The 57,112-nt window shown below is 70.8% G+C and carries 52 protein-coding genes, 1 tRNA gene and 1 pseudogene (2 of these 54 running past the window's edge); 34 read left to right on the top strand and 20 right to left on the bottom strand.

Translation table 11 applies throughout. The features are described from left to right. From H293_RS0135745 to H293_RS60555, 9 genes are all read left to right on the top strand, one after another. Window positions 1-133: the 3' portion of a hypothetical protein gene (locus H293_RS0135745; protein WP_020122617.1), read on the top strand. It extends 65 nt beyond the left edge of the window; the window shows 133 of its 198 coding nt (coding positions 66-198); the start codon falls outside the window, past its left edge; it ends in the stop codon at window positions 131-133. Between the two features lie 259 nt (window positions 134-392). After that, window positions 393-3,227: a type I DNA topoisomerase gene (gene topA / locus H293_RS0135740; protein WP_020122616.1), complete on the top strand. Its 2,835-nt coding sequence runs from the start codon at window positions 393-395 to the stop codon at window positions 3,225-3,227. Window positions 3,228-3,362: 135 nt separating this feature from the next. Further along, window positions 3,363-6,512 (top strand): dTMP kinase, encoded by a 3,150-nt coding sequence (tmk, locus tag H293_RS0135735; protein WP_020122615.1) that lies wholly within the window; start codon window positions 3,363-3,365, stop codon window positions 6,510-6,512. A 143-nt stretch (window positions 6,513-6,655) separates the two neighbouring features. Next, window positions 6,656-7,861, top strand: coding sequence for a DNA polymerase III subunit delta' (locus H293_RS0135730; protein WP_020122614.1), 1,206 nt, complete (start codon window positions 6,656-6,658; stop codon window positions 7,859-7,861). 71 nt (window positions 7,862-7,932) lie between these two features. Next, a complete protein-coding gene (locus H293_RS0135725; protein ID WP_020122613.1) occupies window positions 7,933-9,516 on the top strand; it encodes an alpha/beta hydrolase in 1,584 nt (527 codons plus the stop codon). 118 nt (window positions 9,517-9,634) lie between these two features. Further along, a tRNA-Thr gene (locus H293_RS0135720) sits at window positions 9,635-9,711 on the top strand. A 711-nt stretch (window positions 9,712-10,422) separates the two neighbouring features. Then, window positions 10,423-14,892, top strand: a complete 4,470-nt coding sequence (locus tag H293_RS0135715) for an RICIN domain-containing protein (RefSeq protein ID WP_020122612.1) — start codon at window positions 10,423-10,425, stop codon at window positions 14,890-14,892. 109 nt (window positions 14,893-15,001) lie between these two features. Beyond that, window positions 15,002-15,454: a hypothetical protein gene (locus H293_RS50625; protein ID WP_020122611.1), complete on the top strand. Its 453-nt coding sequence runs from the start codon at window positions 15,002-15,004 to the stop codon at window positions 15,452-15,454. Between the two features lie 393 nt (window positions 15,455-15,847). Next, entirely contained in the window at window positions 15,848-16,036 is a 189-nt protein-coding gene (locus tag H293_RS60555) for a hypothetical protein (protein WP_020122610.1), read from the top strand. Window positions 16,037-16,745: 709 nt separating this feature from the next. On the opposite strand, the gene H293_RS58620 is transcribed toward H293_RS60555, so the two are convergent. Further along, entirely contained in the window at window positions 16,746-17,132 is a 387-nt protein-coding gene (locus H293_RS58620; protein ID WP_158694482.1) for a hypothetical protein, read from the bottom strand. Between the two features lie 209 nt (window positions 17,133-17,341). Here H293_RS58620 and H293_RS58615 point away from each other — a divergent pair, with 209 nt between their 5' ends. The 4 genes from H293_RS58615 to H293_RS0135680 all read left to right on the top strand — a co-directional run bounded on the left by H293_RS58615 (window position 17,342) and on the right by H293_RS0135680 (window position 22,909). After that, a complete protein-coding gene (locus H293_RS58615; protein WP_158694481.1) occupies window positions 17,342-17,536 on the top strand; it encodes a hypothetical protein in 195 nt (64 codons plus the stop codon). A gap of 134 nt (window positions 17,537-17,670) precedes the next feature. Then, on the top strand, window positions 17,671-18,093 hold the full coding sequence (locus H293_RS0135690; RefSeq protein ID WP_020122607.1) for a hypothetical protein: 423 nt from the start codon (window positions 17,671-17,673) through the stop codon (window positions 18,091-18,093). A 181-nt stretch (window positions 18,094-18,274) separates the two neighbouring features. Next, window positions 18,275-19,168 carry a glycosyltransferase family 2 protein gene (locus H293_RS0135685; protein WP_020122606.1) on the top strand — a complete coding sequence of 298 codons (894 nt, stop codon included), beginning with the start codon at window positions 18,275-18,277 and terminating at the stop codon, window positions 19,166-19,168. Window positions 19,169-19,531: 363 nt separating this feature from the next. After that, complete coding sequence (locus H293_RS0135680) at window positions 19,532-22,909, top strand: AfsR/SARP family transcriptional regulator (RefSeq protein WP_028808487.1); 3,378 nt, start codon at window positions 19,532-19,534, stop codon at window positions 22,907-22,909. Here H293_RS0135680 and H293_RS0135675 read toward each other — a convergent pair whose 3' ends face one another. The 3 genes from H293_RS0135675 to H293_RS0135665 all read right to left on the bottom strand — a co-directional run bounded on the left by H293_RS0135675 (window position 22,910) and on the right by H293_RS0135665 (window position 26,131). Then, window positions 22,910-24,601, bottom strand: coding sequence for a bifunctional 3'-5' exonuclease/DNA polymerase (locus H293_RS0135675; RefSeq protein ID WP_020122603.1), 1,692 nt, complete (start codon window positions 24,599-24,601; stop codon window positions 22,910-22,912). 81 nt (window positions 24,602-24,682) lie between these two features. Next, window positions 24,683-25,435 (bottom strand): Clp protease N-terminal domain-containing protein, encoded by a 753-nt coding sequence (locus H293_RS0135670; protein WP_020122602.1) that lies wholly within the window; start codon window positions 25,433-25,435, stop codon window positions 24,683-24,685. Between the two features lie 66 nt (window positions 25,436-25,501). After that, a complete protein-coding gene (locus H293_RS0135665; protein ID WP_020122601.1) occupies window positions 25,502-26,131 on the bottom strand; it encodes a LysE family translocator in 630 nt (209 codons plus the stop codon). Between the two features lie 66 nt (window positions 26,132-26,197). Here H293_RS0135665 and H293_RS0135660 point away from each other — a divergent pair, with 66 nt between their 5' ends. After that, window positions 26,198-27,379, top strand: coding sequence for a DUF2786 domain-containing protein (locus H293_RS0135660; RefSeq protein WP_020122600.1), 1,182 nt, complete (start codon window positions 26,198-26,200; stop codon window positions 27,377-27,379). Here the strand turns inward: H293_RS0135660 and H293_RS0135655 are convergent. The 4 genes from H293_RS0135655 to rpmB form a co-directional block, all read right to left on the bottom strand. Continuing rightward, window positions 27,360-27,899, bottom strand: a complete 540-nt coding sequence (locus H293_RS0135655) for a DUF4232 domain-containing protein (protein ID WP_020122599.1) — start codon at window positions 27,897-27,899, stop codon at window positions 27,360-27,362. The two genes, H293_RS0135660 and H293_RS0135655, sit on opposite strands and share 20 nt — an antisense overlap. Window positions 27,900-28,011: 112 nt before the next feature. Beyond that, window positions 28,012-28,506, bottom strand: coding sequence for a hypothetical protein (locus H293_RS0135650; RefSeq protein WP_020122598.1), 495 nt, complete (start codon window positions 28,504-28,506; stop codon window positions 28,012-28,014). A 66-nt stretch (window positions 28,507-28,572) separates the two neighbouring features. Next, on the bottom strand, window positions 28,573-28,878 hold the full coding sequence (rpsN, locus tag H293_RS0135645; protein ID WP_020122597.1) for a 30S ribosomal protein S14: 306 nt from the start codon (window positions 28,876-28,878) through the stop codon (window positions 28,573-28,575). A gap of 21 nt (window positions 28,879-28,899) precedes the next feature. Beyond that, window positions 28,900-29,136, bottom strand: coding sequence for a 50S ribosomal protein L28 (gene rpmB / locus H293_RS0135640; protein WP_020122596.1), 237 nt, complete (start codon window positions 29,134-29,136; stop codon window positions 28,900-28,902). Window positions 29,137-29,199: 63 nt separating this feature from the next. On the opposite strand from rpmB, the gene rpmG reads away from it, so the two are divergent. From rpmG to H293_RS0135600, 8 genes and pseudogenes are all read left to right on the top strand, one after another. Beyond that, window positions 29,200-29,364 carry a 50S ribosomal protein L33 gene (rpmG, locus tag H293_RS0135635; protein ID WP_007383717.1) on the top strand — a complete coding sequence of 55 codons (165 nt, stop codon included), beginning with the start codon at window positions 29,200-29,202 and terminating at the stop codon, window positions 29,362-29,364. Window positions 29,365-29,366: 2 nt separating this feature from the next. Continuing rightward, window positions 29,367-29,615 carry a type B 50S ribosomal protein L31 gene (locus H293_RS0135630; protein ID WP_020122595.1) on the top strand — a complete coding sequence of 83 codons (249 nt, stop codon included), beginning with the start codon at window positions 29,367-29,369 and terminating at the stop codon, window positions 29,613-29,615. Then, window positions 29,615-30,793 carry a CobW family GTP-binding protein gene (locus H293_RS0135625; RefSeq protein ID WP_020122594.1) on the top strand — a complete coding sequence of 393 codons (1,179 nt, stop codon included), beginning with the start codon at window positions 29,615-29,617 and terminating at the stop codon, window positions 30,791-30,793. Before H293_RS0135630 ends, H293_RS0135625 begins: the two co-directional genes overlap by 1 nt. Then, a complete protein-coding gene (gene rpsR / locus H293_RS0135620; protein WP_020122593.1) occupies window positions 30,793-31,026 on the top strand; it encodes a 30S ribosomal protein S18 in 234 nt (77 codons plus the stop codon). Before H293_RS0135625 ends, rpsR begins: the two co-directional genes overlap by 1 nt. Window positions 31,027-31,091: 65 nt before the next feature. After that, window positions 31,092-31,463: a VOC family protein gene (locus tag H293_RS0135615; protein ID WP_020122592.1), complete on the top strand. Its 372-nt coding sequence runs from the start codon at window positions 31,092-31,094 to the stop codon at window positions 31,461-31,463. A 217-nt stretch (window positions 31,464-31,680) separates the two neighbouring features. After that, window positions 31,681-32,022 (top strand): annotated as a pseudogene (locus H293_RS50615) (ArsR/SmtB family transcription factor); the annotation flags it as partial. Continuing rightward, complete coding sequence (locus H293_RS0135605; RefSeq protein WP_020122590.1) at window positions 32,019-32,480, top strand: SRPBCC family protein; 462 nt, start codon at window positions 32,019-32,021, stop codon at window positions 32,478-32,480. The pseudogene H293_RS50615 and the gene H293_RS0135605, both read left to right, overlap by 4 nt. A 172-nt stretch (window positions 32,481-32,652) precedes the next feature. After that, the gene (locus H293_RS0135600) at window positions 32,653-32,871 is read left to right on the top strand and encodes a DUF397 domain-containing protein (protein WP_063746956.1); all 219 of its coding nucleotides are present in this window, start codon (window positions 32,653-32,655) and stop codon (window positions 32,869-32,871) included. 90 nt (window positions 32,872-32,961) lie between these two features. On the opposite strand, the gene H293_RS0135595 is transcribed toward H293_RS0135600, so the two are convergent. Further along, a complete protein-coding gene (locus tag H293_RS0135595) occupies window positions 32,962-33,462 on the bottom strand; it encodes an ATP-binding protein (protein ID WP_033416024.1) in 501 nt (166 codons plus the stop codon). A gap of 365 nt (window positions 33,463-33,827) precedes the next feature. On the opposite strand from H293_RS0135595, the gene H293_RS0135590 reads away from it, so the two are divergent. From H293_RS0135590 to H293_RS0135575, 4 genes are all read left to right on the top strand, one after another. Then, window positions 33,828-34,652: a helix-turn-helix domain-containing protein gene (locus H293_RS0135590; RefSeq protein ID WP_051138205.1), complete on the top strand. Its 825-nt coding sequence runs from the start codon at window positions 33,828-33,830 to the stop codon at window positions 34,650-34,652. Between the two features lie 121 nt (window positions 34,653-34,773). Next, the gene (locus H293_RS0135585; RefSeq protein ID WP_020122586.1) at window positions 34,774-36,234 is read left to right on the top strand and encodes an aldehyde dehydrogenase family protein; all 1,461 of its coding nucleotides are present in this window, start codon (window positions 34,774-34,776) and stop codon (window positions 36,232-36,234) included. 114 nt (window positions 36,235-36,348) lie between these two features. Continuing rightward, window positions 36,349-36,885 carry a DinB family protein gene (locus tag H293_RS0135580; protein ID WP_020122585.1) on the top strand — a complete coding sequence of 179 codons (537 nt, stop codon included), beginning with the start codon at window positions 36,349-36,351 and terminating at the stop codon, window positions 36,883-36,885. A gap of 21 nt (window positions 36,886-36,906) precedes the next feature. Next, window positions 36,907-37,548: a PadR family transcriptional regulator gene (locus tag H293_RS0135575; protein ID WP_020122584.1), complete on the top strand. Its 642-nt coding sequence runs from the start codon at window positions 36,907-36,909 to the stop codon at window positions 37,546-37,548. 29 nt (window positions 37,549-37,577) lie between these two features. On the opposite strand, the gene H293_RS0135570 is transcribed toward H293_RS0135575, so the two are convergent. Then, entirely contained in the window at window positions 37,578-38,984 is a 1,407-nt protein-coding gene (locus H293_RS0135570) for a glutamate decarboxylase (protein WP_020122583.1), read from the bottom strand. A 30-nt stretch (window positions 38,985-39,014) separates the two neighbouring features. Next, on the bottom strand, window positions 39,015-40,298 hold the full coding sequence (locus H293_RS0135565) for an ion channel protein (protein WP_020122582.1): 1,284 nt from the start codon (window positions 40,296-40,298) through the stop codon (window positions 39,015-39,017). 111 nt (window positions 40,299-40,409) lie between these two features. Between H293_RS0135565 and H293_RS0135560 the strand changes: the two genes are divergently transcribed. Continuing rightward, window positions 40,410-41,171, top strand: a complete 762-nt coding sequence (locus H293_RS0135560; protein WP_028808485.1) for a MerR family transcriptional regulator — start codon at window positions 40,410-40,412, stop codon at window positions 41,169-41,171. A gap of 37 nt (window positions 41,172-41,208) precedes the next feature. Here the strand turns inward: H293_RS0135560 and H293_RS0135555 are convergent, their stop codons facing one another. Continuing rightward, window positions 41,209-41,574, bottom strand: a complete 366-nt coding sequence (locus H293_RS0135555; protein ID WP_020122580.1) for a YbjQ family protein — start codon at window positions 41,572-41,574, stop codon at window positions 41,209-41,211. A 134-nt stretch (window positions 41,575-41,708) separates the two neighbouring features. Here H293_RS0135555 and H293_RS0135550 point away from each other — a divergent pair, with 134 nt between their 5' ends. After that, the gene (locus H293_RS0135550; protein WP_020122579.1) at window positions 41,709-42,635 is read left to right on the top strand and encodes a DedA family protein; all 927 of its coding nucleotides are present in this window, start codon (window positions 41,709-41,711) and stop codon (window positions 42,633-42,635) included. Window positions 42,636-42,653: 18 nt separating this feature from the next. On the opposite strand, the gene H293_RS0135545 is transcribed toward H293_RS0135550, so the two are convergent. Both H293_RS0135545 and H293_RS0135540 read right to left on the bottom strand, forming a co-directional pair. Further along, window positions 42,654-44,321 (bottom strand): threonine/serine exporter family protein, encoded by a 1,668-nt coding sequence (locus tag H293_RS0135545; RefSeq protein ID WP_020122578.1) that lies wholly within the window; start codon window positions 44,319-44,321, stop codon window positions 42,654-42,656. 101 nt (window positions 44,322-44,422) lie between these two features. Then, window positions 44,423-44,914: an inorganic diphosphatase gene (locus H293_RS0135540; RefSeq protein ID WP_007383738.1), complete on the bottom strand. Its 492-nt coding sequence runs from the start codon at window positions 44,912-44,914 to the stop codon at window positions 44,423-44,425. Between the two features lie 79 nt (window positions 44,915-44,993). Between H293_RS0135540 and dacB the strand changes: the two genes are divergently transcribed. From dacB to folE, 6 genes are all read left to right on the top strand, one after another. Beyond that, on the top strand, window positions 44,994-46,631 hold the full coding sequence (gene dacB, locus H293_RS0135535; protein WP_199790236.1) for a D-alanyl-D-alanine carboxypeptidase/D-alanyl-D-alanine endopeptidase: 1,638 nt from the start codon (window positions 44,994-44,996) through the stop codon (window positions 46,629-46,631). A gap of 66 nt (window positions 46,632-46,697) precedes the next feature. Further along, entirely contained in the window at window positions 46,698-47,825 is a 1,128-nt protein-coding gene (locus tag H293_RS0135530; RefSeq protein WP_020122576.1) for a zinc-dependent metalloprotease, read from the top strand. A 192-nt stretch (window positions 47,826-48,017) separates the two neighbouring features. Beyond that, window positions 48,018-49,070 (top strand): tRNA lysidine(34) synthetase TilS, encoded by a 1,053-nt coding sequence (gene tilS, locus H293_RS0135525; protein ID WP_020122575.1) that lies wholly within the window; start codon window positions 48,018-48,020, stop codon window positions 49,068-49,070. A gap of 51 nt (window positions 49,071-49,121) precedes the next feature. Then, window positions 49,122-49,682 (top strand): hypoxanthine phosphoribosyltransferase, encoded by a 561-nt coding sequence (gene hpt / locus H293_RS0135520; protein WP_020122574.1) that lies wholly within the window; start codon window positions 49,122-49,124, stop codon window positions 49,680-49,682. A 185-nt stretch (window positions 49,683-49,867) separates the two neighbouring features. Beyond that, window positions 49,868-51,901: an ATP-dependent zinc metalloprotease FtsH gene (gene ftsH, locus H293_RS0135515; protein WP_020122573.1), complete on the top strand. Its 2,034-nt coding sequence runs from the start codon at window positions 49,868-49,870 to the stop codon at window positions 51,899-51,901. Window positions 51,902-52,023: 122 nt separating this feature from the next. Beyond that, window positions 52,024-52,629 carry a GTP cyclohydrolase I FolE gene (gene folE, locus H293_RS0135510; RefSeq protein WP_020122572.1) on the top strand — a complete coding sequence of 202 codons (606 nt, stop codon included), beginning with the start codon at window positions 52,024-52,026 and terminating at the stop codon, window positions 52,627-52,629. Between the two features lie 42 nt (window positions 52,630-52,671). On the opposite strand, the gene H293_RS0135505 is transcribed toward folE, so the two are convergent. The 6 genes from H293_RS0135505 to H293_RS0135480 form a co-directional block, all read right to left on the bottom strand. Further along, complete coding sequence (locus H293_RS0135505) at window positions 52,672-53,157, bottom strand: DUF3180 domain-containing protein (RefSeq protein WP_020122571.1); 486 nt, start codon at window positions 53,155-53,157, stop codon at window positions 52,672-52,674. 68 nt (window positions 53,158-53,225) lie between these two features. After that, entirely contained in the window at window positions 53,226-53,837 is a 612-nt protein-coding gene (folK, locus tag H293_RS0135500; RefSeq protein WP_020122570.1) for a 2-amino-4-hydroxy-6-hydroxymethyldihydropteridine diphosphokinase, read from the bottom strand. Continuing rightward, window positions 53,834-54,193: a dihydroneopterin aldolase gene (gene folB, locus H293_RS0135495; protein WP_020122569.1), complete on the bottom strand. Its 360-nt coding sequence runs from the start codon at window positions 54,191-54,193 to the stop codon at window positions 53,834-53,836. Before folB ends, folK begins: the two co-directional genes overlap by 4 nt. A 268-nt stretch (window positions 54,194-54,461) precedes the next feature. Then, the gene (locus H293_RS0135490) at window positions 54,462-54,983 is read right to left on the bottom strand and encodes a nuclear transport factor 2 family protein (protein WP_020122568.1); all 522 of its coding nucleotides are present in this window, start codon (window positions 54,981-54,983) and stop codon (window positions 54,462-54,464) included. Then, on the bottom strand, window positions 54,980-55,885 hold the full coding sequence (gene folP / locus H293_RS0135485; RefSeq protein WP_020122567.1) for a dihydropteroate synthase: 906 nt from the start codon (window positions 55,883-55,885) through the stop codon (window positions 54,980-54,982). The genes H293_RS0135490 and folP overlap by 4 nt, the downstream gene beginning before the upstream one ends. Before the next feature lie 107 nt (window positions 55,886-55,992). After that, window positions 55,993-57,112, bottom strand: the 3' portion of a protein-coding gene (locus H293_RS0135480) for a phosphatidylglycerol lysyltransferase domain-containing protein (protein ID WP_020122566.1). Its footprint extends 692 nt past the window's final position; 1,120 of the gene's 1,812 nt are visible here — the last part of the coding sequence; its start codon lies off the right edge, out of view — the gene reads right to left on this strand; the stop codon is at window positions 55,993-55,995.

The following is a 57,112-nucleotide window of genomic DNA, read 5'->3' as shown; positions in this document are numbered from 1 at the left end:
GTGGACCGCGGCCCGGGTACGGCATCGCGAGCCCGTCGCGCATGGTGTGAGTCCCGTCGCATCCGCGAGCCTCGCGACCCTCGTCGCGCTCATCACGCTGGCCCTCGGCGTCTGGTGCTTCACCCGTCTCTAGGACGGCTCCTGGGAGGTCCGCGCAAGCGGGTCGACCGGTAATGGGGAGATCGCCCTCCGCTTGAGCGCGAAAAGGCCGGTGGGTCCTCCGGGCGGCAGGAATGGCGGTAGTCGGGTTACCGTTCGAGTGGCCGTTGCGGGCTTTTCCCGTTTGACACGGGGGCGGGATGTACCGTCACACTCCGCAAGCGTCCGTATGACCCGACCCCGGGAAACAAGACCTGGGGAGACCCCAGTGTCGACCGGAGAGAAGAGCGAAGTTGTCCCCGACCAGCGAGACCGCACAGGGCGGCCGCCGACTCGTCATCGTCGAGTCGCCTGCCAAGGCGAAGACGATCAAGGGCTATCTCGGCCCCGGATACGTCGTCGAGGCGAGCGTCGGGCACATCCGCGACCTCCCCAACGGCGCCGCCGAGGTGCCCGAGAAGTACACCGGTGAGGTCCGCCGCCTCGGCGTGGACGTCGAGCACGACTTCGAGCCGATCTATGTCGTCAACGCCGACAAGCGGGCCCAGGTCAAGAAGCTCAAGGACCTGCTGAAGGACTCCGACGAGCTCTTCCTCGCCACCGATGAGGACCGCGAGGGCGAGGCCATCGCGTGGCACCTCCAGGAAGTCCTGAAGCCCAAGGTCCCGGTCAAGCGGATGGTCTTCCACGAGATCACCAAGGCCGCGATCCAGGCCGCCGTCGCCAACCCGCGCGAGCTGAACCAGAAGCTGGTCGACGCCCAGGAGACCCGCCGCATCCTCGACCGCCTCTACGGCTACGAGGTCTCGCCGGTCCTGTGGAAGAAGGTCATGCCGCGTCTGTCGGCGGGCCGTGTCCAGTCCGTCGCCACCCGGCTCGTGGTGGAGCGGGAGCGCGAGCGCATCGCGTTCCGTTCCGCCGAGTACTGGGACCTGACGGGCACCTTCGCGACCGGCCGCGCGGGAGACTCCTCGGACCCGTCGTCGCTGGTCGCCCGCCTCCAGACCGTCGAGGGCAGGCGGGTCGCGCAGGGCCGCGACTTCGACTCCCTGGGACAGCTGAAGAGCGCGAACACCCTCCACCTCGACGAGGCGAACGCCCGCGCGCTGGCCGCCGCCCTGGAGCAGACCCGGTTCGCGGTCCGCTCGGTCGAGTCCAAGCCGTACCGCCGCTCGCCGTACGCCCCGTTCCGTACGACGACCCTCCAGCAGGAGGCCTCGCGCAAGCTCGGCTTCGGCGCGAAGGCGACCATGCAGGTGGCCCAGAAGCTGTACGAGAACGGCTTCATCACCTACATGCGTACGGACTCCACGACCCTCAGCGACACGGCGATCTCCGCCGCCCGCGCCCAGGTCACGCAGTTGTACGGCGCCGACTACCTGCCCTCGTCCCCGCGCACCTACGCCGGGAAGGTCAAGAACGCGCAGGAGGCGCACGAGGCGATCCGCCCCTCGGGTGATCGTTTCCGCACGCCCGCCGAGACCGGCCTGACCGGCGACCAGTTCAAGCTCTACGAGCTGATCTGGAAGCGCACCGTCGCCTCCCAGATGAAGGACGCGACGGGCAACAGCGTGACCGTGAAGATCGGTGGCACCGCCGCCGACGGCCGGGACGTCGAGTTCAGCGCCTCCGGCAAGACGATCACCTTCCACGGCTTCCTCAAGGCCTACGTCGAGGGCGCCGACGACCCGAACGCCGAGCTGGACGACCGCGAGCGCCGGCTGCCCCAGGTCGGCGAGGGCGACGCGCTCTCCGCCGAGGAGATCACGGTCGACGGGCACGCCACCAAGCCCCCGGCCCGCTACACCGAGGCCAGCCTGGTCAAGGAGCTCGAAGAGCGCGAGATCGGCCGCCCGTCGACGTACGCGTCGATCATCGGCACGATCCTCGACCGCGGCTATGTCTTCAAGAAGGGCACGGCACTCGTGCCGTCCTTCCTGTCCTTCGCCGTGGTCAACCTCCTGGAGAAGCACTTCGGGCGGCTCGTCGACTACGACTTCACCGCCCGCATGGAGGACGACCTCGACCGCATCGCGGCCGGTCAGGCACAGTCCGTGCCGTGGCTGAGGCGCTTCTACTTCGGTGAGGCGCTGCCGAACAGCGGCTCCGCCGCGGGCGGCGCCGCCGACGCGGGCAACGGCGACGGGGACCACCTCGGCGGCCTCAAGGAACTGGTGACCGACCTGGGCGCGATCGACGCGCGCGAGGTCTCCTCGTTCCCGGTGGGCAACGACATCGTGCTCCGGGTCGGCCGCTACGGCCCGTACATCGAGCGCGGCGAGAAGGACTCCGAGAACCACCAGCGGGCGGACGTGCCCGAGGACCTCGCGCCCGACGAGCTGTCCGTCGAGCTCGCGGAGGAGCTGCTGGCCAAGCCGAGCGGTGACTTCGAGCTCGGCGCAGACCCGGTGACGGGCCATCAGATCATCGCCCGCGACGGCCGCTACGGCCCGTACGTCACCGAGGTGCTCCCCGAGGGCACCCCGAAGACCGGCAAGAACGCCGTGAAGCCGCGTACGGCCTCGCTGTTCAAGTCGATGCAGCTGGACACGGTGACGCTGGAGGACGCCCTCAAGCTGATGTCGCTGCCGCGCGTCGTCGGCGTCGACGCCGAGGGCCAGGAGATCACCGCGCAGAACGGCCGCTACGGCCCGTATCTGAAGAAGGGCACGGACTCGCGCTCGCTGCAGAGCGAGGACCAGCTCTTCACGATCACCCTCGAAGAGGCGCTCGCGATCTACGCGCAGCCCAAGCAGCGCGGCCGTGCGGCCGCCAAGCCGCCGCTGAAGGAACTGGGTACCGACCCGGTCAGCGAGAAGCCGGTCGTGGTCAAGGACGGCCGCTTCGGACCGTACGTGACCGACGGGGAGACCAACGCGACCCTGCGCTCCGGCGACAGCGTCGAGGAGATCACCCCCGAGCGCGGCTTCGAGCTGCTCGCCGAGAAGCGGGCGAAGACGCCGGCCAAGAAGACGGCGAAGAAGGCGCCCGCGAAGAAGGCCCCGGCCAAGAAGGCGACGGCCGCCAAGAAGACCGCGGCGAAGAAGACGACCACGGCGGCGAAGAAGACGACGGCGAAGAAGACCACCGCGAAGGCGACGGCTTCCAAGACGGCGTCCGAGGACTGAGTCCGGCCTTCTCACGGTCCCACTTCCTCCACGGAGGCTTCGCAAAGCGAACGCCCCGGCATCACTTTGGTGTCGGGGCTGCGCACCGGCGGACGCGCCCCCCGTGCTGTCGGTGGCTCCCGATAGGCTGAATGCATGACCCGTGCCGAGCAGCCAACGGCCTCTAACCCGGCCCCCGACGACGCCCTGGTCGCGGACTCCCGCGAGCGCGCCGTCCGCGCCCTGCTGCGCAGGCCCCAGCTCAAACGCCTGTGGAGCGCCCAGCTCGTGGGGGGTGTCGGCGACACCCTCGCCCTCCTGGTGCTGGTGCTGCTGGCCCTTCAGGCGGCCATCGCCGAAGGCTCGTTCGGCGGCGGCTACCGGGGCGTGGCCTTCGCAGTGGCGACCGTCTTCGGTACGCGCATCCTGGCGACGCTGCTCTTCGGCGCCGTCCTGCTCGGCCCGCTGACCTCGCTCACCTCGCAGGAGGGGCCGCTCGACCGCCGCTGGACCATGGTCGGCGCGGACGGAGTCAGGCTCGCCCTGCTCATCGTCGCCCCGCTGTGGATCGACTGGATGCCGGCCGACGCCCTCGCGATGCTCCTGGTGACCGTCTTCGTGACCGGGGTCGCCGAGCGCTTCTGGACCGTGTGCCGCGAGAGCGCGGCGCCCGCCCTGCTGCCCGCTCCTCCTCCGGAGGGGGCGACGGTACGACCGCTGCCGGACCACCTGGACGCGCTGCGCCGCCTGTCGCTGCGGACGACCTTCGTGGCGATCCCGCTGGCCGGTGCCACGCTCCTGGCCGCCGGTCTGCTGAACAACCTGCTGGGCTCCGGCATCGCCTGGTTCGGCCAGCACCAGGCGGCCCTCGCCTCGTACGTCGCGGCCGGACTGTTCGCCGCGTCCCTGTCCCTGCTGACCTTCCTGGAACTGCCCGACACCCGCACCCCGCGCGCGCGTTCACCGCTGGAGGGGCTGCGCCGTCCCAAGACGGGCACCGGCGTCGACAAGGGCCGTACCGGCGCGATCCCGCTGCTGGTGCCGGCCTGCGCGGCCGTCGCCGGGGCGATCGCGGCCGCCGTGGCCGTCGCCGTGCTGCACGCCAAGGACCTGGGCGGCGGCCCGGTGCTGTACGGGCTGATGGTGCTCGCGCTGACCGGTGGCGTCGTCGTCGGTATCCGCACGGCGCCCAGGGTGCTGGTCACGCTGTCGCGGCGCCGGCTGCTCGCGCTGGCGCTCGCCTTCACCGGCATCGCCCTGCTGGCCGCCGGGCTCGTCCCGGACGTCACCACCGTGCTGCTGATCGAAGCCCTGGCCGGAGTCGGCGCGGGTGTGGCCGCCAACACCGGGCACACCCTGCTCGACCAGGAGACCGAGGAGTACCGGCGGGCGCGGACCACCGAGCATCTGCACGCGGTCGTGCGGGTGGGCGTGGCGTTCGGCGCGCTGGTCGCCCCCGTGGTGGCCGCGGCGGTGGGACCGCACCGTCTGGACAACGGCAAGTTCGTCTTCGCGCACGGCGGTGCCGCGTTCACCCTGATGCTGGTCGGCGCGCTGCTGCTGCCGGTGGCCGCGCTGGTGCTCGCCAAGGCCGACGACCGGTCCGGCGTACCTCTGAGGCACGACCTGCGGGACGCGCTGCTCGGCGGCGACGACCCGGTGACGGTGCCCACTGACGCAGGTTTCTTCATCGCCCTGGAAGGCGGCGACGGCGCCGGGAAGTCCACCCAGGCCGAGGCGCTCGCCGAGTGGATAAGGGCCAAGGGGCACGAGGTCGTGGTGACGCGCGAGCCGGGGGCGACCCCGGTGGGCAAGCGGCTGCGGTCGATCCTGCTGGACGTGTCGAGCGCCGGGCTCTCGCACCGCGCGGAGGCCCTTCTGTACGCGGCGGACCGCGCGGAGCATGTGGACACCGTGGTCAGGCCCGCGCTGGAGCGGGGCGCGGTCGTGATCTCCGACCGGTACATCGACTCCTCGGTGGCCTACCAGGGCGCCGGGCGCGACCTGTCACCGACCGAGATCGCCCGCATCAACCGCTGGGCCACGAACGGTCTGGTGCCGCATCTGACGGTCCTGCTGGACGTGTCGCCGGAGATCGCCCGCGAGCGGTTCACCGAGGCGCCGGACCGGCTGGAGTCGGAGCCCGCGGAGTTCCACGCGCGCGTGCGGTCCGGCTTCCTCACGCTGGCCGCCGCCGACCCCGGCCGCTACCTGGTCGTGGACGCCGGGCAGGAGGCCGAGGCCGTCACCACCGTCGTCCGCCATCGCCTCGACCAGATGCTGCCGCTGTCCGAGCAGGAGATCCGGGAGCAGGAAGAGGCTCGCCGCAAGGCCGAGGAGGAGGCGCGGCGCAAGGCGGAGGAAGAGGCCGCGCGCAAGGCCGAGGAGGAGCGCCTGGAGCGTGAGCGCCAGGAGCAGCTCGCCCGGCTGAAGGCCGAGGAGGAGGAGCGCAAGCGGCGCGAGCTGGAGGAGGCCCAGCGTCGCGAGGCCGAACGCCAGGCGGAGGAGGCCCGGCTGCGGGCCGAGGAAGCGCGCCGGCGGGCCGAGGAGGAGCGGAAACGGCTCCTCGCCGAGGAGAAGGCCCGCGCGGAGGAGGAGGCGCGGCGCAAGGCCCAGGAGGAAGCCGCCCGCAAGCGGGCCGAGGAAGAGGCGCGACTGCGTGCCGAGGCCGAGAAGCAGCGGCTGGAGAAGCAGCGCAAGGCCGAGGAGGCGCTGCTGAGGGCGGAGGAGGCCCGGCGGCTCGCCGAGGCCGCGGCCGCGGCGGCGGAGGAGGGGCCCAAGCAGGCCGCAACTCCCGCGGCCGGGCTGGACGCGGCGACCGTGCCCACGCCCGTGGTGACGCCGACCAACGCGTCGGGCGGTCCCGTGGACGAGACGGCCGTGCTGCCTCGGGTGCCCATGGAGAAGGACGACGGGGATTCCTCCGCGGGCGGGGCTCGCGGCGCGGCCGCCTCCGACTCCGAGGTGACGGCCGAGCTGCCGCAGCCGCCGGTTCCGCCGGGGGCGGCCGACGAGACGGCGGTGCTGCCTCCCGTGCCGCCGGGTGCCGCCGACGAGACGGCCGTGCTGCCTCCCGTGCCTCCGGCGCAGGGGGAGGGGTCTTCGGACCGGGTGCCGCCGGGGTACTTCCGGGACGAGCAGCGGACACGGGAGCTGCCGCAGGTCGACGCGCAGGGGACACCTCGGCGCAGGGCCCGGTCGGACTGGGCCGAGGAGACCCCGTTGGACGATCTGCCCTCGCTGGCCGACGAGTTGCTCGGGCCGCACGACGAGGAGCACGGGGACGACCGGCGGCGCAGGCGCTGAGAGGTGAGTGCCGGCGGGCGGCCGCGGGGAAGCCCCGCGAGCCCCCGCCCGGCACGCGGCCGCCCACCGGCCCGGCAGGTTGTCAGTGCTCGCCCGCACAATGGATCCGTAGCGCGAGACATGACGAAAGGGCGGCGTGATCCATGACCGTATGGGACGACCTGGTCGGCCAGGAAAGGGTGAGCGAGCAGCTCGCGGCCGCCGCTCGGGACGCCGACGCCCTGGTCACCGCCGTAGCCACCGCCGCCGCGCCGCCCGAGGCGTCGAAGATGACGCATGCCTGGCTGTTCACCGGACCCCCTGGAGCGGGCCGGAACCAGGCGGCGAGGGCCTTCGCCGCCGCGCTCCAGTGCGTCAGTCCGGACCGGGCCCTCGGCGGAGCGCCCGGCTGCGGGTTCTGCGACGGGTGTCATACGGCACTCATCGGCACCCACGCCGACGTCAGCTCCGTGGCCGCCGTCGGCTCCCAGATCCTCGCCGACGACATGCGGGACACCGTCAGGAAGTCGTTCACCTCGCCGGCGAACGGCCGCTGGCAGATCATCCTCGTCGAGGACGCCGAGCGGCTGAACGAGAAGTCGGCCAACGCCGTCCTCAAGGCCGTGGAGGAGCCCGCGCCCCGCACGGTCTGGATGCTGTGCGCGCCGTCCATCGAGGACGTCCTGCCGACGATCCGCTCCCGCTGTAGGCACCTGAATCTGAGCACCCCCTCCGTGGAGGCCGTCGCCGACATGCTCGTGCGCCGGGAGGGCATCGAGCCGGCCGCCGCGATGGCCGCCGCCCGTGCCACCCAGGGCCACGTCGACCGGGCCCGGCGCCTGGCCACCGACCCGGCCGCGCGCGAGCGCCGGGCCGCCGTGCTGAAGCTGCCCCTGCGCATCGACGACGTCGGCGGCTGTCTCCGGGCGGCACAGGAGCTCGTCGACGCGGCGGCCGCCGACGCCAAGCAGCTCGCCGAGGAGACGGACGGCAAGGAGACCGAGGAGCTGAAGACCGCGATGGGCGCCTCCCAGGGCGGCCGCATGCCCCGCGGCACGGCGGGCGTGATGAAGGACCTGGAGGACCGGCAGAAGCGCCGCCGCACCCGTACCCAGCGCGACAGCCTCGACCTGGCCCTGACCGACCTCACCGCGTTCTACCGTGACGTCCTCGCCCTGCAGCTCGGCTCCCGGGTGGCGATCGCCAACGCGGACGCCGAGGACGCCCTGGAGCGGATCGCCCGCGGCAGCTCCCCGGAGACCACGCTCCGCCGGATCGAGGCGATCGGTGCCTGCCGTGAGGCCCTCGACCGGAATGTGGCCCCGCTGCTCGCGGTGGAGGCGATGACGATGACGCTCAGAGCGGGTTGACCACGTCACTCGTACGAGGCGTTGTCCGTACGGATCGCCATCGGCAAACTGCACAGAGTTACTCTCGCCTGATGCACACCAGGCGCAGCTCACGCTCCCTCCGCACCGGCGGCACCCTTCTGGCCGCCGCGCTTCTCGCCTCGGCCTGCTCGGTGGGCGCCTCGACGAGTGCGGCCACCTCGCCCACCGCGAACGCCGACGTGGCCCTGGGCGCGCTGCCGCGGTCGACACCGGCCGCCCTGTCGCCGTACTACGGACAGAAGGCGCGCTGGCACAGCTGCGGGGTCCCCGGTTTCGAGTGCGCCACGCTGAAGGCACCGCTCGACTACGACAAGCCCGCCGGCGGGGACGTCCGGCTCGCCGTCTCCCGCAAGAAGGCCACCGGGCCGGGCAAGCGCCTCGGGTCGCTGTTCGTGAACCCCGGCGGACCGGGCGGCTCTGCGGTCGGCTACGTCCAGGCGTACGCCGGGATCGGCTACCCGGCCGAGGTGCGGGCCCGGTACGACATGGTCGCCGTGGACCCGCGCGGAGTCGCCCGCAGCGAGCCCGTCGAATGCCTCGACGGGCGGGACATGGACACGTACACCCAGACGGACAGCACGCCGGACGACGCGCGGGAGACCACCGAACTCGTCGACGCCTACAAGGAGTTCGCGGAAGCGTGCGGCGCGCACTCGGCGAGGATGCTGCGGCATGTGTCGACCGTCGAGACGGCCCGGGACATGGACATCGTGCGGGCGGCCCTGGGCGACGCGAAGCTGAACTACGTGGGGGCGTCGTACGGGACCTTCCTCGGGGCGACGTACGCGGGACTGTTCCCCGGCCGTTCGGGGCGGCTGGTGCTGGACGGCGCGATGGATCCCTCGCTGCCCGCGCGCCGGTTGAACCTCGACCAGACGGCGGGCTTCGAGACGGCGTTCCAGTCGTTCGCGAAGGACTGTGTGCAGCAGCCGGACTGCCCGCTCGGAGCGAAGGGCACGCCGAGCGCGGAGGCCGGGCGCAAGCTCAAGGCCTTCTTCAGGAAGCTCGACGCGCACCCGATGGCCACCGGCGACGCGGACGGCCGCACCCTCGGCGAGGCCCTCGCCACGACCGGCGTGATCGCGGCGATGTACGACGAGAGCTCCTGGGCGCAGCTGCGGGAGGCGCTGAGCTCGGCGATGAAGAAGAAGGACGGCGCCGGGCTGCTGGTCCTCGCCGACAGCTACTACGAGCGGGACGGCGACGGCCGCTACAGCAACCTGATGTCCGCCAACGCGGCGGTGAACTGCCTCGACCTCCCGCCCGCCTACGACAGCCCGGCGGAGGTCCAGAAGGCGGTCCCGGCCTTCAAGAAGGCGTCCCCCGTCTTCGGCGAGGGCCTCGCCTGGGCCTCCCTCAGCTGCGCGTACTGGCCGGTCGGGCCCACGGGTGAGCCGCACCGCATCGAGGCACGGGGCGCCGCCCCGATCGTCGTGGTCGGCACCACTCGCGACCCGGCCACCCCCTACCGCTGGGCCCGCGCACTGGCCGCCCAGCTCTCCTCGGCCCGCCTGCTCACCTACGAGGGCGACGGCCACACCGCCTACGGCCGCGGCAGCGCCTGCATCGACTCCGCGATCAACACTTACCTGCTCCGCGGCACGCCTCCCGTGGACGGGAAACGCTGCTCCTGACCCCCTCCCCGGACCGACGACCAGCTCCGTACATCGCACGCCGGGGCTGGTTCGGAGCACCCTCGGAAACTGTGTAGACTTGCCGACGTTGCTGATCGCACCATGGTGTGGACGGCGCGCCGCCTTAGCTCAGATGGCCAGAGCAACGCACTCGTAATGCGTAGGTCTCGGGTTCGAATCCCGAAGGCGGCTCCATGATGAACCCCAGGTCAAGCCTTTGACCTGGGGTTTTCTGTATTCGTTGACCTTGGAATCCTGGTCAGATCTGGTTTCTGTGACGAGGTCGGCGGTCCAACGCTCTGACCCGTTCTTTTCCAATCCCGCAACGTGTCGGGTGACGAACGGCAGACGGGCATCAGCACGGCGTCCTCAAAGTGGGGAGGGCGAGGCGGCTTCCGTCGGGCAGCCGGTGAGGCCGGCCCGGCATCCGTTCTCGTAGTCGATCGGGTTCTTGGATCCGCACTGAAGTCGCCGGGTTCGGTGAGGTCTTCGAAGGGACCGACGTCGACTGTGATGTTGGTCTCACCGTTGCGGAGCGTGCGCAAGAGTGAGACTCGCTGAGAGGCGGGCAAGGCGCTCTCACAAGCTGTCCACGACTTCCACCTGATGTCCTCATGGATGAGGTGGCTGCGGAGTGTAACTGCCCTGGGTGCAAAGCCTTGTCGTGCAAAGCGCGGGCATGCCTATGGTGACGTCCGCTCCTGGAGGGACCTGACCAGTCCGCTCATCCGGGAGTGTCCGGCGTGTCCACGGGGGGAGCGCCTATCACTACGTGAGGCCCGATGTGCGGGTCTGACGTGTTCCTCCCGGGAGTGCGCCCGCAGCAGCCACCCCCTACAGAGAGGGATACGCGTGTCGCGTAGACCTGTACGGAAACAGGGCAGACGTCCGAGATGGCTGGCCCGTTTGGCGACTCCGGTCGTCCCACTCGCCTCCCTGGCCCTTCTCGCCACCGGAGCGGTGCAGCCGGCTTCGGCCATCGGTCAGGATCCGCGTACCAGCGCGGTCGCTGACTCCTACGACGGGTTCGATGCCAAGGCCGCCGAACAGCTGCGCGGGGATCAGTGTGTGGGCGTCGACGCCCTGCGCAAGGGCGGCCCCAACCTGTTCGCCCTGGCACAGGGCGCCATCGGGCTGCCGCCCGATCAGCTGCATCAAAAGCTCAACCGGGACCTCTACGACACCAAGGACCCCCTGCACACGGCCTTCTCCGCCGACGAGGACAACAGCTCCCAGTGGCAGAACAAGGTCCTGGACCAAGGGCATGCGTTCACCACCGCCGTCACGGGCTTGCGTGACTACCCTGGTGCGCCGCAGGGAGCGACCGAGATCTACGACCGGATCGGGCTGCTCCCGTGGATCTACCAGTCTTGGGGCAAGGCGATCGACCTCTTCTCGCCGTTCTATGAGCCCTCACCCACCGCAGACGACGACACGAAGACTGCCGCGCTGACGATCGGCGATCAGCTGTACACCTCCGGGGGCACTCCGGAGGAACAGCAGGCGTGGGCGCTGTGGAAGAAGAACTCCGGCAAGATCGAACCCAACACGCTGTTCGTTCCACGGGTGTTCGCGGACGACGCCCGCATCTTCCTGTCCTCAGGTGGGTTCCCCAGGACGGCTCCGGCCCCCGACACGCCTGAGTTCCGTATCGCAGTCGAGGATCTGAAGACCCGTTTCGCTGCCTGCGGATGGCACGATCCGATCGACCCGAACCGGGTGCTCGGCAAGGAGGTGGCGCAGGCAACCACCGAATGGCAGCAGGAGATCGTCTCCCAGGTCGCACAGCGCCAGCAGATCCTGGAGGCATCCAGCACCGCCACGAAGGCGCTGCAGGACGGCTCGTTCGCACTGGGCAAGCTGCTGGGGCAGTCGTGGATCGCGGACTACTCCACCCGCTGGCTGGACTACTACACCGAGGGCGGCTTCAACTGGATCGGCGACGGCCAGTTGGAGATCCAGGTGCCGGGCGCTGCCGGCAAGTGCCTCGATGTCGCGGGCGGCGCCAAGACCAACGGCACCCCGGTGCAGGTCTACACCTGTAACAGCGGGGCCTCCCAGAAGTGGCAGCGGTGGGCCTCCTACGACGGCGGCTACACCCTGCAAAACCCGAACTCGGGCAAGTGCCTGGAGGTGCTGAACGGCAGCACCACCGACGGCACGAAGATCCAGATCCGCGACTGCGGCACCGCCAAGGCCCAGCAGTGGAAGTTCGACGTGCGCAGTGCAGGTCCTCTGGTGAACGCGGCGTCCGGCAAGTGTCTGCACCTGCCGACGTTCGACAACAGCAAGGACGCCGTGTCGTCGACGTGCAACGGCTCCACCGCGCAGAAGTTCCGCATCGTCGCCAAGACCCACACCGGCACCGCGCCGGCGAAGGCCGACGTGGACAAGGCCAAGGCCAACATCACCGCTGCGCAGGCCGAGGCGAAGAAGCAACTCGCCGTAGTCAAGGCGCAGTTGACGACCGCGCAGAAGGCCGCGACCACGTCGGACACCGCGCTCCAGACCGCCTACGGCATCGCCGACACCAACGGTGCCCCGCGGGGACGTGGTCTGCTGGTCGGCCTGCAGAAGGCACAGGTCACCAAGGGAGCGGCCGCCGCACTCCAGGCGTTGGAGAAGGCCGGCGAAACCGCCGAGGCGGCGACCCGTGCCGCGGCCGGAGACAGTGCGACCATCACGCAGCGCGCGTTGGCGCAGGCGGCGCAGTCGAAGGCGGAGTTCCGCAAGGAGGCCGCCGCAGCGGCGGAATTGCAGGCCAAAGCCGCGGCGGACGCGGCCAAGATGCACCGGGACAACGCCAAGAAGGACAAGGAGACCGCGGAGGCCAAGCTCGCGGTCGCGGTGAAGGCGGAGGGCGACGCCAGGGCGGCCGCCGCCGACGCCCACGCCAAGCGGCTCGCGGCGGAGGCCGAGGAGAAGACGGCCAAGGCGGAGAAGGAGACCGCCGCCGCCAAGCAGGCCGAGGCGGCACAGCACAAGCAGAACGCTCAGGCCGAGGCGGCGAAGGCGAAGGACGCCAAGGACCAGGCCGAGACTGCGGAGAAGAGCGCGGAGAGCAAGCGCGACGACGCGGTCGCGGCCAAGGACCACGCCAAGGAGATGCGCGACGACGCGTGGGACGCCGAAGAGAAGGCGGACGCGGCCCGCGCGAAGGCCGACGCCAAGCAGGCCTACGCCGACTCCCTCGACTCCGGTGACGCGGCCGACGCCGCTCGCGCCGCGGCGAACGAAGCGGACACAGCGGCCGACAACGCTGAGGCTGCGGCGGGCAGGGCCCGCTCGGAGGCGGATGCCGCCACGCAGGCCGCGGCTGACGCGGACGCTGCGGCGACGCGTGCCGAGGCGGCTGCGAAGCGCGCCCGTTCCGACGCCGACGCCGCGCAGGCGGCCAAGCTGAGGGCGGATGCGGCCGTCAGGACGGCCACCAGCGCTGCTGCGGACGCGATCGCGGCTTCGCAGCATGCCGCGTCAGAGGCCAAGACGGCGGTGGCGCTGGCCGACGAGGCCGAGCAGCATGCCAAGGACGCCAGGGCCCAGGCCGACGGCGCCAACGCGGAGGCCGGTAAGGCGGTGGCCGCCGCGGCGAAGGCTGCCGGGTTCGCGCATGTCACCGCGCAGGCCGCCGTGGACGCCGGCAAGGCGGCCCAGCAGGTCGCCGTTCCCGCCAACGACGCCGTGGAGCTCGGCTCGCCGTATGTCGAAACCGACTCCGCCGCAGGCCTGGTCGTACTGACCGGGCAGGGTGCGAAGTCGATCGCCGAGCAGCAGCAGGCCGTCGCAGACGCGCACGCCAAGAACGCGGCCGCCGAGGCCGATGCGGCGAAGAACATCGCCGACCAGGCCAAGGGTGATGCGAAGGAGGCGTACACCCACGCGGCGAACGCCGCCAAGTACGCCTCCGACGCCCGCACCTACTCCAAGGAGGCCCTGGGCTACGCGGCCGCCGCAGCGAAGGCCGCTGCGGCGGCGCAGGCGTCACTGGCCCGCACCATCGAGTACGACCAGCAGGCCGCCGCCGACGCGGCAGCCGCCGACAAGGCGGCCGGCAACGCCGAGGGCTACGCCAGGGACGCCCGCGACTCCGCCGACGCAGCGGCACTCGACGCCGAAGCCGCCCGTTCCGCGGCCGCCCAGGCCGAACAGGACGCCAAGGAGGCCAGAGCGGCCGCCGACCGCGCGGACGCGGCGGCGACGGAGGCGGAACAGGCGGCGAAGGACGCCGACAAGTACGCCAAGGAAGCCCAGGACGCCGCTGACCGCACCGAACGGGAGGACGCCAATAAGGAGGTGTCCCAAGGGGTTGGCACGAGCATTCCCGGTGTGTTCGCCGTTCCGGACGAGTCCACCGTCGAGATCGTCAGCTCAAAGCAGATCGGCACGTGCCCGGGCATGCCGGAGGCGGCCTTCCAAGGCTGCAACGCGAAGTACGACCTGGTCGTCACCTACGAGGCGGACTTCTACCTGTGCACTGACGACCAAGCCCAGGCCACGGCCGACGGGTGCCCGAAGTCGGCGTGGCAGTTCCTCCAGCGGGCGACACTGAAGAACATCAAGATTGACGGCTGGACGCACCAGTTCTCCGGCAAGGACATCGTCCGCGCCGGATGGCAGAGCCTCTTCGGTGACGTGGCCGGATCGATCCTGTTCTCCTTCTTCGCCGAAGACCTGATGGACTGCTGGCATGGCGACAAGGCCGCCTGCGCCTGGAGCCTCGCCATATACGTTCCATTCGAAGGGCTGCTCGCCCCGATCTCACGCGCTGTCAAGGCACTCGACGCCGCGGCCAGGACAGGTATCGGCTTCGAAGACGCCTTCAAGGCACTACGCAGTCTGGACGGTCTGTCGCCGCTGGCAAAAGAAGGAATCGGCGCCAGGACCCTCCAACAGCTGTACGAGACGTGCACGAAGCGCGCCAGGGTGGCATTCTCACTCTCCGCGGGCAGCGCGTGCACGGAGATCATCCCGTACGCCAGCTCCGAACTGGCTGTTGTTGCCTACAAGTTCCGGGTATCCAGCGGACTCAGGTACAAGTTCGGACGGAACGTCGCGGTTGCAAGGGTTCCAGGATGGGCCGAGGCTACTGGCGCGAAGGATGACTTCGTCGTCTTTGCGAATATCCCCCGGGGGCTTCATTCCGAGGAATTGATTATCCAAAAGCTGGAAGAGAAGGGGTTCAACAAGAATCAGATCGCGGAACTCTACAGCGAACGCAGCCCTTGCGAGGCCATATGCTCTCCTCTCATGGAAGGCATTCCGGTAACCTACTCCACTCCGGACGGGCCTGGCGCAGGCCAAATGATCAAGTATATGCTCGACAAGTTCGAGCGTGGAAAGTTCGCGCGCTCCAGCCAAACAAGTCCGTCTGAGTAACGCATGAAGGGGGCTGGAGGGCTGAACTCTCTGGCCCCCTGATGTGTACCGGAGGATGAGATTTCCAGTCTCGTATCATCGAAGATGTCCTCTCGCCAGGAGATTCCCAGTGACGTATATAGACCCCGAGAGTCGAGCCAAGGCTGAGGCAGACGGTCACCCGTACGCTTCGGAGGAAATCATCGCCGCTGGGTATGATCTGGCGGGCAGGGTCTGCCGAGAACTGCACCTCGCCGGTCTTCCGGCTGATGTCGAGCGTCCGGAAGGGCCGAAACAGCCCGGCGTCTGGGTGGAGGTCGACACCCAGGGTGAGTACGCAGGAGGCCTCTACGTCCGCTGGAGTGCCCCAGAGCTGGCAGAGGCTGGTATGCGGGCAGTGGCAGAACGGCAGGACCCGGCGGCGCCGGAGTGGAAGCACTACGCCGAGGTCGTTCTTCTTATGCGGACGGCGTTGATCGGGATCCTGCGGCTGGCCGGCTTCTCCGTCGTGCGGGCCGAGGAGGTCGACGACGTTGCCGAGGGTGATGTGTACGTTCACGCCGATACGCCCTCGTCTTCGTGAGCACTGTGAGTAGGAGGCGCTGGGCGTACTGCTTGAGGTGGGGGCCTGACCCACCGGGACAGCAAACCCTCCAACATCATCGTCCGCTCCAACGGCCAGGCGACGGTCGTCGACTTCGGCACCGTCAAGAGCAGGAACAAGGTGCGGGTGTCGTGGAAGACACTCCGCGGCCCAGGGCCCCGGAGACCCCCTGAGGGCCGGTAATGCACACGGAGAATGCCGGATTCGTACGAGAGGGACGTCTGTTCCGAGTGGTCAGCTTCGCGGCGTCGCAGCGGCTGCTGCTGCGCAGCGAACCCACCGCCGTCGACGACACGGACACCCGCGCTACTTCGGGCATGTGGAGCTCATGCTGCTCAACACGTCCGTCGGGCGTCTGGGGCGGAGTTCGCGGTGCTGAAGGCGCGCCATGACCTCGCCGCAGACGATGCGGGCTTCACCTGGATGATCGAAGACAGCTTCGTTATCTACGACAGACCCTCTTGGCGCGAGACGGCGCGCGCGTTCGAGGACCCGTCCCCGTTCGACTTCTTACAGCCCTGGCCCCCGGACTTCCTTGTGGAGTACGGCAGCATCGGCTGACGCGGCCGCCACGCTGAGGGCGTCCCCTGCCACAGGGGGCGCCCTCAGCGCCTTGCATGTCTCTTCACTGGGGAAGGGCCGGAGGGACAGTCCTGGATTTCCTGGTCGGGTGGCCGGTACACCTCTCATGCTGGGCTGCGACGCATGAGGCCGGCACCCGCCGGGAGAGGTGGCAGACGAATACCCGCAGGATTCTCGTCGGCTGTGCGAAGACGACAACCCCGGTGCCCGGGCTCTTGGCCCCCGAGGGGCACTTCCCGGTGGCCAGCCGGTGGCCAGCCGGTGGCCAGCCGGTGGCCGGACGCCTTTGGACGGCGTAATACGAGGTAGCACAGACCAACTAGCCGCAAGTGCTCTGATCAGGCAGAACGCCACTCAGTAGCACGACCAGGCACCACGCAACACGATCGCTCACGTAATGCGTAGGGGTCGGGTTCGAATCCCGAAGGCGGCTCTGTGGAAGCCTCAGGACTCACTCGCCGTGACCTGGGGCTTTTGCTTTTGTCCGATGCGATGTAACCGCCATGTGCGGGCTGCGGGGCCATCGGCGGTCTCAGTTTTGGTCTCATTCGGGCCCTGTACAGGCATGGCCATGATGCTGCGCAAGGTCGTTTTCTAGAGACGGAGCGCAAGCCTCGTCGGTGTTATGCGGCCCCTACCCGCAGGTGCTCTAGGAGCGCCTGCACGTCGGCGGCATTCATCCCGGCAGTCAGTCAAGGATCTGTCCCATGAAGTCAAGCTTCTTCGCCAACCGCGCGGCGACCAGGGCATCAACACTTCCCTGCGCACAGGGCCGGATGGACAAGGGTGGCGGGGCGGTGAGGTCCTTGCGCAGGGCTGTCATGGGGAGGGCTTGCCTGGCCGCGGCGGTCAGAGGTGGGGGTGGGGGCTGGGAGGGGGCGGGCGGGGTCGGGCCGAGGTTGTAGGCGAGGACCGTCGCGGCAACACCGCCGGCGGTCTCGCCATCGGCTCGCTCACCTTCGCCGCGGACGTCGCCGCCGTCTCTGGCGCCCGCAGCATCGAGGTCCTGGTCCGGCCCGCGAGTTCGAGGCTCGACCCGGCCGAGGGGTGAGCTGCGGTCCGTGGAGCGTGCCATGTGCGCGAGCCCTTCCGACGAGAAGGCTGGGCGCCCGCCCCCGCTGTACCGAACGCCGCGTGGCATTGGCACTGGCACCACCCGTAAGGGCAAGGGAGTCCCCAGAGTCGCCCCGCGCCCCCGTTTACCCGTTACCGCCAATAACCGCCCGCCCGCTTTGGCGGTCCGCTGCCCTGCGTTCGCGATCGCGGCCCGGCTAACGTCCCGGTATGAGGCGACGCAAGCGCATCGGAACGAGCCGTGCCAAGTCCTTACGACGGGTGCGGGACAGGACGATCCAGCGCCGGGACGACGTCCGGCCCCACGGCTGGCGCAGACGGTTCGGGCGCCGGGCCGAACAGGCACGCCCCTGGCTCCAGTTCCTCGCCGACCTCGCCACGCTGCTCGCGCGGGTGGTGCGGTAGCCGGTCCGGTGACGCCCTCCGCCCGGTGACCCGGTGACCCCGTGACCCCGTGACCCCCGTGTCCGGACGGACAGCCGCCGTCCGGACCGTCACGATTGGGTGCAGGGGACAGGACCAGCGCGCGGAGGTGCCGTATGTCAGGAGCCGGTTCGGCGGGCGGCTACTCCGCCACGCCCCTCGCCAGGAAGCTCGGCATCAAGGCGGGGCACCGGGTACGGCTCGACGGCGCGCCCGAAGGGTGGGAGATCCCCGGTCTGCCCGACGACTGCGAGGTCGCCGTCGGCGGCTCGCCCGGCGCGGACGTGGTCCTGAGCTTCCACCGCGAGTACGCGCGGCTCGCCGCCGAGGCGGGTGAACTGGTCGCCGGCCTCGCGGACCATGCCGCACTGTGGATCGCCTGGCCGCGCAGAGCCGCCGGACATGTCAGCGACATCACCGAGAACGCCCTGCGGGAGGTCTTCCTTCCGCTCGGCGTCGTCGACGTGAAGGTCGCGGCGCTGGGGGAGGACTGGTCGGGACTGAAGTTCGTGCGGCGGAGGGAGAACCGGCGGGGGTGACACGGGGGCTGTTGGAGGGGGCCCGCGCCGTGCAGATGCCGGCCCACCCGTGTCGGGGCCGTCCTCGTACCTGAGAAGTCCTTACCGTGAACGGCTAGCATCGCGCCGGTTGATGCCCGTCGGGGCGACCGGGGCGACCGGGGCGACAGGGACGACAGGGACGAGGGGACGAGGTGAGGACATGGGCGCGCCGAGGATCGCCGTGGCCGTAGTGACGATGGGGAACCGGCCCGACGAGGTCGACGCCCTGCTGCGGTCCGTGGCCAAGCAGGACGTCGCCCCGGCCCGGATCGTGATCGTGGGCAACGGCTGCCGGCTGCCCGAGTTCGCCGAACGGCTCTCCCTGCCCGGCGAGGTCACCACCCTCGACGTCGAGGAGAACCTCGGCTGCCCCGGCGGGCGGAACGTGGCGCTCGCCCGGCTGCGGGACTTCGGCGACGTGGACGTCGTGGTGGAACTCGACGACGACGGTCTGCTCGTGGACGCCGATGTGCTGCGCCGCGTACAGGAGTTGTACGCGGCCGACGAGCGGCTCGGCATCGTCGGCTTCCGTATCGCCGACGAGAGCGGCGAGACCCAGCAGCGGCACGTGCCCCGCGTCGGCGCCTCCGACCCGATGCGCGGCGGCCAGGTCACCGGGTTCCTGGGCGGCGGGCACGCCTTCCGTATGGCCATGCTCGCCGAGACCGGGGACTGGCCCGCCGAGTTCTTCTTCGCCCACGAGGAGATCGACCTGGCCTGGCGGGCGGCCGACCGCGGCTGGCGCATCCTGTACGCGCCCGAACTGCTGCTCCAGCACCCGAGGACCTCACCCGCCCGGCACGCCATCTACTACCGGGTCAACGCCCGCAACCGCGTCTGGCTGGTTCGCCGTCGGCTGCCCCTGGCGCTGATCCCCGTGCACCTCGGCGTCTGGACGGCGCTCACCCTGCTGCGGATCCGTTCGTCGAGCGGACTGCGCGCCTGGTTCGGCGGATTCGTCGAGGGCCTGCGGGAACCGGCGGGCGAACGGCGGCCGATGCGCTGGCGAACGGTGTGGCACCTCACCCGGCTGGGACGCCCGCCCGTGATCTGAGGGCCGACGGCCCCGAGGACAGGACGAGGGTCCCGGTCGCTCACCTCCGCCGACCGGGACCCTCTCGCGTCCCACGGATCCGGCCGCGACGGCGACACTCCCCCGAGTTGCGCGTCATACGCGCGCGCCCTCGGGCCAGATCCGATGTTGTGATCACATCAGGTGGCGCCAACAAGTCGCTAACATGTGGCCAACGCATCTACGTTTCGTTGTCCGCCGGTTGGCCTGATGTCGACGGCGGTGATGGGGGACCGACGGTGTGCAACCGCGGGACGACAACGGATTCCGGCAGCGGCCGGCGTCGGACGGCTGGCGGGAAACCGCCGTGAAGAGGGCGGAATTCCGCCAGAAGTGGGCGGCGTGATGGGGCGCGGATCGCAGTCGGGGCTGCGGTTCGGACTGCTCGGGCCGCCGATTCTGTACGACGGTCACGCCGGCCATGAGGGCCATGAGGGCCAGGGTTACGAGGGCCATGACGGCGCCCGTGTACGGGTCGTCGGCAGCCGCAAGCAGCGCATCCTGCTGGCCGCGCTGCTGCTCGAAGCGGGCCGGGTCGTCTCCACCAAGTCCCTCAAGGAGGCGCTGTGGGGCAGCACTCCACCCGCCTCGGCGAAGGCCTCGCTCCACAACCACGTCTCCCGGCTGCGACGGCAGCTCGACGACCCCGAGCGGCTGCAGGCGGTGGCCCCCGGCTACCTGCTGCGCGTCGCGCCGGGCGAACTCGACGTCCAGGTCTTCGAGAGCCATGTCGCCCGGGCCCGCGGCGCGCACGCCGACGGGAACTGGACCGGGACCGTCCAGGCCTGCGCGGCGGCGCTCGCCCTGTGGCGGGGCGCTCCGCTCAGCGGGGTCCCCTCCGAACTCGCGGGATACGCCCTGGTGCAGCGCCTGGAGGAGGCCCGGCTGCTCCTCCTGGAGTGGCACTACGACGCCGAGCTCGCCCTCGTCGGCACCCGGCCGGACGCCCTCGTCCCGGAACTCTCCGCACTGGCCGCCGAACACCCGCTGCGCGAGTCCTACCACCGCCAGCTGATGCTCGCCCTGCACCGCACCGGCCGCCAGGCCGAGGCCCTCGCCGTCCACCGCGACCTGCGCACCCGCCTGGTCGAGGAACTCGGCGTGGAACCGGGCCCGGCGGTCCGCGAGGCACATGTGGAGGTGCTGCGCGGGGGCGACGGCGGCGGGCGGACCGACGCCGACCGAGGCGGCGAGACGGACCGGTCCGGGACAACCGGGCGCCCGGCTAAGGCCGTCGACTCCGGCGCGGCGAGCGGGTGGAGCCGGTCGGCCGCTCCCGGCGTGCCGCGCGCAGACGCTACGCGCGAAGATGCCCCGCAGGCCCGCACTCCGGCCCGCACTCCGGCCCTCCCGTCGGCGTCCCAGGCCCACCCTCCGTCGTCCGCTGCCGCCGACCCGTCGCCCTCAGATCCCGAGGCTCCCCTCCTCCTGCCCCGCCCCGCCCAACTCCCCCCGCCCCCTGGTCATTTCACCGGCCGCGTCACCACCCGGAACGAGCTCCGCCGTGCCCTCACCCCCGACGGCGGCCCGGCCGTCGGTGTCGTCAGCGGCATGGCCGGCGTCGGCAAGAGCGCGCTCGCACTGCACGTCGCCCATGAGCTGCGGGAACGTTTCCCTGACGGTCAGCTCTACGTCAATCTCCAGGGCGCCACCCCGGGGATGACCCCCCTCACCCCGGCCCAGGCCCTCACCGCCCTGCTCCGCGACCTCGGCGCCGATCCGCGCAGCATCCCCGAACACCCGGACGCGGCGGCCGCGTTGCTGCGCTCACTGCTCGCGCCCACCCGCACGCTCATGGTGCTGGACGACGCGGCGAGCGCCGCCCAGGTACGGCCGCTGGTGCCGGCCGGCCGCGGCTGCGCGGTGATCGTCACCAGCCGCTCCCCCCTGACCGCCCTCGACGACGCCCACCGCTTCCCGCTCTCCCCGCTCTCGGCCGAGGAGAGCGCGGAGCTGCTGCGCGCGCTCTCGGGCCGGCCCGGCCGGAACGGAAGCGGAGGGGAAGGCCCCGTAGGCGAGGGCGCCCCCGCCGACGGCAGCATCCCCGGCATCCCCGATGCCGTCACCCCCGCTGCCCCCGAGGCAGCCAGAGCCGCAACCCCCGATGCAGTCACCCCCATCGACGCCACACACCCCCTCATCGAACTCACCGGCCGCCTCCCGCTGGCCCTCCGCGTCGTGGCCGCCCGCCTGGCCGCCCGGCACGCCCTCACTCCCGATGTCCTCGCCGACCAACTGGCCGCCACCGAGGACCGGTTGCGGCACCTGGAGTACGACGACCTCTCCGTCCGCCGCTCCCTGGCCGTCGCCCACGACGCCCTCGCCGCCTCGGGGCGCCGCTCCGACCGCGACGCCGCCCTCGCCCTGTGCCGCATCGGCGCCCTCGACCTGCCCACCTACGGCGTCCCCCTGGTCGCCCGCCTCCTCGGCACCGACGCCACCGACGAGACCCGCGCCGAGGACGCGCTCGACCGCCTCGTGGACGTGGCCCTCCTGGAGGAGACGGCGTACGGCCGCTACGCCCCGCACGGCCTGGTCCGCGACTTCGCGCGGGAACTCGCGCGCACGGGGCACGCCCCCGACATCGCCCGCACCGCCCTGCGCTGGTACGCGGCCGTCGCCGAACGCGCCCTGACCGCGATCGTCGAACCCGGCCTGGACCTGGAGGACCGCCGCCGCCCGACCGCCGCGCAGCCGCCGGAGCACGCGGCCCACGTGCTGGCCATCCCGCCGTTCCCCTCCTCGCAGAAGGCCTTCGCCTGGGGCGAGTCGGAGCTGGAGAACATCGTGGCCCTGGCCGAACGGCACACGGACACCCCCGACGCGCGCACCGCGGCCCATCTCTCCACCCTGCTGCGCCTGCTCTCGCCCTTCCTCCAGCGCAGCGGCCGGGTCGCCGAGACGGAGGTCCTCGGCCGGGCCGCGCTCACGGTGGCGCGGCGGCTCGGTGACGAGGAGGCCGAGGCGTGCGCGCTGGGCGACCTGGCCGGACTGCACTTCCTCACCGGACGGCACAGCGAGGCCCTGGCCCTCAACGACCGTGCCCTCGCGATCTGGCGGCGGCTCGGCAGGGACTCCTGGACGCGCCGCTGCCTCAACAACCAGGGTCTGCTGCTCGAAGGCCTGGGCCGGTACACCGAGTCGGGCGAGGCACTGCGGCAGAGCCTCGGCTACGCACGGCAGTTGAACGACCCCTTCGGCGAGGCCGTCACCCACAGCAACCTCGGCAACCTGTACGAGCACACCGACCCGCGCGCCGCGATCGAGCAGCACCGGCGCTCGCTCGCCATCGGTGAGGAGACCGGCAGCGCGGTCGTGCGGCACTCGGCGCACTGCAACATCGGCTACGCCCATCTCACCCTCGGCGAACCGGCCGCCGCGGTGGCCCACTTCGAGGAGAGCCTGCGCATCCTCGGCAGCCCCGGCGACTGGCACGGCGAGTCGCAGACCCGCCTCGGTCTGGTCCGCGCCCTGCGCCTGATCGGCCACGGCGAACGCGCCGCCGCCGAGTGCGCCGAGCTGCTGCGCCGCGCGGACGCCCGAGCCGACCGCTACACCGGTGCCCTCGCCCGCCACCAGCACGGACTCCTGCTGAGGGAGCGGGGCAGGACCGAGGAGGCGTACGAGCAGTGGCGGGCCGCTCTCGACGCGCTGGACGGCACGGACGACAAGACGGTGCTCCAGGAGCTCATCGCGCTGCTCGACGACTCCGGTTTACGGTGATCACTTCGCGTCCGCGTAGCACTCCACCACCGCCGTCGTGAACGGGAACTGCACCGGTGTCTCGCCGAACGTCAGCCGCCCGGCCAGCGCCGACGCCTCCCGGATCGCCGCCACGACCGCCTCGGCCTCCTCCTCGGGACAGTGCACGATCACCTCGTCGTGCTGAAAGAAGACCAGTTCCGCCGCCATCCCCGCACAGGCCTGCCGCAGCGCGGCGAGCAGCAGCAGGGCCCAGTCGGCGGCGCTCCCCTGCACCACGAAGTTCCGGGCGAACCGGCCGCGGGCACGGGTGTTGGTGGAGGCGTACCCGGGCACCCAGCCGTCCTCGCCGGAAGCGGGCTGTCCGGCCGGGTCGTCCTGGGGGATGCCCGCCTCCTCCGCGTCACCCGCCCCGGCCGCCGGCGGACACGTCCGCCCCAGCCAGGTCCGCACCAGCCGGCCCTCCTCGCCCGCGCGGGCCGCGTCGTCGACGTACGCCACCGCCTTGGGGAAGCGGCGTCTGAGCGCGGCGAGGTTCTTGAGGCCGTCGCCGGAGGTCTGGCCGTAGACCGCGCCGAGCACGGCGAGCTTGGCCTGGGCGCGGTCGCCGGAGAAGGCGCGGTCGGAGACGGACTGGTAGAGGTCGGTCTCGCGCCCGGCCACCTCCATGAGCCCCGGGTCGCGGGAGATGGCCGCCAGCACCCGCGGCTCCATCTGGTCGGCGTCCGCGACGACCAGCCGCCAGCCGGGGTCGGCGATCACCGCGCGCCGGATGACCTTCGGGATCTGCAGGGCGCCGCCGCCATGGGTGACCCATCTGCCCGTGACGGTCCCGCCCGCGAGGAACTCGGGCCTGAAGCGGCCGTCCCGCACCCAGTCCTGGAGCCAGGACCAGCCGTGGGCGACCCAGATGCGGTACAGCTTCTTGTACTCGACCAGCGGTTTCACAGCCGGATGGTCGAGGGACTCGATCTCCCACCGCCGCGTCGACTTCACCTTGATGCCCGCCTGCGCGAACGCCTTGACGACATCGGCGGGCAGATCGGGCCGCACCCGGCGCCCGAAGGCCGCGGACACCTCGTCGGCCAGCTCGGCGAGACGCCGGGGCTCACCGCCACCGGCATACCGCTCGCCCAGCAGTTCGTGCAGCACCCGGCGGTGGGTCTCGGCGCTCCACGGCAGCCCGGCGCGGTTCATCTCGGCGGCCACCAGCATCCCGGCCGACTCGGCGGCGGTCAGCAGCCGCATCCGGTCGGGGTGGGCGGTGGCGTCGTGCCGCCGCTGCTGGTCGGCGTAGACCTCGACGAGGTCGGTCAGCGGCAGCCGGACGCCCTGCGGCTCGAACAGGGGTGACTGCGATCCCGGCTCGGCCGCGCGCAGGGGCGGGTCGGGGGGTACCGGCCCGCGGCGCAGACGGGCCAGGGCGGCGGCGGCCGAACGCGGCTCCCCGGCGCGCCCTTCGTGGCCGAGCAGGAGGGTCTCGGCGTCCTCGATGTCGTAGCACCGCTCCACCCGCACCCCCGCGGCGAGCAGACGCGGATAGACCTCGGCGGTGGACCGCCAGACCCACCGGGCCACCTCGGGCCGCCCCCGCACGGCCTCGGCGAGATCCCCCTCCCGCCGCACCGGCCCGACGGGCAGCCCGTCGGCGCCGAGGGCGGCCAGCTCCACGCCACCGTCCTCGGCCGGAGCGAGAGCCCAGCGGTCCGTCATGCCTGCGAGTCTGCCAGGCACCTCTGACAACGGACCTTCCGGACATCTGCCGCGGACATCTGCCGCTCCGGCGGAGTTCCCTCAGCCCTGTTCGTCCGGCTCGTCCCGCTCGCCCTGTGCCTTTTGGTATCCCGCCAGTGCCTCGGCGATGGCACCCTCCACCGGGCCCTTCTCGACGCCGAGGCCGGACAGGACCCCCGTGCCGTGCTCGAACTCCAGGAGGGCCAGCAGGATGTGTTCGGTACCGATGTAGTTGTGGCCCAGCCGGAGGGCCTCGCGGAAGGTGAGTTCGAGGACCTTTTTGGCGTCGGAGCCGTACGGGACGAGCTCGGGGACCTCCTCGGCGGCCGGCGGGAGCGTGTCGGTCGCGGCCCGGCGGACGGCGTCGAGGGTGATCCCCTGGGCGACGAGCGCCTTGGCCGCGAGGCCCTCCGGTTCCGCCAGCAGACCGAGGACGAGGTGCTCGGGACGGCCCTCGGGGTTGCGGGCGGTGATGGCCGCGTTGTGGGCCGACATCACCACGTTGCGGGCCCGTGGGGTGTACCGGCCGAAGCCCTGGTCGGCGTTCAGGTCCGCCGACTCCTTCGGCACGAACCGCTTCTGCGCCGCCTGCCGGGTGACCCCCATGCTTTTGCCGATGTCCGTCCAGGAGGCGCCCGAACGCCGGGCCTGGTCCACGAAGTGGCCGATCAGGTGGTCGGCCACCTCTCCGAGGTGATCGGCGGCGATCACCGCGTCCTGGAGCTGGTCGAGGGGCTCGACATGGACCTTCTTGATGGCCGTGATGAGGTCGTCGAGCCGTACGGATGACGTGATGTTGGGGTTCGTCGTCATGTGTCAACCTTAGGTTGACAGTCGCAGGGTGTCAACCAGAGGTTGCCTCTCCAGGTGCTTCTGCCGCTACTTCGGAGAGGCCGCCAGCCGTACCGCGAGCCCCGTGAACACCGTCCCCGAGACGATGTTCATCCACCGGTTGACGCGCGCACTGCGCCGAAGGGCGTTCCCGAGCCGACCGGCGAGCAGCCCCACACCGCCGTCCCACAGGAATCCCATGACCACGAGCGTGGTCCCGAGCAGCAGCAACTGCCCCGGTACGTGACCGAGCGACGGGTCCACGAACTGGGGCAGGAAGGCCACGTTGAAGAGGATCACCTTGGGGTTGAGCAGATTGGTGACCGCTCCCTGCCAGAAGGCCCGCCGCATGCCCGCCCCGCCGCCGGTGTCCCCGCCCTCACCGGGAACCGACCGGTCCCGGAACGCCTTCACCGCCAGATGAAGCAGATAAGCCGCTCCCACCCAGCGCAGCACGTGGTAGAGCGTCGGCAGCGTGTGGAACAGGGCCGAAAGACCGAGCGCCGCCGCGACGGTGTGCACGAGCATGGCGCAGGCCACGCCGAACGCGGCCATCACCCCGGCGGCGGGTCCGCCCCGGCCGCCCATCGCCACGATGAACATCATGTCGGGACCGGGAGTGACACAGAGCGCGAAGGCGGCGACGAGAAAGGCCGCGTAGAGAGACATGTCCACCATGCGGCCATGCTCGAAGCGGCACGCGCGCGTGGGCGACCGATTTTCGGAGAGTGAGACGATCGCCCCGTGAGCAGCAGCAAGAACAGCGGCACGAACGGCGATACGAACGGCGATACGAGCGGCGACCCGACCGGCACCGTGGAGCGCGCCTTCCGGGCCGCCCTCTACACCGACGACGACACCGCCCTGGACACCGGTGCCTCCCTCCTTGCCGCCGACCCCGCGACCGACGCCGAACTGGCCCGGCGGGGCGCCGAGTTCGTGGCGCAGGCCTGGCGGCGCGGCTGGCAGCCCGCCGACGTCGTACGGATCGTGCGGCGCGAACTGGACGACACACATGTGCGGCTCACCGCGGCCCTGATCCGCGCGCAGGCCCCCGACGACCGCCCGCGCGGCCCCCGCTGGACGGCCCAGCTCGCCCAGCTGGAGGAGTCCGACGAGAACCCCGCCCGCGCCGACCGCTTCACGCACGCCACCGCCGTACTGGAGCTGTACCGCCTGCTGCTGCGCCTGCCCGCGCTGGAGCCGCTGGAGGACCCCCGGCAGCGGCACGTAGGGCCCAGGGGTGACGCCCGCATGCTCGGCCGGATCCGTGCCCTGCTCGCGAAGGCGGAGGCGACCGGCTTCCCGGAGGAGGCGGAGGCGCTCACCGCCAAGGCGCAGGAGCTGATGGCCCGGCACAGTGTGGACGAGGCGCTGCTCGACGCCCGGGCGCCCGCGAAGGACACCCCCGGCGCCTGCCGGATCGGGGTCGAGCCGCCGTACGAGCAGGCGAAGGCGGTGCTCCTCGACGCCGTCGCCACCGCGAACCACTGCCGGGCCGTGTGGAACGAACCCTTCGCCTTCTCCACGGTCGTCGGCTTCGAGGGCGACCTGGCGGCGGTCGAACTCCTGTACACCTCGCTGCTGGTGCAGGCGCAGTCCGCGATGGCGAAGGCGGAGGCGGCCCAGCGGGCGGGCGGCCGCAAGCGCACCAAGACCTTCCGGCAGTCCTTCCTCGCGGCCTACGCCCACCGCGTCGGCGTCCGTCTGCGCACCGCCGCCGAGGCCCCGGTGACCGACGACCTGCTGCCGGTCCTCGCCTCCCGCGAGGTCGCCGTCACCGACCGTACGGAGCGGATGTTCCCGCGGACCACCACGACCCGGCTGCGCGGTGTCAGCGACGAGGCGGGCTGGACCGAGGGCGCCCGGGCGGCCGACCGTGCGCAGGTCGGCAACCGACCCCGGCTCAGTCCCCGGCCTGAGTGAAGGCGCCGACGGAGGCGGTCGGGTCACCGGCGTTGCCGCCCTTGCCCTGGACCGGCCCGTACGACCACTTGAAGCTCTTCTGGGTGTCCGCTCCCGCCAGGCCGATCGCCAGCGTCTTCACGTCGAGGCTCGCCTTGTCGCCGGCCTTGCCGCGCGTGTAGGTGAGGGTGAAGGTGGCGGCCGTGCCCTTGGCCAGGGTCACCTTCGTGGATTTCGCGTCTGCCGCGGGCGAAACGCTCGCCGACGAGTCCGCGCCGTTCAGGTCGATGCCGGCGAAGCCGTCCAGCGTGCACTCGGCGCTCTGGTTGGTGAGGGTGACGGGGATGTTGCCGGTGTCCCCGGCGGCGGGGGCCACGTTGGCGGGTCCCACCTCCACGTCCATGGCACCGATCCGGCACGTGGTGCCGTTGCTCGGGCTCGCGGCGGCGCTGTCCCCGCCGGAGCTGTCGTCGTCACCGGAACAGCCGGTCAGGAGCAGGGCGGCGGCGAGGGCGGTGACGGCGAGGGGGGCGGCGCGCATGTGAAGTCCTCTGGTGTGAGCGATCCGGTGCATGGATCATCACGCATCGCGGGACACCTCGGTTGCCCGCCCCCGCCGATGTCGTGCGCTACGACCCGAGGATGTCCTGTCGCTACGAGCCGAGGCTCGCCGTCGGCAGCCCGCTCGGCAGCCCGCCGCCCTCGGCCCGGGTGTAGGTCTCGGTGCCGATACCGCCCGACCACCGCACTTTGAGCTTGGTTTTGTCGACCGACACGACCGTTCCGTCGGCCCGGTCCGTGCTGCCGTCCGCGCACTTGAGGCGGATGCTGTCCGCGCTCGCGGTACCGCTGCACACCGTGCCGCCCGTGGCGAAGAGGCCGGCCTGGTCGCCGTTGACCAGCAGCGCCACCGCCTTGCCGCCGGTGGTGGCCAGCCAGCTGCCCGCGACCTTGCCGGACGCCGAGGACGACGTACCGCCGGAGGCGGAGGCCGGCGCCGAGGACGACGCGGACGCGCCGGAGCTGGGCGACGCGTCGTCGTCCGAGCCCCCGCCGCTGCACGCGGTCAGGACGAGCACGCCCGTCAGCCCCGCGGCCGCGAGCGCGGCCCGCCGAACCGACGTGCGCGAGAGGATCGCCGAAGTCACTGGATGCTCCAAGCTGTAGCGGTCGGCCGGACGACCGCAGCAAGCTACCAGCACCACCCGTGAGAGTTACCAGGACGACTTGCGGACACCTGGCAGATATCCCGCGTGGGCCTGCCCGCGCAGATTCACCCGGGACAGTCCGAAGGCCCGGAAGTAGCCGCGCGGCCGCCCGTCCACCTGGTCGCGGTTGCGCACACGCGTGGCGCTCGCGTCCCGCGGCTGCCGCCGCAACTCCTCCTGCGCGGCGAGCCGTTCGGGGTCCGTGGACGAGGGCCTGCGGATGATCTCCTTCAGCTCGGCCCGCCGCACGGCGTACCGCGCGACGATCTCCTGGCGCTTCTCGTTCTTCGCGATCTTGCTCTTCTTCGCCATGCCGGTTCTCCTCCCGAATCCTCAGACCCGCACACCGCGCGCGCGGATCCGCGCCACGGCCGCCTCGACGCCGATCGTGTCGACGGTCCTGATGCCCTTGGTGCTCAGCCGCAGCCGCACGTACCGGCCCTCGCTCGGCAGCCAGTAGCGCTTGGACTGGATGTTGGGGTCGAAGCGGCGCGAGGTGCGTCGGTGGGAGTGGGAGACGCGGTTGCCGAAGCCCGGCCGGGCGCCGGTCAGCATGCAGTGGGCGGACACGGGGTGACGCACCTCTCTCGAAGCAGTTGTGTAAATGGAATTCATTTTCAGTAAGATAGCAGCATGGCACGCAACGAACTCCGCCCGGTCGTCAGGCTCCGGTCCACCGCCGGGACCGGCTTCACCTATGTGACCCGCAAGAACCGCCGCAACGACCCGGACCGCATGACCCTGCGCAAGTACGACCCGGTCGCCGGCCGCCACGTCGACTTCCGAGAGGAGCGCTGACCATGCGCGAGGCAATCCACCCGGCCTACGGCCCGGTCGTCTTCCGCGACCGCGCCGCCGATCACGCCTTCCTCACCCGCTCGACCATGACGAGCGAGAAGACGATCGAGTGGGAGGACGGCCGCACCTACCCGGTCGTCGACGTCGAGATCTCCGACGTCAGCCACCCCTTCTACACCGGCACGGCCCGTGTCCTGGACACCGCCGGCCGCGTGGAGCGCTTCGAGCGCCGGTACGGAAAGAAGGGCTGATGCTCTCCGTCGTGATCGTCGGCGGGCTGCACGCCGACGCGCGCAAGGCGGCCGTCGGCCGGCTGCTCGCCGACGTGCCGGGCGGCGTCGTCCTCCACCACGACCTGGCGACGGCCGCGGCCGGCACCGTCGTACGGACGATCCGCGACGCCACCGGCATCCTGTCCGCCGGTGAGGCGCCGCTGGTCAACGACTGCGCGTGCTGCGCGCTCCGGGAGGACCTGGTCCCGGAACTGCGCCGCCTGGACGCGGCCGGGACGCTGCGCCTCGCGGTCGTCGAGCTGTGGGACTCCGTGGAGCCCAAGGCGATGGCCGAGGTGGTCGCGGCCGCCGGCCTCACGGTCACCGGCGTGATCACCGCGGTCGACCCGGCGCTCGTGCTGCCGTATCTCGGCAACGGCGACGACCTCGCCGACCGCGGTCTCGCCGCCGCGGCCACGGACCAGCGCACGGTCGCCGACACCTTCGCCCGCCAGCTGGAGTACGCCCCCGTCCTCGCCGTCCTCGACTCCCCGGAGGCCGACGAGGAGGACCACGAACTCCTCGCCCAGCTCCACCCGACGGCCCGCCGGGTCCCGATCCGTGACGGCGAACCGGCCGACGAGGCGGGCGGTCGCGGTCCGGTACGGCACTCCGCGCACTCGCCCCTGGCCCGCGCCGCCCTCTCCGGCTTCGACGTGGAGTCCGCGGCGGCCGCCCAGCACCCCGCCTGCGCCCTGCTGCCCGCCGAGGCCGACGCGCACGGAGTCGCCACGCTCGTGTGGCACCGCCGTCGGCCCTTCCACCCGGAGCGGCTGTACGAGGCCCTGGAGGACCTCACCTGCGCGGCCGCCCGCAGCCGGGGCCGGTTCTGGCTCGCCGACAAGCCGGACGTGCTGCTGCACTGGGACGCGGCCGGCGGCGCCCTGTGCGTGGAGAGCGCGGGTCCGTGGCTGGCCTCGCTCCCGGACGCGGCCTGGGACATGGTCCCGCCGGTGCGCCGGGCCGCCGCCGCGACGGACTGGCACCCCGAGCACGGCGACTGCTGCCAGCACCTCGTCTTCACCTCGCCCGGGCTCGACCGCGACGGACTCGAACGGCTCCTGGAGTCCTGCCTGCTGACCGACGCCGAGTACGCGGCGGGGCGCGCCGCCTGGAAACAGCTCCCGCCCGCCTTCGACAGCCTCCTGGAGGTCTGATGCCTCGCAAGCCCGAGCGCAAGTCCGTCAAGAACCGGCCCAATCCGCTGGACGCGGCCGGGATCACCTACGTCGACTACAAGGACACGGACCTGCTGCGGACGTTCGTCTCCGACCGCGGCAAGATCCGCAGCCGCCGCGTGACCCGCGTCTCGGCCCAGCAGCAGCGGCAGCTGGCCCGCGCCATCAAGAACGCCCGTGAGATGGCGCTGCTGCCCTACTCCAGCAGGTGAGGCCCTATAGGTAGGAGATTCCCTACGGTTGACGCGTAGGGAATCTCCTACCTATTCTTCGGGGCATGACCATCACCCACGCCTCCTTCGTCACCCTCCCCGTCTCCGACCAGGACCGCGCCCTGCGCTTCTACACCGACGTCCTCGGCCTGACCGTCACCGCCGACCGGGACCTGCCCCGGGGGCGCTGGCTCCAGGTGGCCCCCGAGGGTGCGCAGACCGTGTTCACGCTGTCCGGTCCGGGGATGGGTGGCTTCGAGCCCGGCTCGGCCCGGGGGATCATGTTGGTCACGACCGATGTCGACGCGGACTGTGCGCGGCTCGCGGAGGCCGGGACCCCCGTACAAGGACCCGATGAGCTCCCGTGGGGCCGCATGGCCTCCTTCACGGACCCCGACGGCAACGGTCTGATGCTGCTGACGGAGGCACACCAGTAGGAAGGCCGGCATGACCGCACCAGGAGCCGTCGGGGCAGGGACCACCGGTACCGCCGGGGCTACCGGGGCCGCCGAGGTCGCCGGGACCGCTAGGGCCGCCGAGACCACCGAGGCCGCCGGGACAGCCGGGACCACCGAGGCCGCCAGGGCCGCCAGGGCCGCCAGGGCCGCCGGGACAGCCGGGGCTACCGGGGCCGCCGGGGCCACCAGGACCCCCGGGACCGCCGAGGCCGACGCGGACCGCGTCTTCGCCGCGCTCGCCAGCGCCGTACGCCGCGAGCTGCTGCGGCTGCTGCGCGACGGCGGGCCGCAGCCCGTCCAGGTCCTGGCCGACCACTTCGACATGCGGCGCCCGAGCCTGTCCGAGCACCTGAGGGTGCTGCGCGAGGCCGGTCTCGTCTCCGAGCAGCGCTCCGGCCGGCAGCGCATCTACCGGCTGGAGGCGGCCCCGCTCGCCGAGGTGCAGGACTGGCTCCATCCGTACGAGCGGTTCTGGCGCGGCCGGCTGAAGGAGCTCGGGGCGCTGCTCGACCGCATGCCCGACGATGACGTGACATGAGCAACGCACCCGACGACGACCTCACGGTCATCCGCGTCGACCAGTTCTTCCCGCACCCGCCCGCCAAGGTCTGGCGCGCCCTTACCGAGCCCGCGCTGCTCGTGCAGTGGCAGATGCAGGGGGTCGAGGCGTTCCGGCTGGAGGTCGGACACCGGTACACCATGACCTCCGTCCCGCGGCCCAACACGAACTTCTCGGGCACGGTCGAGGTGGAGGTGCTCGCCTACGAGCCCGAGCGGATGCTGAGCCTCCGGTGGACCGATGCCGATCCGGCCAACCCGGTTGACTGGACTGTCACATGGAAGGTGGAACAGGAAGGGCGCGGTACGCGTCTCTTCCTAGTGCACGAGGGATTCGATCCCGACGACCCCGCTCAGCTGATGGCCCGGACGATCATGGACGGGGGCTGGCGGACGCATGTGATGCGGGCGCTGGGGCACACGATGGAACGTATCTAGTGCCCCACACGTCACATCTGTAACCACGGTAACACCCCTCGTGCACGTGCATCTGCTCATGCATCTGCACGTGAACAGAGCTATGATCCGGACCAGTTGATTACTGCATCACTGGCCACAAGGCCACCGCACCACCGGGGAGCGACCTGTGGACCTCGACGTGTACAACGGCATGACGGCCACGGAGCTGCGCGGGGTGGCCTGGCAGAAGAGCAGGCACAGCAACTCGCAGGGTTCCTGTGTGGAGTTCGCGCGCCTGCCGGACGGGGGAGTTGCGGTTCGCAACTCCCGCTTCCCGGACGGCCCCGCGCTCGTCTACACGCGCGCTGAGATCGAGGCGATGCTGCTCGGCATCAAGGACGGCGAGTTCGACCATCTGATAGCGGGTTGATCCACCTCATCCGTGGGTGACCCGCGGTAACCGTGTTCACGCATCGAGTAACGCGCGTAGAACCCGGACATCGGAAAACACCGCGGTGCTTCACTCGGTGGAGGCGGTGGCCGGGCCCGCGTGCGGCTGGAGCCGGAACAGCGCCCAGACCACCTTGCCGCCCAGTGTCCCCGCCATCGGGTGCCAGCCCCAGCTGTCGCTGAAGGAGTCGACGAGGAACAGCCCGCGCCCCGACTCCGCCGAGAAGTCGTCGGAGTCGCGTGCGACCGGACTGTCCTGACTGGGGTCGCGCACCGCGCACACCAGCCGCTCGGTCCATCGCATCAAGTGCAGCCGTACGGGCGGGTTGTGGTCCCCGTGGTGTACGCCGTGCGCCGGCATCGCGTGCCGCAGCGCGTTGGTGACCAGCTCGGAGACCACGAGGCAGATGTCGTCGAAGTGGTCGCCCAGTTCCCACTGGTCGAGCGTTCTGCGGGTGAACCGCCGCGCGTCGCCCACCGCTTCGTAGCGGGCGGGCAGGGAACAGGAGGTGGCGTCGGACACGGCCGCGGGATCCAGCGGCGGAAGGCCCTGCCTTAACGGCTCGAGCATGGTCGATCCATTCATCCCCATGCGAGGCACTCCCGGGAACTCGCGGTCGTTGCGATGCAGCGGTTGCGCGGGACCATGGTTTCGGATGAGCGATGCAGATGCAAGGTGCAGATGCACGTGCACGTGACCGAATTGGCCATACCCGTACCGCTTGTTGGCCATTTTTTCCGCCATCTTCTCCACTGTTTCTTGCCTCTTCCTCCCTACTGCCTGTCTCTGTCCTGTGCAGAATCTTCGGCTTCTTTCCATATCTGTAATCGGACGAGTACTGCTCGGAGTGTTTTAGTGGCAGACTTCGGCCCCTGAAGACGTTGGGGAGGCTGGCGAACGTGAGCGCGGGAGAGCCCGGATCGGTGGTGCGGCGGATGCTGCTCGGCTCGCAACTCAGGCGACTGCGTGAGGCACGGGGCATCACGCGCGAGGCGGCGGGCTACTCGATCCGCGCGTCCGAGTCGAAGATCAGCCGGATGGAGTTGGGCCGGGTGAGCTTCAAGACGCGTGACGTGGAAGACCTGTTGACGCTGTACGGCATCACGGACGGGCAGGAGCGGGCCTCGCTCCTCTCCCTCGCCCGCGAGGCCAACGTCGCCGGGTGGTGGCACAGTTACTCCGACGTCCTGCCGAGCTGGTTCCCCACCTATGTGGGCCTGGAGGGCGCGGCCTCCCTCATCCGCGTGTACGAGGTCCAGTTCATCCACGGCCTGTTGCAGACCGAGGCGTATGCACGTGCAGTGGTGCGGCGCGGCATGAAGGGCGCGAGCGCGGCGGACGTGGAGAAGCGCGTGGCACTGCGTCTGGAGCGGCAGAAGTACCTGGCCGACGACGGTGGTCCCGAGTTCCACGTGGTGCTCGACGAGGCGTCCCTGCGCCGCCCGTACGGCGACCGCCAGGTGATGCGGGGACAGCTCCAGCACCTCATCGACGTCTCCGAACGCCCCAACGTACGGCTCCAGGTCATGCCCTTCGGCTTCGGCGGGCACTCCGGTGAGAGCGGCGCCTTCACGATCCTCAGCTTCACCGAGTCCGACCTGACGGACGTCGTCTACCTGGAGCAGCTCACCAGCGCGCTCTATCTGGACAAGCGCGAGGACGTCACGCAGTACGAGAAGGCCATGAAGGAGCTTCAGCAGGACAGCCCGGGTCCGGACGAGAGCCGGGATCTGCTGCGCGGTCTCCTCCAGCTCTCCTGACGTCCCGAGGGTTCTCCCCAGGAGATTGCTCAGCGTGCCCAACTGGCGTGCCGCGCAAGTACGATGACATGTGATCAGACCGTGACGTTGATCGTGTGTCTGCTAGTGATTTGGGGATCACATGTCGTCGTACTTCACCGACCTGGCCCAGCAGTACATCGACGGTGAGTGGCGCCCGGGCACCGGCTCCTGGGACATCATCGACTTCAACCCGTACGACGACGAGAAGCTGGCGTCGATCACGATAGCCACGGTCGACGAGATCGACGAGGCGTACCGGGCCGCCGCCCGCGCGCAGAAGAAGTGGGCCGGGACCAACCCCTACGCCCGCCGCGCGGTGTTCGAGAAGGCGCTCAGGCTGATCGAGGAGCGCGAGGGGGACATCGCCGAGGCGATCGTCGCGGAGCTCGGCGGCACCCGCCTGAAGGCCGGCTTCGAACTCCACCTGGCCAAGGAGTTCCTGCGCGAGGCGGTCAACCTGGCGCTGCGCCCCGAGGGCAGGATCATTCCCTCGCCGGCGGACGGCAAGGAGAACCGCGTCTACCGCGTCCCGGTCGGTGTGGTGGGCGTGATCAGCCCCTTCAACTTCCCCTTCCTGCTGTCGATCAAGTCGGTCGCCCCCGCGCTCGCGCTCGGCAACGCCGTCGTTCTCAAGCCGCACCAGAACACGCCGATCGTCGGTGGCTCCCTGGTCGCGAAGATCTTCGAGGACGCGGGGCTGCCCGCCGGTCTGCTCAACGTCGTCATCACCGACATCGCCGAGATCGGCGACGCCTTCCTGGAGCACCCGGTCCCGAAGGTCATCTCCTTCACCGGCTCCGACAAGGTCGGCCGCCATGTGGCCACGGTCTGCGCCCGGCATTTCAAGCGCTCGGTCCTCGAACTGGGCGGCAACAGCGCCCTTGTGGTCCTTGAGGACGCCGACATCGACTACGCGGTCGACGCCGCCGTCTTCAGCCGGTACGTCCACCAGGGCCAGGTCTGCATGGCCGCCAACCGCGTCCTGGTCGACCGTACGGTCGCCGAGGAGTTCACCGAGAAGTTCGTCGCCAAGGTGCGGACCTTGAAGACCGGCGACCCGCGCGACCCCGAGACGGTCATCGGTCCGATCATCAACTCCTCGCAGGCGGAGGCTGTTGCGGGCGCCGTCGAGCAGGCGATCGCCGACGGCGCGACCGCGCTGATCCACGGCATCAGGAGGGACAACCTGGTCGAGCCCTCCGTCCTCACGGACCTGCCCGCGAACTCGCCCCTGCTCAAGCAGGAGATCTTCGGCCCGGTCGCCCTCCTCGTCACCTTCGACGGCGAGGAGGAGGCCGTCCGCCTGGTCAACGACACCCCGTACGGCCTCAGCGGCGCCGTCCACACCGCGAACATCGAGCGCGGGGTCGCCTTCGCCAAGCAGATCGACACCGGCATGTTCCACGTCAACGACGGCACCGTCCACGACGAGCCGATCGTCCCCTTCGGCGGCGAGAAGCACTCCGGCATCGGCCGCCTGAACGGCGACACCATGCTGGACTCCTTCACCACCACCAAGTGGATCTCGGTCCAGCACGGCCGGAGCGGCTTCCCGTTCTGACATCCGGCGTACGACCGCCGCCGCGGGCCTTTGAGGACAGAACCTGTCCTGAAGGGCCCGTAGCTTCGTCGGTGTCGGGGGAAAGCCCCCGAGTTCCGGCGAAAGGCGGCGGTCATGGTCACTCACGTTCCCGCGGAGGAGTACGGCGACGAGCGCGGCGCGCTCCTGTCCTTCCTGGAGGAGCAGCGCGGTGGCATCCGGCGCGCGCTGCTCGGGCTGACGGACGAGCAGGCGGCCGCCAAGCCCAGCGCGAGCGAACTCTCCCTGAGTGGGCTGCTCAAGCATGTCGCCGAGACCGAGCAGGGCTGGATCGCCCGCGCCAGGGGCGAGGAGCCGGCCGTGCACCGGGAGCCGTCGAACTGGCACGAGTGTTTCGCCCTGGTCGGCGACGAGAGCGTCGAGTCGCAGCTGGCGTACTGGGAGAAGGTCGCCGCCGAGACGGAGGCGTTCGCCCGCTCGGTGCCCAGCCTCGACGGCAGCTTCCCGCTCCCGGACCAGCCCTGGTTCCCGCCCGGAGGCCGGGTCTCGGTGCGCTGGGTGCTGCTGCACCTGATCCGTGAGACGGCCCGGCACGCCGGCCACGCCGACATCATCCGCGAGTCCCTGGACGGGAAGACGGCGTTCGAGCTGGTGGCCCTCGCCGCGAAGTGAGGAAGCCATAACCTGGACCGCATGTCAACGATCCGTCTCCTCGTGCTCGGCGCGGTGCGCCAGCACGGGCGGGCCCACGGCTACCAGGTGCGCGGCGACCTGGAGTACTGGGGCGCGCACGAGTGGTCCCACGCCAAGCCCGGCTCGATCTACCACGCCCTGAAGCAGATGGCGAGGCAGGGGCTGCTGCACGCGCACGAGGTCGCCCCCTCCACGGCCGGCGGCCCGCCGCGCACCGAGTACGAGATCACGGACGTGGGCACTGAGGAGTACCTGCGGCTGGTGCGGGAGGCGCTGACCTCCTACGACCAGAAGACGGACATGAAGTCGGCGGCGATCGGCTTCATGGTCGACCTGCCGCGCGCGGAGGCGGTGTCGCTGCTCAAGGAGCGCATCCGGGGCATCGAGGAGTGGCGCTCCGCGGTCACCGAGCACTACGTCCCCGACGACGGTCCGCGGCAGCTCGGGCACATCGGCGAGATCATGAACCTCTGGATCCACACGGCCGACGCCGAGGCCGAGTGGACCCAGGGGCTCATCGCCCGGATCGAGGACGGCGCGTACACCTTCGCGGGGGAGGGCGAGCCGTTCGTCGGCGTCCTCGCCGAGGGAGAGGAGAACCCGTACGCGACGGGGGAGCGGCATCCCGGGGACGCCGACTGATCAAGTTTGACTCGGCGGCCGGTCCGGCCCTAGTGATGGAACCCGGTCGCCGCGCCCCTGTTGCTCGTGAACGGGTGCGACTGCCCGCGCAGTTCGGGCAGCAACTGCTCCAGGTCCTCCACGAACAGGTCGGCCAGGTCGGTCGAGAAGCCGTTGCGGCACACCACCCGCAGCACCGACAGGTCCTCGCGGTTCGGCGGGAAGGTGTACGCCGGAACCAGCCAGCCCCGCTCGCGCAGCCGCCGGGAGACGTCGAAGACGTCGTACGCCTCGATGCCCGGGGCCGTGGTGAACGCGAAAACGGGGAGTTCGTCGCCGCGGGTCAGCAGCCGGAAGTCGCCGAGCGCCTCCACGCGTTCGGCGACGCCGCGGGCCACGTCACGCGTGGACTGCTGCACGGCCCGGTAGCCCTCGCGGCCCAGCCGGAGGAAGGTGTAGTACTGCGCGACCACCTGCGCGCCGGGGCGGGAGAAGTTCAGCGCGAAGGTGGGCATGTCGCCGCCCAGGTAGTTCACGCGGAACACGAGCTCCTCGGGCAGGGCCTCCTTGTCCCGCCACAGCGCCCAGCCGACACCGGGGTAGACGAGACCGTACTTGTGCCCGGAGGTGTTGATCGAGGCCACCCTGGGCAGCCGGAAGTCCCACACCAGGTCCTCGTCGAGGAAGGGCGCGACCATGGCGCCGGACGCCCCGTCCACGTGCACGGGGATGTCCAGACCGGTGCGCTCGTGGAGGGCGTCGAGGGCCGCGCACAGCTCGGCGATCGGCTCGTAGGAGCCGTCGAAGGTGGAGCCGAGGATGCCCACGACCCCGATGGTGTTCTCGTCGCACAGCTCGGCGGCGGCCTGCGGGTCGAGGTGGAAGCGGTCGCCCTCCATGGGCACCAGACGGGCCTCCACCTCCCAGAAGTTGCAGAACTTCTCCCAGCACACCTGGACGTTGACCCCCATGACCAGGTTGGGCCGCGCCCCCGGGTACCGGTCGGCGTTGCGCTGGGCCCACCGCCGCTTCAGCGCCATGCCCGCGAGCATGCACGCCTCGCTGGATCCGGTCGTCGAACAGCCCACCGCCGCCGAGGGGTCCGGCGCGTTCCACAGGTCGGCGAGCATCGCCACGCAGCGCCGCTCCAGCTCGGCGGTGCGCGGGTACTCGTCCTTGTCGATCATGTTCTTGTCCCGGCACTCACTCATCAGGACCCCGGCCTGCGGTTCCATCCAGGTCGTGACGAAGGTGGCGAGATTCAGCCGGGAGTTGCCGTCGAGCATCAGCTCGTCGTGGACCACCTGGTAGGCGGTCGAGGGCGGCAGGGGAGTGGTGGGAAGCCGGTGCTTGGGCGGGGCCTCGGTCATTCCGCCGACCGGATCGGCCTCGCCGTAGAAGGGATTGACGGACAGCGGGCGCTCGTCGTGCTTCTCGGGACCTTTGTGCAGTGCCATGGGCGGGCCTCCTGAAGGGATCAACGTCGGTCAGCGGAGCGGGGTTCCGTCCTCGCTCAGCTGCATCTGCGGTCGCCCCGTCACCAGCAGCCAGGCCGGCAGGGAGGCGATGCACAGCAGCGCGAGGATCGCGGGCGAGGCCACCAGTACGGCGGCCGTGAACAGGCTCACCCAGGCCTGTCGGGTGACGGCGAGCAACACGCCCAGCACCCCGGCCGACACGCCGAGGGCCGGGTGTACGGCGTCCACGAGCGCGTGGGCGCACAGTCCGAAGGCGACGCCGACGAACACGGCGGGGAAGATCCGGCCGCCCCGGAAACCGCAGGAGGCCGCGACGAGCAGCGCCACGAGCTTCACCACCGCCATGGTGGCGAACTGTCCGGCCGACCAGCCGGTCGGGTCGGCCGCCAGCTCGTCGATCTCGTCGAGCCCCTTGAAGAGCGTCAGCCGGCCGCCGACGGCCGCGAGCAGCCCCAGTACGAGCCCGCCGACGGGCAGCATCAGCATCGGATGCCTGAGCCGCGCGAACGCGCCGTGGACGTACGGGAAGGCCACCACGGCCGCCATGCCGAGCAGCGCGGCGGCCGACGCGATCACCAGCACCGCCAGCAGATCGCCCCAGCCGGGCCGCCCGAACGCGGGCAGACCCAGGTCGAAGCTCGGACGGGCCAGCAGAGTGGTCGTCAGCGCACCGGTCGCGGCCGCCAGCAGCGGCCCGAAGACGCTGTCCCACAGCGCGCCCCTGAGCTGCCGTCCGGCCAGCGCCTCGGAGATCACCAGCGCCGCCGCCACCGGCGTCCCGAACAGCGCGCCGATCGTCGCCGCCTCCGCCAGCGCCGGCCACAGCCCGCGTGGCATCCGCGGGATCAGCCGGCACCCCAGCCAGAAGGCGAGCCCCACGTTCACCGCGATGATCGGGTTCTCGGGGCCCAGGCTCGGCCCGCCCGCGAGCATCAGCGCGGTGGCCAGCAGGAGGCCCGGCAGCACGGCGGGCGGCAGCACGGGAGCGTCAAGGCCGGTGGTCGCCGGATCCGGTCCTGCGTGCCCGGGGACCTTCCACACCACCAGACCCACGGCCACCCCGGTCGCGGTGAGCATGACCAGCATCCACAGCACGGAGTACCGGCCCACGCCCAGTGCGTCCGGCAGGTTGCGCCACAGCACGTGCTGGAGCTCCTCGGCTGCCGCGCTCACCCCGAGCAGCACCAGACTCGCGACCACCCCGACGACGAGAGCGGGGAGGATCAACGGCACCAGCGAGCGCGCCGGGGTCGCCGGGGCGGCGGATGCCTGCTGCGCGGTGTCCTGGGCCACGAGTTCACGATAAGCGGGCAAAACGGTCATGACATTCCGGGAGAACCCACTTGCACCTCACGTGGCGTGAGGAGCCACCGTGGAGCGCGTACCAAGAAGGGAGCGGACGAAGTGAGCTATTCCGTGGGACAGGTCGCGGGCTTCGCCGGCGTGACGGTGCGCACGCTGCACCACTACGACGACATCGGCCTGCTCGTCCCGAGCGAGCGCAGCCACGCGGGCCACCGGCGCTACAGCGACGCCGACCTCGACCGGCTGCAGCAGATCCTGTTCTACCGCGAGCTCGGCTTCCCGCTCGACGAGGTCGCCGCCCTGCTCGACGACCCGGCCGCGGACCCGCGCGCGCACCTGCGCCGCCAGCACGAGCTGCTGACCGCCCGGATCGAGAAACTGCAGAAGATGGCGGCGGCCGTGGAGCACGCCATGGAGGCACGCACGATGGGGATCAGTCTCACGCCGGAGGAGAAGTTCGAGGTGTTCGGGGACAAGGACCCCGAGCAGTACGCGGAGGAGGCGGAACAGCGCTGGGGCGGCACGGACATCTACGCCGAGTCGCAGCGCCGCGCGGCCCGCTACACGAAGGACGACTGGAAGCGCATCACCGCCGCGGTGAAGGACTGGGAGGAGCGCTACACGGCCCTGATGGCCGCCGGTGAGCCCCCGGCCGGGGAGCGCGCCATGGACCTGGCCGAGGAACACCGCCGGCACATCGGGACGTGGTACTTCGAATGCCCGTACGAGATGCACACGTGCCTCGCCGAGACGTACGTCTCCGACGAACGATTCAAGGCGTACTACGACTCGATGCACGAGGGCCTGGCCGCGCACCTCAAGGACGCGATCCTCGGCAACGCGGCCCGGCACACCGAGTGACGTCCTGGCCCGGGAGTGACCCGGGATCCCGTACGGGTCACTCCCGGGCCAGGACCACCGCCGTCCCGTAGGCGCACACCTCCGTGCCGACGTCCGCCGCCTCGGTCACGTCGAAGCGGAACATCAGCACGGCGTTCGCCCCACGCGCGCGTGCCTGCTCGACGAGCCGTTCCATGGCCTGGTTGCGGGTCTGCACCAGCGTTTTGGTGAGCCCCTTGAGCTCGCCGCCGACCATCGACTTCAGCCCGGCGCCGATCTGGCTGCCGATGTGCCGGGAGCGCACGGTCAACCCGAAGACCTCGCCCAGCACCTCCTGGACCCGGTGACCGGGCACGTCGTTCGTGGTCACCACGAGAACGTCGGGCCGAGGCCCCTGGCCGCCGCCGTATTCGTCAATACCCATGGCTCACAGCTTTGTCCCAGACGGAGCACAGTGCATCCTGGGGACCCCCATGGAACCTGGGCCACCGCGGTTGCGTTGATACTTGAGGGCAGCCAGTCCCAGCCCCGATCCCCACACGCAGGAGCCACAATCCCGTGACCACGCTCGCGCTCGGCCCCGAGTGGCTCAGCCCCGACTATCTGATCGAGACGTTCAGCCTCCCCGGAATCCTGCTGATCGTCTTCGCCGAGTCGGGCCTCTTCGCGTTCCTGCCGGGCGACTCCCTGCTGTTCACGGCGGGTCTCTTCGTGGCCGAGGGGCATCTCATCAGCCAGCCGCTGTGGCTGGTGTGCGCGCTCATCGTGCTCGCGGCCGTCCTCGGTGACCAGGTCGGCTACATGATCGGCAAGTTCTTCGGCCCGAGGCTCTTCAGCCGCCCCAACTCCAAGCTCTTCAAGCAGGAGAACCTGGAGAAGGCCCACGAGTTCATGGAGAAGTTCGGCCCCAAGGCGATCGTCCTGGCCCGCTTCGTGCCGATCGTGCGGACCTTCGCCCCCATCGTGGCGGGCGCCGGCCGAATGAAGTACCGCACCTTCCTGACGTACAACCTCATCGGCGGCGTGGCCTGGGGCACCGGCGTCACCCTCGCCGGCTACTGGCTCGGCCAGATCGACGTCATCAAGAAGAACGTCGAGGCGATCCTGGTCCTGATCGTCCTGGTCTCGGTGGTCCCGATCCTCATCGAGTACCTGCGCGAGCGCTCCAAGAGGAAGCGGGCGGCCGCGCAGGCCCCGCCGCAGCAGCCGTACCAGCCCATGGACGACGCGACGACCCAGCTGCGCCGCATCCCGTCCGACGACGAGCAGCAGCCTCCCCACTCCCCGCAGCAGCACAACGGCTACGACCAGTACTACGGCCAGCAGCAACAGCAGCCCTACGCCCAGCAGCCGCAGCAACAGCAGCCCTACGCCCAGCAGTACCCGCAGGGTTACGGCAATCAGCAGTACGGCGAGCAGAACCAGCAGTACGGGCAGCAGAACCAGCAGTACGGGCAGCAGAACCCGTACAACCAGGGGTACTGACAGCCACCGGGACGGGGGTCAGAATCCGCGCGTCCGCTTGGCGGCCCGCCGCTTCCCCGCGGAACCGACCCTCAGGAACAGCCGGGAGATCTCGGACCCGAGGTTGACCCCGATGGCGATGGCCATGGCCAGAGCCGCCGCCTTCGACAGCGACACCAGCCCCTCGTCGACCTGGTTCCCGGCGATCGACAACAACCCGAAGTAGGTCGCGGAACCCGGCAGCAGGGGCCCGATCGCCGCGGTCGTGTACGGCAGCGCGGAGGCGAACCGGTACCGGGACAGCAGCTGCCCGAACAGGCCGACCAGCCCCGCCGCCACCGCCGTGGAGGCGACCGGGGAGAACTCGCCGGTGTCGTGCATCGCGCCGTACACGCACCACGCGACACCGCCGTTCAGGGTGACGGCCAGCACGGTGGATCGTTCCTGCTGCAACAGCACCGCGAACGTCAGCGACAGCAGCATCGACGCCGCGATCTGCCACAGCGGCCGCGGATCCGTCGACAGCGCCTCGTCGGGATTGAGATGAGCCCCCAGCTGCACCCCGACGTAGAGCATCACCAGCACGCCCACCACGATGCCCACGAAGAAGTACATGACCTCCAGGAGCCGGGCCGACGCGGTGATGTAGAAGCCGGTCAGACCGTCCTGGACGCCCGCCACCAGCGCCCGCCCGGGCAGCAGCGCGAACAGCCCACCGGTGATGACCGCGGACGCCTTCACGTCCACATGGGCCAGCGTCAGCGCGATCCCGATCGCGGCGGGCGGCATCGCGGCGACCGTGAACTGGTAGAACTCCGGCAGCCCGCGCCCCGCGCACAGCCAGGCCAGCCGGTCGCCGAGCATCGCGCCCAGCATGGCCGCGACGAAGACGAGCAGGTCACCGCCGACCAGCACGGAGGCCGCGCCCGCGAGCAGCCCGCTCGCCGAGGTGAGCACCCAGGTCGGATACGGGTGCCGGTTGCGGCGGATCTCCGCGAGCCGCCGGTAGGCGTCCTCCAGGGAGATGGCCGTCTCGGGGTCGGTGAGGTCGTCCACGAGCCGGAACACGGCCGCGAGGCGCGTGTAGTCGGTGCCGCGCCGCCGCACCGTCCTGGAGGCCGTCACGGGGTCGTCCACGAGCGACGGCTGGTACGAGATCGACAGCAGCGTGAAGGTCACCCCCGGCTCGCAGCGGTCCAGGCCGTAGGACCGGCAGACGGCGAACATCGCCGCCTCCACGTCCTCCGCGCCCTCACCGCCCGCCAGCAGCAACTCCCCGATACGCAGCGTCAGGTCGAGCACGCGCGGGACGGCCGGACCGGCGTCGTCCTCGGACTTCTGCACCGGCTCCGGCGCGGGCCGCTCGGCCACCGGCATCCGCAGCATCGTGCGCATCCGGTCCTGCCAGGGCAGGTCCTTGGTGAGACTGACCACCGGTATGCCGGTCGGCGGGGTGAACGCGGGCGGCGCGTCCTTCGCGCTGTAGGTGCGGGGCGTACTGAACGCCGACTTCTCCGGCTCCACGGCCGACGGCTGCGGAACGTCCAGCCCCTTCGGCAGCGCGAACTCCGACGTGGTCTCCGGCTCACCGCCGACGGTTCTCGGCACGGCGAGCCCGTCGGGAACGGCGAACTCGGACGTGATCTCGGAGTCGTAGAAACTCCTGGCCTCGTCCGACTGCGGCTTGCGGTGCTCCGCCTCCGTCACTCCGTAACGCTCCCTGAACGACACATTCCGTAGGCCTCAGTATGCGCGGGCGCACGAACGGGCCGCACGCGTGCGCGTGCGGCCCGTCCGGGGCACAGGGCTCAGTGGCCGCCCTGGTCCTTGAAGCGCTTGTAGGACCGCTCGATCTCGGCCTCGGCGTCGACACGGCCGACCCAGTCGGCGCCCTCGACGGACTTGCCGGGCTCCAGGTCCTTGTAGACCTCGAAGAAGTGCTGGATCTCCAGGCGGTCGAACTCGGAGACGTGGTGGATGTCGCGCAGGTGCTCCACGCGCGGGTCCGTCGCCGGGACGCACAGCAGCTTGTCGTCGCCGCCGGCCTCGTCCGTCATCCGGAACATGCCGATCGCACGGCACTTGATGAGGCAGCCCGGGAACGTCGGCTCGTCAAGAATGACCAGCGCGTCCAGCGGGTCGCCGTCCTCGCCGAGGGTGTTCTCGACGAATCCGTAGTCGGTCGGGTAGGCGGTCGAGGTGAAGAGTCGACGGTCCAGGCGGATCCGACCGGTCTCGTGGTCCACCTCGTACTTGTTCCGCGAACCCTTCGGGATCTCGATCGTGACGTCGAACTCCACCGGTGGCTCCTCCATGATCAACACATAGTTCTGGTGGTTAAGTGTCCCTCACGCAGGTGTGTGATCGCGAAAGGGGCTGTTGGTCGTGCCTGAACTGAGGCCTTGGCGGGACGCGGGACCGCGGGTGACGCGGATCGCGAACGCCGTACGACCGCGTCTGGCACGCGCCGCGGACGCCGTACGTCCAGGACTGACCCGGGCCACGGACACCGTACGGCCGTATCTCGCACGGACCGCCGCCGCCGTGAAACCGCAGGTCACACGGTTTGCCGGGATGACCCGGCCGAAGACCGTCAAGACCTGGCAGTACACCGCGGGCGCCGCCGGCGCCGGTCTGGCGCTGGCCGCCACCGTGGTGACCGCCGCCGGTCCGTGGGACTCCTCGGGTCAGCGTACGGCCGAGCGGGACCGGGCGGTCGCGCTCGAACGGACGGGTGGCACAGATCACGCGGGTGATTCCGGTACGACGGCCACGGGGCCGCGCCCCGCCCCGAGCGCCGCGTCCGTGCTCGTCGGACTGGGCGGCGGGACCAACACGGTGAAGTCCGGCCCCACCGGAAAAGCCCTGGCCGCCGTCCTCGGCCCGCTCCTCGGCAACACCGCGCTCGGCACCCGCCACACGGCGGCCGTCGTGGACGTCGCCAGCGGCAGGCGGCTCTACGGCGCGGGCGCCGGCACGGCGCTGATCCCCGCCTCCACCACGAAGATCGCCACCGCCGTCGCCGCCCTGTCCGCCCTCGGCGCCGACCACCGCCTCACCACCCGCACGGCCCTGGAACCCGACACCAGGGAACTCGTCCTCGTCGGCGGCGGCGACCCCACGCTCACCGCCCGTGCGGACGCCGGAGGCTGGGCGAGCCTGCGCGAACTGGCCCACGAGACCGCCGCGGCCCTCAAGAAGCGCGACATCACGGCCGTCACGCTCTCCTACGACAAGACCCTCTACGCGGGTTCCGAGATCCACCCGATCGGGGTCAACGACAACCTCGCCCCCGTCAGCGCGCTGATGGCGGACGAGGCCCGCACCGACGACTCCGTGAGGGGCCCCGTCGCGCGTGTGAGCGACCCGGCGTTGGACGCCACCCGCACGTTCGCGCGGTTCCTCGCGGCGGACGGCGTCAAGACGACGTCCCCCGGCCCCTCCAAGGCGACCGGCCGCGCCGAGAACCTCGCCGAGGTGTCCTCACCGCCCCTGTCCGCCCTGGTCGAACGCATGCTGACCAACAGCGACAACGACATCGCCGAGGCCCTCGCCCGCCAGACCGCCGTGGCGGACCGCCGGCGCGCCGACTTCGAGGGCGGCGGCACCGCCATCCGCGACCGGCTGAGAAAGCTCGGACTCCCGCTGGCCGGCGCGCAGTTCCACGACGGCAGCGGACTCGACCGCGCAGACCGGCTCACGGCGAATCTGCTGACCGCCCTGCTGGTGAAGGCGGGCGACCCGGCCCGGCCGGAGCTGCGCCCCGTCCTCACCGGCCTTCCGGTGGCGGGCTTCACCGGCACTCTGACCAGCCGTTACACGGACGGCGCGGCAGGCGTCGTACGGGCCAAGACGGGCACCCTGACCGGGGTGAACACCCTGGCCGGGACAGTCGTCGACCAGGAAGGCCGACTGCTGGCCTTCGCGTTCCTGGCCAAGGACACGACGGACCCGGGGGCGGCGCAGAGCGCGCTCGACCGCACGGCCTCGGCACTGGCGGCCTGCGGCTGCGGCTGACCCGGCGTCCGCCTTGCCCTCCCGCGCGGCCTGCCCCAAGCGGGACCGCTCACGTACGGTTGACGCATGACGAGCATCGGTGGTGCCGAGATGGTCGACTGGAATCTCGCGGTGGCGACCGCGACCCGGCTCGTACGGCCGGGCCCCGACGTGAGCCGCGACGAGGCCAGGGCCGTCGTCGCGGAACTGCGCCGGCACGCCAAGGCCTCGGAGGAACACGTCCGGGGCTTCACCCGGATGGGGACGGAAGGCGTCCACGACACTCCCGTCCTCGTCGTCGACCGACCCGGCTGGATCCGGGCGAACGTCGCCGGGTTCAGGGAGATCCTCAAGCCCCTCCTGGAGAAGATGCAGGAGCGGCGCGGCAACACCCCGGGCGGCGCGGTCCTCGGCGCCGTCGGCGGCAAGGTGACCGGCGTCGAACTCGGGATGCTGCTGTCGTTCCTGTCCTCGCGCGTCCTCGGCCAGTACGAGACCTTCGCCCCGGCCACCCGCGAACTCCCGGCGGGCGAGAACGGCGGCGGCCGACTCCTTCTGGTCGCCCCGAACATCGTGCACGTGGAGCGCGAACTCGACGTCCAGCCCCACGACTTCCGCCTGTGGGTGTGTCTGCACGAGGAGACGCACCGTACCCAGTTCACGGCCGTGCCCTGGCTGCGCGACCACCTGGAGGGCGAAATCCAGTCGTTCCTGGGGGAGACCGAGGTCGACCCCATGACCGTTCTGGAGCGCATCAGGGAGGCCGCCCAGTCGCTGGCCGGCGGCCGGCCCGAGGGCGAGGTGGACGACGACGGGGGGCGCTCCCTCGTGGAGATCGTGCAGACGCCCGCCCAGCGGGAGATCCTCGGCCGGCTCACCGCCGTGATGTCCCTCCTGGAGGGCCACGCCGACTTCGTCATGGACGGAGTGGGCCCAGAGGTCGTGCCGAGCGTCGCCGAGATCCGCGAGAAGTTCCAGCAGCGGCGGGCCAAGGGCGCCTCCCGGCTGGACATGGCCCTGCGCAAGCTGCTCGGCCTGGACGCCAAACTCCGGCAGTACCGCGACGGCGAGCGCTTCGTGCGGGCCGTCGTCGACCAGGTCGGCATGGACGGCTTCAACCGCGTGTGGACCTCACCCAACACCCTCCCGACCAAGACGGAGATCGCCAAACCGGCGGACTGGGTCGCGCGGGTGCACCGCAAGGCCGAGTCGTGAACCGTGTACGGACGTCGTGAGAGGAATTCGGCCGACGGCAGGCGAACGCCCCTTCAATCACCCGTCCGAGGGACCGTGAGCGATGGGTAGGCGTGCAATGCTCGGGGAACGGCCCGGTTCTGTCACCATCTACACACTCTGCGTGACCGAATCTCGGGCTCACCCCCGAAAACTTCATGAAGGGAACCGGACATGGGTCCCCATCCTGCGGTCGCGGCGATACGCCTGGCGGTCCGCCGCGTCCTCCACGACATCCTCAACGACCTGCACGTCTCTGACGGCCGGCACGCTCCTGCCGAGCAGGGCCCGCACGAGCGCCCGCCGTCGCCGCTCGTCCTCGTGGCCTGCTCCGGCGGCGCCGACTCCATGGCCCTCGCCTCCGCCCTCGCCTTCGAGGCACCCAAACTCGGCCTCCGCGCCGGCGGCGTGACCGTCGACCACGGCCTCCAGCCCGGCTCCGACCTGCGCGCCGAGGAAGTCGTCCTCAGGCTGCGCGAACTGGGCCTGGACCCCGTCGAGTCCACCGCCGTGACCGTCGGCCGCGAAGGCGGACCCGAGGCCGCCGCGCGAGACGCCCGCTACGCCGCCCTCGACGCCGCGGCCGAACGCCAGGGCGCGATCGCCGTCCTGCTCGGCCACACCCGCGACGACCAGGCCGAGACCGTCCTGCTCGGCCTCGCCCGCGGCTCCGGAATCCGCTCGCTGTCCGGCATGGCCGCCGTCTCCGGCGGCCCGGGGGCCGCCCGCCGTTACCGCCGCCCCTTCCTGGGACTCGACCGGCAGACCGCCCGCAAGGCCTGCATGGTCCAGTCCCTGCCCGTGTGGGACGACCCGCACAACACCGACCCCGCCTACACGCGCTCCCGGCTGCGCCACGAAGGTCTGCCCGCCCTGGAGAAGGCCCTCGGCAAAGGAGTCGTCGAGGCTCTCGCGCGCACGGCCCAGCTCTCCCGCGACGACGCCGACGCCCTCGACACCTGGGCCCGCCAGGCCGAGGCCTCCGTACGCGACGCGGCAGGCCTCCTGGAGTGCGCCAAGCTCTACGCGCTGCCGCCCGCCGTGCGCCGCCGCATCCTGCGCCAGGCGGCCATCGAGGCCGGCGCCCCGGCCGGATCCCTGTTCGCCCGCCACATCGAGGAAGTCGACCGGCTGATCACCGGCTGGCGCGGCCAGGGGGTCATCAATCTCCCGGGCAAGGTCGTGGCCCAGCGGCAGGGTGGCAGACTGGTGATTCGGCAAGGCTGAACCCCTGCTCCCTCCGGGGGCGGCGGGCGGCTGGTGTGACGACCGAAAGTGATGCGGGTGGACGCGAAAGACATGGGTGCCGACCTCAAAGAGGTACTCATCACCAAGGAAGAGATCGACGCGAAGCTCGTGGAGCTCGCCGCGAAGATCGACGCGGAGTACGCGGGCAAGGACCTGCTGATCGTCGGCGTCCTCAAGGGCGCGGTGATGGTCATGGCCGACCTCGCCCGGGCGCTGTCCACCCCCGTCACCATGGACTGGATGGCCGTGTCGTCCTACGGCGCGGGCACCCAGTCCTCCGGCGTGGTGCGGATCCTCAAGGACCTCGACACCGACATCAAGGGCAGGCACGTCCTGATCGTCGAGGACATCATCGACTCCGGCCTGACGCTGTCCTGGCTGCTGTCGAACCTGGGCTCGCGCGAGCCGGAGTCGCTCAAGGTGTGCACCCTGCTGCGCAAGCCGGACGCCGCCAAGGTCGCCATCGACGTGGAGTGGGTGGGCTTCGACATCCCCAACGAGTTCGTCGTGGGTTACGGTCTCGACTACGCCGAGAAGTACCGCAACCTCCCGTTCGTCGGTACGCTCGCGCCCCACGTCTACGGCGGCTGAGCCAGACGGCTCAAGCCCTGTAAGACGATCGGGAACCCCAGCGGGTCTCGCGCCGTTGGAGCATGCAGACGGGTTCGTGCAGCCCTCCCGTGCGGCTTCGGCCCACAATGCTGGGGTACCGTCAGAAGAACTGTCTTATCAAACTCACTATGGCAGGAGGGACGGGGCGGCTCCGCTCCGTATGGATGGACGTGAAGCGATACTTCCGTGGGCCGGTCATGTGGATCGTGCTGGCCGTCCTTGCCGTGGTCGTGTTGATGCAGGTCGTCGGCTCGTCCGGCGGCTACAAGACGGTGGACACCGGCCAGGTCGTCCAGGCGATCAATGACAACAAGGTCGAATCAGCCAAGCTCACCACCGGCGACGAGCAGACCATCAAGGTCTCGCTCAAGGACGGCGAAAAGGTCGAGGGCAGCTCGAAGATCCAGGCGAGCTACATCGGCGACCAGGGCGTGACCATCGCCAACACGCTGCAGACCAAGTTCCAGGACAAGCAGATCCCCGACGGGTACACCGTTTCGCCGACGAAGCAGAACGCCTTCGTCGGGATCCTGCTCTCCCTGCTCCCCTTCGTCCTCATCGTGGTCGTCTTCCTGTTCCTGATGAATCAGATGCAGGGCGGCGGCTCCCGGGTCATGAACTTCGGGAAGTCCAAGGCGAAGCTCATCACCAAGGACACCCCGAAGACGACGTTCTCGGACGTCGCCGGCTCGGACGAGGCCGTCGAGGAGCTCCAGGAGATCAAGGAGTTCCTCCAGGAACCGGCGAAGTTCCAGGCAGTCGGGGCAAAGATCCCCAAGGGCGTACTGCTGTACGGCCCTCCCGGCACCGGCAAGACCCTGCTCGCGCGCGCCGTCGCGGGCGAGGCCGGTGTCCCCTTCTACTCGATCTCCGGTTCCGACTTCGTCGAGATGTTCGTCGGTGTCGGTGCCTCCCGAGTGCGTGACCTGTTCGAGCAGGCCAAGGCGAACGCCCCGGCGATCGTCTTCGTCGACGAGATCGACGCGGTCGGCCGCCATCGCGGCGCCGGCCTCGGCGGTGGTCACGACGAGCGCGAGCAGACGCTGAACCAGCTGCTCGTCGAGATGGACGGCTTCGACGTCAAGGGCGGCGTGATCCTCATCGCCGCGACGAACCGGCCCGACATCCTCGACCCGGCTCTTCTGCGCCCCGGCCGCTTCGACCGCCAGATCGCGGTCGACCGTCCGGACATGCAGGGCCGTCTGGAGATCCTCAAGGTCCACCAGAAGGGCAAGCCGGTCGCGCCCGACGTCGACCTGTCGGCCGTCGCGCGTCGCACGCCGGGCTTCACCGGCGCGGACCTGTCGAACGTGCTGAACGAAGCGGCGCTCCTCACGGCGCGCAGCAACCAGAAGCTCATCGACAACCACATGCTCGACGAGGCGATCGACCGTGTGGTGGCGGGCCCGCAGAAGCGGACCCGGATCATGTCGGACAAGGAGAAGAAGATCACCGCGTACCACGAGGGCGGACACGCCCTGGTCGCGGCGGCTTCCCCGAACTCCGACCCGGTCCACAAGATCACGATCCTCTCGAGAGGCCGTGCTCTGGGCTACACCATGGTCCTGCCGGACGAGGACAAGTACTCGACCACGCGCAACGAGATGCTGGACCAGCTGGCCTACATGCTGGGCGGCCGCGCTGCCGAGGAACTGGTCTTCCACGACCCGACCACCGGCGCTGCGAACGACATCGAGAAGGCCACCGCAACGGCCCGCGCGATGGTCACCCAGTACGGCATGACCGAGCGTCTCGGCGCCATCAAGTTCGGTGGCGACAACACCGAGCCGTTCCTGGGCCGGGAGATGTCGCACCCGCGTGACTACTCGGAAGAGGTCGCCGCGCTGGTCGACGAGGAGGTCAAGAAGCTCATCGAGACGGCGCACAACGAGGCCTGGGAGATCCTGGTCGAGAACCGCGACGTCCTCGACCAGCTGGTGCTCCAGCTGCTGGAGAAGGAGACGCTGAACAAGGAGCAGATCGCCGAGATCTTCGCTCCCATCGTCAAGCGTCCCCCGCGGCCGGCCTGGACCGGCTCCTCCCGCCGCACCCCCTCCACCCGTCCGCCGGTGCTCTCCCCCAAGGAGCTCGCACTGACGAACGGCGCCAACGGCGCGACCCCGGCGATCTCCACCGCCAAGGCCACCGCGTCGGAGCAGGCCACGGAGGCCGTTCCCGAGGAGCGACCCGAGAGCTGACGCTCACCCGTCCCGCCCCGGTGACCTCACCGGGCCCGGAATGGATGCCGCGCCCCCCAGGTTTTAGCCTGGGGGGCCGCGGCGTTTTTCGGCCGTGTGGACTCTAGGAACGAGGCACAAGAATGACCGATCCCGTGACGCTGGACGGCGACGGCTCCATCGGCGACTTCGACGAGAAGCGCGCCGAGAACGCCGTACGCGAGCTGCTGATCGCGGTCGGGGAGGACCCGGACCGCGAGGGGCTCCGGGAGACGCCGGGGCGGGTGGCGCGGGCGTACAAGGAGATATTCGCGGGGCTGTGGCAGAAGCCCGAGGATGTGCTGACCACGACGTTCGACCTGGGCCATGACGAGATGGTGCTGGTGAAGGACATCGAGGTGTACTCGACCTGTGAGCATCATCTCGTGCCGTTCCGGGGCGTCGCCCATGTCGGCTACATTCCGGCCACCACCGGCAAGATCACGGGACTGTCCAAGCTGGCCCGGCTCGTGGACGTCTACGCCCGGCGGCCGCAGGTGCAGGAACGACTCACCACGCAGATCGCGGACTCCCTGATGGAGATCCTGGAGCCGCGCGGAGTGATCGTCGTCGTGGAGTGCGAGCACATGTGCATGTCGATGCGGGGCATCCGCAAGCCCGGTGCCAAGACGCTCACCTCGGCCGTACGCGGTCAGCTGCGGGACGCGGCGACGCGGAACGAGGCGATGAGCCTGATCATGGCGCGGTGACGCGGGGCTTCTTCACATCCCTGTCCTCCACGCCTCCATCCTTCACGCCGTCGACGTAGCCCCTGTGTTCCGGTCGTCGTCCTCCGGCAGTTTGCACACCCGCTCCAGGAAGATCGCCGCCGCTATCACCGCGATGCCCGCGAGGACCGAGAAGCCGGCATAGATGGCCTGGTCGCGTCGGGCGGGGATGTCGAGGGACTCCAGGAGGAGGACGCCGGTGCCGGCGTACATGCCGGAGACGAGGGCGGCGACCAGGGCGCTGGCCTGGCCGAACACGACCGCGCGGGCCGCCATCAGGGGGTCGACGCCCTTCGCCTCGGGGACGCGCTCGCGCTGGGCCTTGAGGCGGGCGCGCAGGGAGAGCGCCGTGGCCACGAGGACCACGGCGATCAGAGCGAGGACGATGGGGGCGGCCAGCGGGACGCTGGGCAGGGTCCCGATCGAGTTCCACAGACGGGCGCCCGCCCAGGACAGGATCCCGGACACGGCGAAGACGCCTGCCAGCAGCCTGATGCGCAGCTCTCTCACGGTGCCCCTTCAGCTCCCCCGAGGTCCTTGGGCGATCCCACGGACAGTGGTCGTCTTGACCTTAACGGCTATTCGGGCAGCCGGAGTTCCAGGTCCTTGCGTGCTTCCACGCCGTTTCGCGTGACCGTGTCGAGGAGGGCGGCGACCGGGCCGCGGCCGGGCAACTGGGCCTCGGGGTCCACGTCGTGCCAGGGGACGAGCACGAACGCGCGCTCGTGGGCACGCGGGTGGGGCAGGGTGAGGACCGGATCGTCGGAGACCACGTCGGCGTACGCGACGATGTCGACGTCGAGGGTGCGCGGGCCCCAGCGCTCGTCCCGCACCCGGTTGAAGGCCTCCTCGACCGCGTGGGCCCGCTCCAGCAGGGAGGACGGGGGGAGCGTGGTCTTCAGCACGACGACCGCGTTGAAGTACGAGGGCTGGCTGTCGGCGGCCACGCCCCACGGTTCCGTCTCGTAGACCGGGGAGACGGCCTTGACGCGGACGCCGGGCGTGTCCTCCAGGGCGTCGATGGCCCCCTGGAGGGTCTCCAGGCGGTTGCCGAGGTTGGAACCGAGGGAGAGCACGGCGCGCTTCGGGTTGTGGAGGGTGGTGTCGGCGGCGTCCACCTGCTGCACGACGGAGGCGGGCACCGGCTGTACGGTCGGGTCGCTGTGACCCGCGGCGAAGGACGCGGTCATACTCGGCTCCGGGTGATGGTGACGGTCACGTCGTCGAAGGGCACAGTGATCGGCGCGTCGGGTTTGTGGACCCTGACCTCGACCTCCTCTACCCGCTCGTGCTTCAGACAGACCTGGGCGATGCGTTCGGCGAGCGTCTCGATGAGGTCGACGGGCTCGCCCTGGACGACGGCCACGACCTCCTCCGCCACGATGCCGTAGTGCACGGTCTTCGTCAGGTCGTCGTCGGCGGCGGCCGGCCGGGTGTCCAGCCCGAGGACGAGGTCCACGACGAAGGTCTGGCCCTCCCGCCGTTCCTCGGGCAACACACCGTGGTGCCCGCGGGCCTTCAGGCCGCGCAGCGCGACACGATCCACGCGAATCACTCCTGCAATCGTCGGTGACGGCCGGTCCGTACCGTGTGCGGGCGGTACCCCGGCCTCGAACGAATCTACCTGCGAGCACTGACACGACCGGGCCACGGGGGGCGCGGCCGCTGCCGGGGTCCGGAGGTTTCACCGTGTGTTTCCCCTGGGGAACCCGGCGGCTCACGGGTTGGTAGCCGCCCATACCCGGGGGTTCGTGATTCCAACCACTTCTTGGTCCCGATGGGTCCCGATGGGTCCCGACGTGGTCCCGACGGGTTCAGGAAGGCGTTTCCTCGTCCTCGTTCTCGCCGTTCTCGCCGTTCTCGCCGTTCTCGGCCAGCACCGGGGAGGCGTGGTGGGACCACAGCTTCCAGCCCTCGGGGGTGCGGCGGAACACGTTCGTGGCGACCACCAGCTGGCCGACGAGCGGGCCGAGCTCCTCGTCGCCCTCGGGCGCCGGACCGCCGCTGAGGATGTTCTCGGTGCAGGTCACCAGGGCGGTGTCACCGGTGACGGAGACGTGCACGTCCGTGAGGAAGAACTGGATGTAGTCCGTGTTCGCCATGATCAGCGCGTACGACCTCAGGACCTCGCCGCGTCCGGTCAGCACGGGCCAGCCGGGGTGCACGCAGGAGACCACGCCGACGTCCGCCGGGTCGTGGTAGGTCTCGTCGACGCCCAGGTCGGCAGGGGTGAGCCAGAGCGCGGACAGCTCCTCGAAGTCGCCGCGCTCCAGTGCCTCGTAGAAGGCGGTGTTGGCGGCTTCCACCTGCTCCACGTCGGTGTGCGGGGCGCTCACCGGGCTCCTTCCGCGCCGTTGTCCGCGCTGCTCGCGCGGTCGGTGCGCGCTCCTTCCACGGCGCGGGCGACCCGTACCGCGTCGGCCGTGGCGCGCACCTCGTGCACGCGCACCGCCCACGCGCCGGCGTGCGCCGCGAGCGCGGAGACGGCGGCCGTGGCGGCGTCGCGCTCGCGCGCGGGCGGCGGGGCGCCCTCGGGCCCGGCGAGGACACGGCCGAGGAACCGCTTGCGGGAGGCGGCGACGAGCAGGGGGCGGCCGAGGCCGAGGAGGCGGTCGAGATGGGAGAGGAGGACCAGGTCGTGCTCGGCGTCCTTGGAGAAGCCGAGGCCCGGGTCGACGACCAGACGGTCGGGGGAGATGCCGCCCGCGAGGACGGCGTCCACACGCGCGTGGAGCTCGTCGAGGACCTCGGCGACGACGTCGGCGTAGACGCCCCTGACGTTGCCGCCCTCCAGGAAGCCCCGCCAGTGCATGACGACGAAGGGGGCGCCCGCGTCGGCGACGACCGGGATCATCGCGGGGTCGGCGAGGCCGCCGCTGACGTCGTTGACGAGGGACGCGCCGGCGGCGAGGGCCTGCTCGGCGACGGAGGCGCGCATCGTGTCGACGGAGACGGTGACGCCCTCGGAGGCGAGGCCGCGGACGACGGGGACGACGCGCCGGAGCTCCTCGGCCTCGTCGACGCGGGTGGCGCCGGGGCGGGTGGACTCGCCGCCGACGTCGACGAGGTCGGCGCCCTCCTCGACGAGGGCGAGGCCGTGCTTGACGGCGGCCGTCGTGTCGAACCAGCGGCCGCCGTCGGAGAAGGAGTCGGGCGTGACGTTCACGACCCCCATGACCGCGCAGCGGTCCCATTCCGGAAGGCCGGCGACGCGCCCGCGTCCGCTCTGCTTGCTCATGCGTTCAGCCTAGGCCCCGCGTGGAGCCGCGGGACCGCGCGGCCCGGACGGAAGCCCCGGGCTGGAGGAGGGGGGGCTTCCGTCCGGGCCAGTCCCGGAGCGAGCGGTCACGCCGCTCTTACGTCCCGCTCTCCGACCGCGTGGGCACACGTGCGTGCGGTGTGCGAACGGCGGCGCAGGAAGCGCGGCAGCGGGAGGGCCAGGTCGACGAAGCCCTCCGCCTGCATCGCGGCGAAGCCGATGCGCGGGAGGTCGCCGGAGGCCCGGTACACGACGAAGCGGGGCTCCCAGCGGGGCTGGAACTTCGCGTTGAACTTGTACAGGGACTCGATCTGGAACCAGCGGGACAGGAAGACCAGCAGGCCCCGCCAGGCGCGCAGCACCGGCCCCGCGCCGATCTTCTCGCCGCGCGCGAGGGCCGAGCGGAACATCGCGAAGTTCAGCGACACGCGCGTGATGCCGAACTTGGGGGCCGCCTGGAGGGCGGCGACGATCAGCAGTTCGTTCATGCCGGGGTCGGCGGAGCGGTCCCGTCGCATGAGGTCGAGGGAGGCGCCGTCGGTGCCCCACGGCACGAAGTGCAGGATCGCCTTGAGGTCGCCGTACGGGCCGGGCTGGTCGTCGGCCTTGTGGGCGGTGGCGATGAGGCAGTCGCCGTCGGCGAGGTCGCCGATGCGGCCCAGGGCCATCGAGAAGCCGCGCTCGGTGTCCGTGCCGCGCCAGTCGTCGGCGGCCTGCCGCACGCGCTCCAGTTCGGTCTCCCCGAGGTCACGGACGCGCCGTACGCGGGTCTCGTAACCGGCCCGCTCGATGCGCTTGACCATCTGGCGGACATTGCGCATCGCGCGGCCGGCGAGCGAGAAATCCGCGACGTCCACCACCGCCTCGTCGCCCAGTTCGAGGGCGTCCAGGCCGGTCTCACGGGTCCAGACCTCGCCGCCGGTCTCCGAGCAGCCCATGACGGCGGGCGTCCAGGAGTGCGCCTTGGCCTCGTCCATGAACCGCTCGATGGCGCCCGGCCAGGCCTCCACGTCGCCGATCGGGTCGCCACTGGCGAGCATCACACCGGAGACGACCCGGTAGGTCACCGCCGCCTTGCCGCTGGGGGAGAAGACGACGGCCTTGTCGCGGCGCAGCGCGAAGTGGCCGAGCGAGTCGCGGCCGCCGTGCTTGGCGAGGAGCGCCCTGAGACGGGACTCGTCCTCCTCGGTGAGCTGGGCGGCGGGG

It is taken from the genome of Streptomyces canus 299MFChir4.1, assembly GCF_000383615.1.
Lineage (GTDB): Bacteria > Actinomycetota > Actinomycetes > Streptomycetales > Streptomycetaceae > Streptomyces > Streptomyces canus_C.
This window is presented reverse-complemented; position numbering and strand designations above follow the sequence as displayed.

Excerpts from the sequence above, each read along its gene's own strand:
- tmk (WP_020122615.1), top strand. The coding sequence starts at position 3,363 with ATGACCCGTGCCGAGCAGCCAACGGCCTCTAACCCGGCCCCCGACGAC.
- H293_RS0135655 (WP_020122599.1), bottom strand. The coding sequence starts at position 27,899 with ATGCGCGCCGCCCCCCTCGCCGTCACCGCCCTCGCCGCCGCCCTGCTC.
- H293_RS0135680 (WP_028808487.1), top strand. The coding sequence starts at position 19,532 with ATGGGGCGCGGATCGCAGTCGGGGCTGCGGTTCGGACTGCTCGGGCCG.
- folK (WP_020122570.1), bottom strand. The coding sequence starts at position 53,837 with ATGACCGCGTCCTTCGCCGCGGGTCACAGCGACCCGACCGTACAGCCG.
- H293_RS0135570 (WP_020122583.1), bottom strand. The coding sequence starts at position 38,984 with ATGGCACTGCACAAAGGTCCCGAGAAGCACGACGAGCGCCCGCTGTCC.
- H293_RS0135630 (WP_020122595.1), top strand. The coding sequence starts at position 29,367 with ATGCGCGAGGCAATCCACCCGGCCTACGGCCCGGTCGTCTTCCGCGAC.
- ftsH (WP_020122573.1), top strand. The coding sequence starts at position 49,868 with ATGGACGTGAAGCGATACTTCCGTGGGCCGGTCATGTGGATCGTGCTG.
- H293_RS0135575 (WP_020122584.1), top strand. The coding sequence starts at position 36,907 with ATGTCAACGATCCGTCTCCTCGTGCTCGGCGCGGTGCGCCAGCACGGG.
- rpmG (WP_007383717.1), top strand. The coding sequence starts at position 29,200 with ATGGCACGCAACGAACTCCGCCCGGTCGTCAGGCTCCGGTCCACCGCC.
- H293_RS0135600 (WP_063746956.1), top strand. The coding sequence starts at position 32,653 with ATGACGGCCACGGAGCTGCGCGGGGTGGCCTGGCAGAAGAGCAGGCAC.
- folE (WP_020122572.1), top strand. The coding sequence starts at position 52,024 with ATGACCGATCCCGTGACGCTGGACGGCGACGGCTCCATCGGCGACTTC.
- H293_RS0135605 (WP_020122590.1), top strand. The coding sequence starts at position 32,019 with ATGAGCAACGCACCCGACGACGACCTCACGGTCATCCGCGTCGACCAG.
- H293_RS0135725 (WP_020122613.1), top strand. The coding sequence starts at position 7,933 with ATGCACACCAGGCGCAGCTCACGCTCCCTCCGCACCGGCGGCACCCTT.
- H293_RS0135670 (WP_020122602.1), bottom strand. The coding sequence starts at position 25,435 with ATGACGACGAACCCCAACATCACGTCATCCGTACGGCTCGACGACCTC.
- H293_RS0135585 (WP_020122586.1), top strand. The coding sequence starts at position 34,774 with ATGTCGTCGTACTTCACCGACCTGGCCCAGCAGTACATCGACGGTGAG.
- H293_RS0135615 (WP_020122592.1), top strand. The coding sequence starts at position 31,092 with ATGACCATCACCCACGCCTCCTTCGTCACCCTCCCCGTCTCCGACCAG.
- H293_RS0135685 (WP_020122606.1), top strand. The coding sequence starts at position 18,275 with ATGGGCGCGCCGAGGATCGCCGTGGCCGTAGTGACGATGGGGAACCGG.
- H293_RS0135690 (WP_020122607.1), top strand. The coding sequence starts at position 17,671 with ATGTCAGGAGCCGGTTCGGCGGGCGGCTACTCCGCCACGCCCCTCGCC.
- H293_RS0135595 (WP_033416024.1), bottom strand. The coding sequence starts at position 33,462 with ATGCTCGAGCCGTTAAGGCAGGGCCTTCCGCCGCTGGATCCCGCGGCC.
- folP (WP_020122567.1), bottom strand. The coding sequence starts at position 55,885 with ATGAGCAAGCAGAGCGGACGCGGGCGCGTCGCCGGCCTTCCGGAATGG.
- H293_RS0135555 (WP_020122580.1), bottom strand. The coding sequence starts at position 41,574 with ATGGGTATTGACGAATACGGCGGCGGCCAGGGGCCTCGGCCCGACGTT.
- H293_RS58615 (WP_158694481.1), top strand. The coding sequence starts at position 17,342 with ATGAGGCGACGCAAGCGCATCGGAACGAGCCGTGCCAAGTCCTTACGA.
- H293_RS0135530 (WP_020122576.1), top strand. The coding sequence starts at position 46,698 with ATGACGAGCATCGGTGGTGCCGAGATGGTCGACTGGAATCTCGCGGTG.
- H293_RS0135665 (WP_020122601.1), bottom strand. The coding sequence starts at position 26,131 with ATGGTGGACATGTCTCTCTACGCGGCCTTTCTCGTCGCCGCCTTCGCG.
- hpt (WP_020122574.1), top strand. The coding sequence starts at position 49,122 with ATGCGGGTGGACGCGAAAGACATGGGTGCCGACCTCAAAGAGGTACTC.
- H293_RS0135730 (WP_020122614.1), top strand. The coding sequence starts at position 6,656 with ATGACCGTATGGGACGACCTGGTCGGCCAGGAAAGGGTGAGCGAGCAG.
- H293_RS0135625 (WP_020122594.1), top strand. The coding sequence starts at position 29,615 with ATGCTCTCCGTCGTGATCGTCGGCGGGCTGCACGCCGACGCGCGCAAG.
- rpsR (WP_020122593.1), top strand. The coding sequence starts at position 30,793 with ATGCCTCGCAAGCCCGAGCGCAAGTCCGTCAAGAACCGGCCCAATCCG.
- H293_RS0135675 (WP_020122603.1), bottom strand. The coding sequence starts at position 24,601 with ATGACGGACCGCTGGGCTCTCGCTCCGGCCGAGGACGGTGGCGTGGAG.
- H293_RS0135590 (WP_051138205.1), top strand. The coding sequence starts at position 33,828 with ATGCTGCTCGGCTCGCAACTCAGGCGACTGCGTGAGGCACGGGGCATC.
- tilS (WP_020122575.1), top strand. The coding sequence starts at position 48,018 with ATGGGTCCCCATCCTGCGGTCGCGGCGATACGCCTGGCGGTCCGCCGC.
- H293_RS58620 (WP_158694482.1), bottom strand. The coding sequence starts at position 17,132 with ATGGCACGCTCCACGGACCGCAGCTCACCCCTCGGCCGGGTCGAGCCT.
- rpsN (WP_020122597.1), bottom strand. The coding sequence starts at position 28,878 with ATGGCGAAGAAGAGCAAGATCGCGAAGAACGAGAAGCGCCAGGAGATC.
- H293_RS0135580 (WP_020122585.1), top strand. The coding sequence starts at position 36,349 with ATGGTCACTCACGTTCCCGCGGAGGAGTACGGCGACGAGCGCGGCGCG.